The sequence below is a fragment of the Nitrososphaerales archaeon genome, assembly GCA_032906765.1.
In the GTDB taxonomy this organism is placed as follows: domain Archaea; phylum Thermoproteota; class Nitrososphaeria; order Nitrososphaerales; family Gagatemarchaeaceae; genus DASPPF01.
The window spans coordinates 1-41,233 of the sequence record JAJTZB010000011.1 but is presented as its reverse complement, the minus strand read 5'-3'; the positions used below and the strand labels follow the sequence as shown (position 1 = coordinate 41,233).

The following is a 41,233-nucleotide window of genomic DNA, read 5'->3' as shown; positions in this document are numbered from 1 at the left end:
AAATCCAATGCCAGACTAATGGTATGCCTTCTTCGTCCAGAACTCCCGCTCGTTGTAGCATGTTGACCCCACGCCCTGGAGGGCGGGCCCGACGGGACACGACGTAAATTCACGCCTAGAAATGGGTACGGTTGACGGGTTCGTACCGCGAAGGATTCGGACCAGAGTCCTCTGACGCGATGTTTGTTAATCAAAACGGAGAGGTCTGTTCATAGACTAAGACGTAGCTGGAAATGGTTCTGTTTGACGGGTTCGTATTAAGGAAGGTTTGAACTCGACTGCGACTGCTCTGAATTTCGGAACTCCTTCAATTCACTCACTTCTTCCTGTAAATCTTGTCGTGATGCTCATAGTCTTCGAGGATAACGGTCCTTCTCTGCTCGTCAATCGAAAATAGGAGGACGAAGTTGCCGAAGTGAACCCTCCGCATACCCGCCAGTGGGAAATGCATTGGCTTGAACCTGCGCGGATCTTCCAGAACCTCTTGAATCTTCTTGGTTATGACTTCCATCTGATTTGGATTCTTTCTAGCCAGCTTCCTGAAGGCTCTATCAACGTGCTCCCTGGTTTCCAGTTCATACATTCATTTCTGACCGTATCTTTTCTTGAAGTCGCTGATGCTTCCAACTCTGATTATCGGTTCCTCCCGGATCCTCTTCAACTTCCTAAGGTACTCTGGTCTGACTCCAGATTCAAGCACCAGCTCCCTATACTGTTTTGCCATCTCGTTAATTGCCTGTGACTTGTCCTTCAAACCGTACTGAGCCTTGACGACGTTGATTACTTTGTTTGCTTGCTTGTCTATCTCGACGATCGCCTTGACCATATTAATACCATGTTAATATGAGGATATAAGGCTAATCGCCGGCCCTTCGCTATCTCGGGGAAATTCAAATCTGATGAAGTCAACTTGGAATTGATTCTGCGGGCCCGACGGGGCCCACACTCCGGGGCGTTCGGAACCCGATCTTCGCGGACTTCTCGGGTTCCATTGTAACTTATCATAGCCACAGTCGAGGTTAAAAATACCACGGTCTCCTTTTTCCCAACCGTTATTGCCATAGTCCGAGTCCGGTGGTACTTCACACCGATCGGAGCTGTAACCCCTTTCTTTCCACCCCTAGACAACATGTCTGCAGATGGTGTTACGCGTACAAACGAATCGCCGTGGTCTTTGGTATTTGTTTCCCAGACTGGGATCCCGCTCCACCGGAGCCCTTTACGGTCCATCGAAGAATCGTATCCGGCAGAAATCTCAAGCTTGAGGGCCACAGAACCAGATTCATCACGTCGCTAATCTATCGTCTCTTCAACGGGTATTTTCCCTCGAGTATCTTGTAGAATTCATCCCCGCAGAACCATGGGAAGTCTGGAACCCCCGCCACCTTTATCCTTCCATCGATGACGATGCTAGGTACGGAGCTGATAGCGTAGTGCCGCATGAGTTTTCCGTTCTTCGAGTCCCTGACATCCAGCGTCTCCATAACGCAATCCTTGCATTTGCCCACCTCGATAATCTCCGCCGCCTGCTCGCAGAGCCTGCAACCACCAGAAAATATCTGGATTCTGTGCGGCATTCCAAGATTCCCAATTGCAGACTTTAGCTTAAGGTTTCTTGCTCATCAACATCTCCCCCCTTCTCTTCCTGTACTCAGACGAGTTTCTGTTTTTCGTGCCCTATCTGACTCTCTTTTTATCCCTGGACAGAGTTCCCTACGCGGTTCTTGATTTGGTGATTTCGGCATTCTCGGGCATTGTCATTTTGGCCTCCCTGTTCCAACTTGCACACTTTCCCGCCGCGGGGTCCAAATACACCAAGACCGGCCTCGCGGGAATGACAGCCGCCTTGATTGCTGGAGCTTGCCCTTGTTACTATCTCGTGCCCCTGCTGGTCTTCGCGGGTGGGGCCGGAGGGTTCCTCGCCGTCTTAGGAGTGATGTTCTATACGTACCAAATCCCCATCAAGCTGGCTTCCCTGACTCTGCTCGTGTCAGTTGCTTTCGTCCAAGAAAGGAGCCTAAGAGCTCAATGCGCACTCGACCCAGGCCTGATTGCCAAGTAGGGCCGAGAGGATTGCCCCAACGAACTCCACTGCATGAAATATCACGGCGAAGATAGCAGATCCGTCGGGGGAAGATTACAGCTAGACTGATAATCGCCCCACTTGACTCTCGAAAACCAAGAGATCTGGCTTATCGTAGTGTCAGGCGCGCCACGCGTTGGATTCGAGCTTCAAGGCTGAGCGATGAGTTCTGCTGCGACCGAAAGAGCACCGGCGTACCCGAAGCATGGTCGAAAACACAGTCTTCAGGATCCGAGATTAACCCGTCAGGGACAAACGGACACCCGAAGCATATCATCCGTGAGGGCGAATACCCTTGACAAACGGTGAACCGGCGGCGGCTGCCGCATCCCCAGTCCATAATGATAAATCGAACACAAGCCGGTACGAGGCGGTTCATGGAACACCCTTCCAAGGAAATAATCGGAACTGAAGGGGAGGAGCTCAGGGGGAAGAAAATCATCCTGGGAATCACGGGGAGCGTGTCGGCCTACCTCGCGCCAGACATAGCCCGGAGTCTGATGAGGCATGGCGCAGACGTACACGCGGTCATGACCGCGGCCGCCCAGAAGATAATTCATCCAGACTTGATGGAGTGGGCAACGGGAAACCCCGTAGTAACTGAACTCACTGGCAAGATAGAGCATGTCGTGCACACTACCGGCGCTGGGAAGGCTGACGCTATCCTGATTGCGCCCGCGACTGCGAACACGATAGGGAAGATCGCCGCAGGAATCGACGACTCCCCGGTCACGTCGTACGTCTCCTCTGCCCTTGGGGCCGGGATTCCAATCCTGATTGCGCCAGCGATGCACGACACAATGATGCGTCACCCCATCATACAGGAGAACCTCAAGAAGCTCGAGAGGGTGGGCGTAGTCATCATCCCTCCGACAATCGATGAAGGGAAGGCGAAACTCGCAAGTGTCGAGGAAATACTTTCCTCATTGATACTAACTGTTTCGAACAAAGATATGCGCAGCATGAAGGTTCTGATAACCGGTGGGCCGACTGCCGAGCAGATCGACCCGGTCAGAGTCCTGACGAACAGGAGTTCGGGGAAGATGGCGGTCGCCCTGGCGTCTGCGGCGGAGAGGAGAGGGGCGAGTGTCACGCTTGTCTACGGTCCTGGCTCTGCCGAACCTCCGATTGGGGTGAAGGTGCTCGCAGTGAATACAGCCGAACAAATGTACAAGCAGGTCATCTCGCAACTGTCGCATTCAAAGTACCACTTGATGCTGGCCGCGGCCGCCGTATCAGACTACAGGCCGGTCAAAATCCTCAACACCAAGATAGAATCTTCGAAGAGCCAAACGCTCACGCTGGAACTGGCCAGGACACCCAAGATAATCGACCAAGCGAAGAGAGTGAGTCCTTCGACCTTCTTGGTGATATTCAAGGCGGAGCATAACCTTCCCAGGGCCGAGCTGCTTGGTAGGGCAAGGCAGAGACTCAGAGAATCGGGCGCTGACATGGTCGTGGTGAACGACGTCGGCAGGGAGGGGATTGGCTTTGGAGCGGATGAGAACGAAGTGACCGTGGTCTCGTCAGGGGGCGAGACAACGCACCTCTCCAGAGCTCCGAAGAGGAGGATTGCAGACGGCATTCTCAGCCTGGCAGTTAGGGAGCTCCGCAGCGAGTGAAAGGCGGCCGTTTGCGAGTAGCTGCGGTCCAGCTCGACTGCAGCGGGTCGAAGTCAGAAGTTGTGAGACGGGCATTACGGATGACGCGACAAGCCGCCGACAAGGCAGAGGTCATCTGTTTGCCTGAGCACTGGGTTCCCGATGCCATCAACAACATCGAGAAGGTGGTCGAGGCGCTCGCTCAGATAGCGACAGATACAGGGGCGTACATCATCTCTGGCGGGGAATTCACGAGGAGAGAGAGCGCAACCATGGTAGAGAGCGTCTTGCTTGGGCCGAAAGGAGAGGTCGGAAGACAGCAGAAGACTCACCTTTTCGGCAGAGAGAAGAGGAGGGCAATCCCGGGGAACGCGCTTTTCACCTTCGACGCGAGTGGAGTGAAGGTAGGAATCACCATCTGTCATGACTTGGTTTACCCTGAGGTCTCCAGGATTCTTGCCCTAAATGGAACCGAAGTACTCTTCGCCCCGGCCAGGATATCCTCCGCCGGCTTGAAGCCCTGGAAACTGTATGTCAAGGTGAGGGCACTCGAGAACAGAGTCCCGGTTGTCAGCCCCAACGTCCTACAAGCTCCTAAGTTTCAGGGAGGGAGCCTGATCGTTGGATTCACGGTCGGAGAGAAGGACAGGATAGTGTATCCAAAGGTACTCGCCAGCTCCGGTCCTCGATCCCAAATCCTAGTGGCCAACCTTGACCTAGCAACAATCAGGCGTCATAGGGAGGAAAGGCTGCGCGCCAGACGCCCGGAAATCTACTCCGACCTCCTGAAATGACTCGCAGGACAAAAAGGATGCCGCGGGTCGGATTTCATTCGTCGTCAACCGGTAACGTAACAGAACCGGGTTGACGCGTATCAAAGTTTATCGCTTGGAATTCTTCAGACAAGTAAGCAAAGAGGATTAGCGTTGCTGGTACATAAGGTCTGCAAGTCACAACTCATTACAATCAATGGCGACTCGATATTTTGCGACCTGTGTAACACTCGTGTTAAGTCAGACGAAGTTGAAGAAGTTGATGACAGTCCGAGCCCATTCTCTGGCTAGATGCCAAGTCATAACGCGGGGGCAGGACTCCGACCTAGCATGTTGGGTGGAATTTCAGCCTCGATTTACTGGTAAATCATCGGCAAGGAGAGACCAAGTGCGGGCCCGGAGGGATTCGACCCCTCGCTACCTTTGTGTTAGTGAGATTTGTCGAAACTTGCACCCAGGCAGCTGCCTATTGCGAAACTGTCGAACGCCTATTCGCCAGTTCATGAACTCGTCATAGATACGGGACAACAGAAAAGGCGGTTTCGCTTGCTCACACGAAAGGAGGACTGCGGCCAACACGTGGCGAACGTGATCCCCCCTCTTCTGGCACATTAACCCCCGTTTTCGGTGCTAGTTTGGCCTGGTACTCGTTTGGGAATTTCTGGCACATGCCACCGGGCACTGTTACTCTTCGGGGAATCCATGTCCGATGTTTCTCCATCATGGCCCGACAACCTAACAGAACCCAAAGGAGCTACTTACAAATACACCGAGGTCAACCATACGTCACAGACATGAGGATTGAAGACGGGGATTGGCTCGTCAAGGATTTCAAGAGTTCGCCAAGCGAAGGCGCGCCAAGTCCGAGTTGTCCATACTGCGATTCACCTGCATTCCTCAAGATGAGCAATGGAAGGATAGTTCCAGGGAAGATAATCGTGAAGTACTACTGCTCGTTCGACAATTCTCATGACTTCGAGCTGTCTTTCACTGATACCCTGAAGGCGAGAAGACTAGTGGAACAGCAACGGAAGTTGTCAGAAATGCCATGGAAGCACCCAATGACCGAAGAGGAGGAAAAGGAAGCCCAGGAGTATGAGAAGGAACTCCTAGAGAGTTTTGAGAAGCTCCCAGATCGCACGTATCATGCAGGTAAGAAAAGAGGAAAGCGGGAACGGAAAGGAGCCCGGCGGAGGAGGAAACGAGATTGAATCAGACGAGTCTCATTACATTGCGGCTCTGACAAGACTGGCCCGAGAATGATCGTCAAGACCAGCTTGTCCCTCTCCTGGAAGCCCGGCCTGAGACTGATCGTCCGAATCCTCCTGAGCAGCGCCCTGCCGTCCAGCTCCACCAGCAACTGTTCGCCTTCCTTCCTGTTTTTCGCGACCCTCCCGAGGAGTTCGCGCTGCCCGTCGTCCTTCGCCCAGAGCTCGATCAGGACGTGCTCGTCGTCAACCCAGACGCTGGTGAATTCCATTCGAGGAATCTCGACCATCTCGATGGAAAGGTTGCGGATCAGGGGCCTCTCGGGCACAGCGATTCGGATCGGGAACCGAGATTTAACCAGTGGTGCCTGCTTGCGGCGGTTGGCGAAGAGGGAGACGCCCTTGTGAAACTATCGCGGTCCATGTCTTCCTTATAGCAAGGACTTGGTTCTGCGTCAACGTGCAAGGTAAGACGAAGTGGCCTGCCCGAATTAATGACTACGTAAGCAAGACAGTTTTTATCGAAACTAAACGTGGAAAGAAGTTTTGCGGAAGGATTGACGACTATGAGCTGGGGGTCATAGTCCTGTGGGATGCGGTGCGATTCAAGCCCAAGCGCAAGAAGTGGATTCCTGTTAGGGCTTTGGGATTCGAAACCGATATGGTTGATCTGCACTACCAAGAGATAAGGAGAATGGCGGTTCGAGAGGCTGGAGAACCCAGGCTATTATACGAATGGAAGAGAAAGAAAATGGGTCGAAAGGAATTTTTCGCCACAATGAATTCTTGACGAAACTATAACTTGCCTCCCGTTTATGTATGCCAAATGATGGAAGCGCCCCAGCGCCTGCCTTACGGTCTCTCGGCCCACCAAGTGCGATTGCTGGGAGGAAAGGGTGTCTCCACTACTCAGAGGAGGATACAGACGATGACGGAACGGCGAGGTGGACTGAAGACCGGAATGCCAGAGATGATCAAAGCTGGTGGCCAACTCACCAAAGCCATGGCGGAGTCGTTAATGCTGAGCGTAATCATCGCGACGAGGAGAATTCTTGATCTGCCGGGGCCCCACACCTCATATCCAGAGACCAGAGCACAACTGATTGAATATCTCAGGTTGAAGCAACTCGGGCGCTCTACGCTTGACCAGTTGCTAGCGTTCGAAGCGCGAACCAATTATCATTATTGGGCAGCCTACAAGAGAATTCTAAGAATTGCGAATCTGGACTTCAAGAGCAGAGTTAGGGAAAGGTTCGTTCGCGAGCTTGTTTCGATTCCGAGGGCCAGGGCAAGAGGATATTCACCTGCCAATGCCGCAATCAACTATCTGCACCAAAGACGACTTGCCATATGCGCCAACATTAACTCGCAGGTTGGATTACTCAATATTGAGGGCCTGATCCACGTCAGCTCTCGGAGTAAAGGGCTGGGTCTTCTGCTCGATCTCTCAGATCAATTCAAGCTCGCTGACAGAGAGAGGTTTCTCGAGCGGTGCTTGAAGTTCGAGGTTAAACGAGAGGATTTCGTTAGCAAGCTTGGACGACAGCACGTCAGGTATTATTATCCGAGCGTGGACATGGTAAGACAGCTGGAGGAGATCGGACGTTCTGCCGATGAGCAGATGCTATTTTACGAAGGCCGAGAGATGAGCGTGCTTGAAGCATATAGGAAATACACTTCATCGATGAATCAGGTCTTAACTTCGGGCAACGTCGCGGAGTTCGAACCACTCGTATATGGGGCGAAGGCCGACCTAGATTTCGTCAAGACAGCAACGAATTCGATGGTGCGCACTACTCTCATTCCGTAGTCTGCCAAGAAAAGTGCATTCTCCGCTTGGTTATAGACAACTAAATAAGGTTGAGTCTGACGACCGTAATACCACGAAAGAAATGATGCACGCAGATGGGCAAACTGCCGCCAGGTTCATGGATTGAGGGGCCACCCTGTTCTTTGAGGAAAGACAAACTTGTCTGAGCCTGCGTACATCCTCGATTCAACTGCCTTCTACGCGGGCATCCCGTACCAGGGCAGCGGCCGCTACTACACCACGTATCTCGTCCTGCAGGAAGTCAAGCACCACAACGTCGGCTCTTCCCTGATTCATACCAGGGTGCAGGTGACCGAGCCGTCGGCAGAGTCGGTCAGCCGCGTCAGGTCAATCTCATCAAAGACTGGAGACTTCGGCGCCCTCTCGGATACCGACGTGTCCCTGCTGGCCCTCGCGCTGGACCTCTCGAGGACCGACGGCAACGTCCACCTCGTCTCGGATGATTTCGCAGTGAGGAACGTGGCCGAGGTCCTGTCCATCCCATTGTCGGAGACCACGCTGAAGGGAGGGGAATGGAAGAACATCACCTGGAGGCTTTTCTGTAAAGGGTGCGGCAAGCAGTACACGAACCCGAAGCTCACCGAGTGCCCGGTTTGCGGCACCAAGCTGGTCAGGAAAGCTATCAACACGTAATCGGCGCAAGGAGGCAGGTAAAGACGGCGCTACTAACTTAGTAGCAAAAAACTACTACACTTATAAGCACAATATTACGTATGTTATGACGTGAGTCTAGGAATTGAGTAAACAAAGGTCATCCGTGCTTCAGGTATCTGATAGGTGTCCCAACTGCGGCAAGAGGACGTTGGTTGAGGATTCTACCAGCGGCGAGCTCTCTTGCAGCAACTGCGGTTTCGTCGTCAGCGCAAAGTCGATTGACCTCGGCCCGGAGTGGAGGTCCTTCGCCGACGACGCAGAGAACAAGGCCAGGACCGGCGCCCCGACGTCGATAACGCGACGGGACATGGGGCTCTCCACGGTCGTGGGCAGGTCTAACAGAGACGCCTCGGGCAGGGCGTTAGCGTCTCCTATGCGGACCACCATCGACAGGCTCCGCAAGTGGGACAACCGCTCCCCCGCGATGGGCTCCATGGAGCGGAACCTCGGGCTGGCCATGACCGAGCTCGAGAAGATCGGCGACAAGCTTGTCGTGTCCCAGGCCGTCAAGGAGAAGGCCGCGTACATCTACAGGAAGGCGCTTGAACACGGGTTGCTGAGAGGACGCTCGATAAACGGCATCGCCGCAGCCTCGCTCTACGCCGCATTCAGGGACACGGAGACGCCCCGGACGATCAAGGATATAGCGGCTGTGAGCAACCTGAACAAGAAGGACATCGCCAGGGACTACAGGATACTGCTCCATGAGATGAACCTGAGCATGCCTGTCGCAGACGCGGCGAAGAACGTCACCAGGATTGCCTCAAGGGTCGGGATGTCAGAGAAGACAATCAGAAAGGCGATAGAGATTGTCAGGATGACCGAGCAGAGGGAGATCTCCGCGGGCAAGGCGCCGATGGGCCTTGCAGCGAGCTCACTCTACCTTGCGGGCGTGCTCGAAGGCGACGTGAAGACCCAGAAGGAAATCGCAGACGCGGCCGGCGTAACCGAGGTCACGGTCAGGAACAGGTACAAGGGACTGAGGGCAGACCTCGGAGCAGAGCTGGGTCTCGAAGAGGCTCCGCCGAAGATCGTAGCGCGCTAGTACTACGTCAGCCTTTCTCAGGTGCTCCTGTAGGACTGTCTCCGCTTACGCGTGATTTAGGCAAAGATGGACCGGGGGGGAATTGAACCCCCGACCTTGGGACCCGAACGGGTTCTCCCGCGTGCGAGGCGGGCGTTCGTACCGCTGAACTACCGGCCCTACGCATTTCTCTCTTCTAGGTGTATTTAACGGGATTTTCCGCCTTCCAATACTTAATTACGACAAACCGTCCTTCGTAACCATGTTGTCAGAAAGACTGTTCACAAGATTTTCGAAGACTACCACCCCACCGAGAATCGACGAGATACCCGACGGGGGATTCTGCCTCTCCTCCTTCGTAATTCTCACCAAGACCAGCAGGCCGAACGAGATCCTCCTCGGAAAGCTGAACGTCGACGGGCCGTGGGAGCGGATTGGCGGCCTCGACAGGGAAAGAGCTGAACGCAACAGAAGCGGCTGGATTCTCCCGGCGTCACAGCTGCTGTACGGCGAGTCTCCGCAGAACGCGGCAGAGAGAATTCTCGACGAGCAGCTGGGCATCACAGACCAGAAACTCGAGGGGCCATGGGTCTTCTCCGAGGTTTACGGGCCAAAGAACCACTGGGACTTGGAGTTCCTGTTTTCGGGTGAAAGAGCGGAGGTGAGGTCCCACGCCGCGTGGAAAGAGCTGAGGTTCGTGGACACCACGAATCTGCGCAGGGAGGATTTCGCCCGGTCGCACGAAGACATCCTCGCCCACCTAGGGAAGTGGAGGGGCTAGCGCCTCTCGTGGAGACGGAACCCTTTTTGAGCGGGAACTGACGGACGAAATCAAGAAAATGCGCCACATCGACCTCGACGACAGACTCTTCTGGCTGGCCCAGGAGAAAGAAATCAAGAGCGGCGAGACGACGGACGAGTACTTCCTCCACACGAAGGAGGTCCTGGGCAGGAATCGCATCGACTCCAGGGTTGTCATGGAGGTCTACGCCAGGGACGTCCCATACCAGCAGAACTGGGGAGTCGTGAGCGGCGTCTACGAGGCTGCGAAGCTACTCGAGGGGCTGCCCGTCAACGTCTGGGCGTTCGACGAGGGGTCTGTCTTCCTTGCCGACACATCGACTGCTCTCTACGAACCCCTGATGGTCATCGAAGGGAGGTACTCTGACTTCACTGAGTACGAGACTCCACTGCTCGGCCTCCTCGCCTCGTCGACAAGTGTCTCCACGCGGGCGGCCAGGTTCAGGATGGCGGCGGGAAACAAGTTACTTCTTAGTTTCGGCACGAGAAGAGTCCACCCCGCCCTCGTCGCTCTCGTCGAGCGCGCCTGCTATCTGGCCGGGTTCGACGGAGTATCCAACGTCCTCGGGGCGAAGCTGCTGAAAATCACCCCCTCTGGAACCATGCCGCACGCCCTCATCCAGATCCTGGGAGACCAAGAGCGCGCCTGGCGGCTCTTCGACAGGACAATCGCGAGGAGCGTCCCTCGGGTCGCGCTTGTCGATACGTTCTGGGACGAGAAAGCGGAGTCCATCAAGGCGTTCGAGGTGCTCGGGTCAAGGCTCTGGGGAGTGAGACTCGACACCCCCGCCTCCCGTCGGGGCGACTTCCGGAAAATCATAGAAGAGGTGAGGTGGGAGCTAGACATCAGGGGAGGAAAGAAGGTGAAGCTAATCGCCTCGGGCAGGCTCGACGAAGACTCTGTGAGGCAACTCAGGGACCTCGTTGATGGTTTCGGAGTGGGGACGGCCGTCGCTTATCCTCCGGTGATAGACCTCAGCGCAAAGATTGTCGAGGTCGTTGGTCGAGGTCGGAGGGAGTTCAGGGCGAAGAGGGGAGGGCTGGGAGGAAGGAAGGCGGTCTACAGGTCGAACGGGTTCAAAGACTCAGTCGCACTCGAAGGCTCACCCAAGCCGAGGGGCTCGTCGGCCCTGCTGAAGCCGCTGCTCGAGGACGGGAAGATTGTGCGGAGGTACGAGGGGATAGAGGGCATACGGTCCCGCCTCGCAGGCTCTCTCCGAGGTCTGGAGTCTTCACAGCCGTCGCTGACCTGGAGGTAGCCGGTTTGGGAATGGCTGCGCTCGTCGTCGTGGACGTGCAACGAGACTTCTGTCCGGGTGGTGCGCTCGGGGTGAAGGGGGGCGACGACGTCGTCAAATCCCTGAACCGCGTGATCTCCGCCTTCCACGACGCCGGACTCCCAGTCTTCCTCACCAGAGACTGGCATCCGGCGAACCACTGTTCGTTCATCGAACAGGGTGGCACTTGGGCACCCCACTGCGTGGCAGGGACGCCCGGAGCCGAGTTCCATCCAGACCTCGTCGTCCCTAAGGGGTCGGTTGTGGTCAGCAAGGCGACGGCGCCAGACTCGGAGGCATACTCTGGCTTCCAAGGGACGGACCTCGAGGCGGAGCTCAGGCGGCTCGGCGTGACGGACCTTATCATCGGAGGCCTGGCGACCGACTACTGCGTCAAGCAGACGTGTCTGGACGGGCTCGCGAGGGGGTTCAAGGTCGAAGTGATGACTGACTGCGTCAGGGGAGTGAACCTGCGGCCTGGAGACTCGGCGTCGGCCCTGAGGTCGATGACTGCGAAAGGTGCAACCCTGACTACCGCTGGGGAGGTGGTGAAGAGATGCCGGCGCGCAGCAATGGTGTCATCATCCCGACCGTAATGGCCAGTCCAGGTCGCCCGTCGTAGCACGCTACGCGCCAGACCCACGCTTCAGCGGGTTTTCGCTATTTATTCATTCTGGACAACCGAAGATACTCATCACGCTTTTTAGTCTGAGAACGTCCCTCGCCCCGGGACTTGGCCGAAGAGAACGAGTTCGAGAGCTGGTACCAGGCTGTCGCCGCGGACCCGGAGTACTACACCAACTCCGAGGAGGGGCAGAAGGAACTTGCCGACATGATCAGAAAGGAGTCGGAGAGACTCCTGGAGCAGATAGGCAAGACGGTCAAGCGGACAAAGGAGATCATCTGGCTCTCACGCTTCTGCAGCGAGTGCCAGTACTTCAGGAGGGATGGGTCGAAGACGCGCTGCGACCGCTGGTCTGTCCGCATAGTGAAGCCTTTCTATGGAAGAGCCATCTGGGCCAGCTCCCCTTCCAGGACGGGCGGGGATGAGAAGGAGTTGACTGTCGAGGGAATCGACTGGGACGAAAAGTGGAAGGAGATCTCTGACAAGATAGTGGAGAGGGCAGTCAACCTAGTCAACGGCGGATACCCCTACTTCTGCTACAAGAGCAGGTAGGCTCCGGTCCCTCATCATCATGCTAATGCGCGACTCGGCCGCTGCTCACGTTAATTAACACCCGACGAAACGCGCGAGGCGTGCCGAAGTCCAGGATCTACTTCATCACAGACGTCCACGGCTCCACCAGGTGCTTCAGGAAATTCCTGAGCGCAGCCAAGTTCTACAACGCAGACATCTTGATTCTTGGCGGGGACATAACCGGGAAGGTCATGATCCCAATAGTCGAGCAGCAAGATGGGGCCTACCACTGCACGTACCAAGGCGACGAGATACGGCTGAAGAACAGGCACGAGGTAGACGACTTGATAACCAGGGCGGCGGACTCCGGCTCCTACTGCAAGGTCGTCACCCAGGAGGAGTTCGAAGAGCTCTCAGCGAACCCTGCGAAGGTGACCGCATTGTTCAAGCAGCTGATGGTCGACCGCGTCGGGGAGTGGGTCGCCCTCGCCGAGGAGCGGCTCGGCAAGACCAACGTGAAGTGTTTCATCTCTCCAGGTAATGACGACGTGTTCGAAATCGACCCGGTCCTCAGCTCCTCCTCCTACGTGGTTAACCCCGAGGAGAAGGTCGTCGACATAGACGGCCATCACGAGATGATAACCCTCGGCACCACCAACCACACGCCGTGGCACAGTCCGCGCGAGGTTGACGAGGAGGAGCTTCAGAAGAAGATTGAGAGAATGGCCGACGGCCTCCAGAACATCGGGTCGGCCCTTTTCAACATCCACGTCCCTCCAATAAGCACGCTGATAGATCAGGCGCCCCGGATAGACGAATCGCTCAAGATCGTCGTCAAGTCTGGTCAGGTGCAGATGATCTCGGCAGGCAGCTCAGCGTGCAGGGCGGCGATTGAGAAGTACCAGCCAATGCTCGGCATCCACGGCCACATTCACGAGTCCAGAGGGATAACCAAGATAGGGCGGACTATGTGCGCGAACCCCGGCAGCGAGTACGGGGAAGGAATACTGCGCGGTTTCCTCGCTGATTTGGAAGACGATAGAATCAAGTCTTACCTCCTGACCTCTGGCTGATTCAACCCGAGTCGGTAACGACCAGCTTGTCTCCCTCAGGTAACTCATACCAAGGGACCCTCTCCCCGACCCTGGCCCTGAGCTTCCAGCTCAGCGTCTTCGGCACGCCCTCGATCATCCTGACGAGTCCCTCCACCTTGGACTTCACAACCGCGACCTCTGGTGAGCTCAGACCGTAGCCTTCGACCGCATTGAGAACCTTGGAGAGGTTCATCGTGAAAGTCTTGTAGACTCCCCAGTCGTTGGAGCAGAGGCCGGCAATGTACGGACCGTTGATCATGTCGCCGTCGCCTTTGCCCACCTCGTGGTCCATGAGCAGCGACACTACATCCCTGAAGTCCTTGTCGTTTATCTGCACGATCTGGAGCTTGGTCGCGAGCAGGTCGGCCAGTGGCAGGGTGTACGGGTCGAGGCGCACTCTTTCCCTGAAGTCGAACTTGTGGCACATCTCGAACACATCAAGGAAGATGTCGACCCTCCTTTCGTTCACAAGGTCGTTGAATATCAGCCTCCTTGAGCCCATCATCGCGTTGAACCTTACTCGCGGTTCGTAGCCAATCTCCTCGAAGAACTCCCGTATGTCTCCCGACTGCTTCGAAAGTCCGATGAAGTCGAGGTCTAGGTACCTCCTCTTGAGGGCGGCGTGCTGCGTGGACGGGCACCTAATGCGCACAGCGATGCCTCCGAGGAGCCGCAGTACCACGCCCCTCTGCGCCGAAGTCTCGAAGATCCTCTTAGCCTCCTCGAGGGGTTCAGCGAGTATGCTCATCCTGCGTGCGCTCGCCGCTCACCGCTTCTTTAGAGCTTATGGTTTCCGTTCAAGCGCCGCAGCCACGCATTCGGGACTAACGTCTTATACTCGCCGACGGAAGAGCGGTGCTGGGAGTCGCTTGTCCGAATCCAGGGACGTGGTCGGCAAGATAATGTCAAGGACGGTGCGAACGGTGTCCGGAAGCGAACCAGTCAGCGTTGCCGTGGCTAAGATGGTAAAGCACGACATCGGCTCCGTAGTCGTCTTAGAAGGCGGCGCACCAGTCGGGATTATCACCGAGAGGGACATCATGAGGCAACTGACAGGCAAGTCAGCCAAGGACCTCAGCTCTCCCTCCAAGACGTTCGCCTCGAAACCACTGGTCACCGTCTCCCCCGAGACTGAGATTTGGAACGCGTTCACCATAATGCTCCGCAAGAAGATTAGACGGCTGCCCGTGGTGCAGGGGGGCAGGCTGATGGGGATAGTGACGGAGCGCGACCTCTTCAAATGGGTGGTCGGCGTGTTCTACGAGCCGAACGTGCCCGCAGACATCAAGAAGCTCATCGTGCAGAACCCCTAGCCGGACTTCAGCGTCGGCTCTACGTGCTCAATCCAGTGCCTCGCCATCTGCTCTCTCGTTGCCACCCAGACGTCGTCGAACCTTGTGGCGTATGAAAGGAAGTTCCTCAGGGCAACAATCCTGCCAGGCCTACCTATGACGCGGCAGTGGAGCCCGACAGACATCATCTTGGAGGCCTTCTGCGCCTCTTCATGCATCACGTCGAACGAGTCTTTCAGGTATGTGAAGAAGTCAGAGGAGTTGGCGAACCTGTGCATAGGGGCCTGGAAGTGGAAGTCGTTCGCGTCCGGCGTATACGGGAGCATCAGTATCCCCTTGCCTCCGCGTCTGTAGGGGAGGTCGTCGCTGTAAGAGTCCGACTCATAGATGAAGTTCCCCAGCTCCTCGACAATCCCGACCGTGTTGACGCTCGGTTCCCTGGCGTAGAACCCCACCGGCTTCTTTCCCGTGACTTGTTCTATGACCTCCACTGACTTGCTAATCATGTCCTTCTCTTGGCTGTAGGTGAACCTGTAGTGTTCCGTCCATCTGAGGCCGTGGTCGCACACCTCGTGCCCCTGGTCGACGATTGCTCTCGCCGCAGCCTTGTTCACTTCCAGGGCGGTCGCAGTCGCGAAGAACGTTGCTTTTGCCCTGTACCTCTTAAGCGTCTCCAGTATCCTCCATATCGCCACCCTTGGCCCATATTCGTAGCTGCTTTCATTCCCCACGTCCCTCACTGGCATGTCGACTGGCAGGAACTCACCCACACCCTCCACTATGCCATCGGTCGCGTGGGAGTGCTCCGAGCCCTCCTCGTAGTTGATGACCACGGATAGCGCCAGCCTGCGGTTACCTGGCCAGCGGAACTTTGGAGTTTCCTTGCCATACCCAACGAAGTCCCTCCCAGCTTCCTGCATCTTCGCGCAGTTGCGCACTCTCAGATGATAAGACTTTCTCGGAGAGAGGAACGCGCGGCTACTCTGGCGGTATTTCCTTCAGGGCCATGGAGATATCCATCCCCTTGCCCTTGTGGTAAAACCTGCTAGCAAAGTACACGACGAAGGCGACGACGAGCACGGCCAGTGCCAGCAGGACACTGTTGACGTTGGGTGCGGTGATCAAAGGATTCGTGTACGCGACGAAGCCGACGTAACCGAATCCGATTGCTGTGAGCAGCCCCACCAATGTGACGAGGGGGATTCCTGCAACCTTCTTACCGACCCAGCCCGGCGCGGTGGCGAAGAGGTCCTTCTTGACGTAGGGGAACGCCATCAACGCCAAGGCAGGCATGATGTACGAGACTCCCCAGAGTACAGTCCCCAGCGTGAAGTACGTGAAGTAGCCCAGTATCAGGTAGAGGTAGGAGAGGACCACTCCGAGCACAACTATGGCCAATATCGAAACATACGGCGTGTTGAACCTCGAGCTGACGTTCGCGAACTTGCTAGGGATCACCCTGTCGAAGGCCCAAGCGAAGAAGTACTTGCTCGGAATCCAGAAGTACGCGAAGAGGGCGCCGAGAGACCCGACGAGGTAGGTGAAGAACATGACGGAGATGAGCAGGTTGTTCGGGTACGCTGCGACTGCGAGGAAGAGCGTCTGAGTGGGTGCGTAAGGCAGTGGATATGCCGCGGAGCCGGCACCATTGGTCAGCCAGGCGTAGCCTACAGGTGTGATCCAATCATGGTTTATCGCGTTCAGAGTGAGCGTGGAGGTAATCGACCAGTAGATTACGCCGAAGATTAGCGAGAGGAATAGCGCCACAGGAATCGACCGCTTCACGTTCTTTATCTCTCCAGCGAAAGCGTTGGCGTAGTTTCCGCCGAAGAGGAACAGGAAGGCGAACGGAAGGGCCGTGACTATGGCGGCGAACCCGACGGCGTTACCGGGGAACCCAGCCTTGTTTATCGCCGTGCTCTGCAGCGCCGAATACGCGTAGCTCGAATTGAGGCTCCCGATCATCTGGTTCCAGTTGCTCGCAAACGTGGCGTTGCTCGTCGATCCGAGTATGTACCACATCAGGATCATCCCGATTATGGCGACAATCCACGTCGTGTACATGAATCCCTTGATTAGCTTGTTCCCAAAGATTGCGAATACGCCGAAGAGCAGCGTGAAGAGAGCCGCGAGCATGAAAGTTCCCCAGGAAGACCCCAGGAAGGTCCCAAGGTCTATCAGCGAGGCAGAGTTGCTTGTGAGACCAAGTGCGGTGAACGCCGAGGAGAAGGCGGTCGCGAAAGGCGAGACCTCTCCCACATAGGCCACGAAGAACACGACGAACATGTAGAGAGCCGCCCAAGCGAAACCGATGGAGGGACGGAAGATGCGGCCAACCCAGAGGTAGTCGTTTCCAGTCCTCGGCATCACTACGCCGATGGCCCAGTAGGCCAGCATCAGGAACACGAACGGAATGGCCGCCACTACGAGAGTGAGCGGCAGGCTCGCCCCGAGCGTACTGCCGTAGAACCAAGCGAACTGCTGAATCGTGAATACCAGGGCGAAGACCATCGCAGATGCGAAGAGCAAGGTGTCGACGGCGCCGAACTCCCGAACGAGACCGGTCGCGTCTCTGACGAATTGCTTCGTCTGCAAACAGCCAACGCTCCGCGCGAAGTAAATATATGAACCTAACGTGTTGGGTTATGAACAGCCAAAATTGACAGGTTTCGACGCTGGATTGTGCAAAGCTGGGCGGTCTTGATTGGATAGGCTCCACAACGCCGTGGTCACCTCAGCCCATCCGCTTGCATCCGAGGCAGGCGCCTCTATTCTGAGAATGGGGGGTAACGCTGTAGACGCCGCGGTCGCAACATCTCTGATGCTGGGGGTGGTCGAGCCAGCGTTCTCTGGAATAGGTGGGGGTGGCTTCGCCCTGATTCATCTGGCCTCGGGAGAGACAACCGCCCTTGACTACAGGGAGACGGCGCCAGCGAAGTCCTCGGCCGACATGTTCCAGCGTATCGCGGCAGACGCAAACAGCGTGGGACCTCTGGCCGTCGCCACGCCAGGAACGCTATCTGGGCACGCCCTCCTTCTGGAGCAGTTCGGCACTATGAAGTTCAGAGATGTCGCCCGACCCGCAATCGTCGCAGCAAAGTCGGGCGTCTCGGTTTCCAGCCTCTCGCAAAGGATTCTGAAGGAGAACAGAACAGGGGCGCTGGACAAGCTGAAGCGTTTCACCGAGTCCGCCCGCGTCTTCGGTGTCGACGGCCGATCGGCCCGCTTCAGTAAGCTCCCGCTTCTATCGAAGACTCTGTCGAAGTTGGCAAAAGACGGGCCAGAGGGATTCTACGGCGGGACAACATCCAAGGAAATCTCGACCTTCGTAGGGAGCCTCGGAGGAATCTTATCTGAGGACGACTTCGGTAGGTACGCTCCCAAAGTTCGCAGACCGGTGGAAGGGGAGGCTCGAGGGTTCAGGATCGTCTCGATGCCGCCGCCCAGCGCTGGCGGAACGCTGTTGATCTATGGTCTCGAAATCCTCGCCGAGCTCGGCAATCGAGCTCGTGCCAGCACGAAGGCAGGGATGTTCCGGGCGGTCATAGATATCCTGAGGTCGATGCTCGACGAGAAGCCGAGCTTTGGTGACCCAGAATTCGTCGACGCCGCCACCAGCCAGATCCTGTCTAAATCCTACGTGCAGAAGAAGGCGGAGGAGATCTGGTCTGGAACAAACCCCACCGGAGGCAATCGTTCCTCGGACGGCCCTGGCTCCACTTCGCACTTCTGCGTTATCGACTCCGCAGGCAACGTCGTCTCTGCGACGGAGACAATCGAGTGCTACTTCGGCTCGGGCGTCACCGTGCCGGGCCTGGGAGTCCTCCTGAACGACGAGATGCACGACTTCGACACGGTTCCTGGAAGGCCCAACTCCGTGGCGGCGGGGAAGAGGCCGGTCAGCAGCATGTCCCCTACAATCGTCTTCAAGGACGGGTCCCCTTTCCTCGTCATCGGCGGGGCCGGCTCTGAGCGAATCATCAGTTCCATCTTTCAGGTGACGACAAACGTCTTGGACGGGGGGATGGCCCTGGGAAGGGCGTTGGCTGCTCCGCGGATTCATCCCACTGCTGGGGGTTTGATGGTGGAAGGAGGATTTGACGAGACCACTGTCAGTGAGTTGCGAGGGCTGGTGGGCGACGTACAGGTAATGGGCAATCTGGAACTCTACTTTGGCGGTGTCCAAGCCGTCCTGATTGATCAGGACAAGAGGATGGCAACGGGCGGGGCCGACCCCAGAAGGTTCGGGGCGGCTGTCTCCGCCTAGCGCCTTGCTACCGGAGGAGTCCCGCGCCGTTGCGGTCGAGGATTCGAGCGGCGGCCCCGTGGGCTCCCTGCTCATCCAGTACTCCATCGTCCACGAGGTCTCCAAGGGTCTCTCCGAGGGCGAGCTTCGAGAGCTTTGCCGATAGCCAGTGGAACTCGGGAGTCTCGATAGAGTCCGACCCGTAAACAATCCTTGTTGTGGGCACCACTTCAAGGACGCGCCTGAACCTCTCCTTCGACAGGGCCGGGAGGTAGGTGGGCGGGAACGGAGTTGAGAGCTCGAAGTAGACGTTCGGGAAGACGCTGCTCAACCAAGCGGCTTCGTCAGTGTACGGGAAGCCGCCGTGAATCAAGATCACGGGAGTCTTCAACACCTTCTCCTGCTTCAGGAACTTGGACAGTAGCAACGGATTACACCTCTCCGCCACAACGTCAGTATCGCCGAGTCCAGTGTGAATCTGGAGGAACGCTCGAAGTTTCGATGAGCGCTCGGCAACGTGGTTCAGTAGGAAGTCACGCAGCGGCTTCACTCTGGGGCCGAACCACTCCTTCTCCCTATTCTCTTTCCGCAGCCTAAAGGAAGTCCTGGCTTCCTGCTCGGTCGGCGTGCCTACATCGAGCCCGGTCCGGTAAGCTATCACAGACTTGAATCCAACGAAGCCGTGCTTCCTAACGGCAGACTGGATTGTCTCATCAAATGAGGTAAAGAGTTCGTCGAAGCCACCTGACTTGGCGATCAAGTCTTTAATCAGCGGTTCGATTCTGAATATTCTGTACAGCTTTGCTGGCGCATGCCTCCTGAACTCTGCGAAGGAAACGGGCTCGAGTCCGCTGTCGAGCGCCATCCTCTCAATCCCGGCGTCCCCGAACAGTAATCGAAGGTAAGAATCGTACCTCTTCGCGAGCTCGTTCCTCTTCCTAAGTACTTCATTTTCCCCGCCCGACATCTTGAAAAGCAGGGACAGGTGGTGAATCATCCTTCTGTACGCCACCGAAGCCGCAAGGTCTTCTGTGCGGAGTTCTGGATTGATGCTCATCACAGTAGGCCCGCCCGCCATGAAGAGCTTCGTCAGCGATGAGCGCGTGTGCCTTCGCTGCGGCGCAAACGAGAAACAGTGAATGTCCGTGATTGGTTGGTCGTCGAGTTCGATCCTCATCTGATGCTTGCCTCTTCTCGAGACCTGCAGAAGCCGAAGTCTGACCTTTTAAAGCAACGCCACTCCCGAGTCGTGCGTTGAAACAGAGCGCGGTTGCGAAGCGGCTCTCTCAGCACAACTCCTCAATGGTAAGCATCTCGTACGTAGACCTGTGCGGCGTGACCCGGTCGAAACCTCTCGTAGTCTCGGACGTCGAGTCGATTCTGCGGAACGGTTTCAAGACGGCGCGGGCTAACCTGGATATGAACGCAGTCACACCTCTCACGCCTGGCTCGAAACTCGACATCTCTCAGGGCGACGTCTCCGTCATCCCTGACCAGACCACACTCGTCTTCCCCGCCTACTCTCCAGGTACCGCTCGCTTCATCGGAGAGGTCCACGAGGCCGACGGCTCCACCTCTCCTCTGTGCGCGAGGAGCGTGCTCCGGAGAGTCCTCGAGGAAACTGGATCAAGGGGATACAGGGTGATGACCGGGCTCGAGAGCGAATTCCACCTCGTCCGTCACGACGGGGACAGAGTTGTCCCAGCTGACACAAGTTCGATACAGTCCCAAGCGGGATACGAACAGCACAGGGAGCTCCTCACAGACATCGTGAAGGCGTTGAGTTCGATGGAAATCAAGGTAGTCAAGGCGCACGTCGAAGGCGGGCACGGGCAGCTTGAGGTTGACCTTGCCCCTGAGCCCTGTCTCAGGGCAGGCGACGCATACGTCTACTTCAAGGACGCGGTCAAGGCAGTTTCGATGAGTCGCGGTCTGACAGCTTCGTTCATGCCCAAGATAGGCGCGGACTGGTGGGGCAGCGGCTTGCACCTGCACCTCAACCTAACCGACCCGAAGGGGAGGAACCTGTTCTCCGATTCTCGTGACCGGCGAAAGCTGGGTCTCAGCCAGTCCTGTTACCATTTCATCGGAGGCGTTCTGAAGCACACGCGAGCTCTCTGTGCCATAGGCGCGCCCACGGTGAACTCATACAAGCGGCTCCTGCCGGGGAGGTGGAACGCCGACGCCGTGACCTACGGGCCCGGAAACCGGGGGGCGGCAGTCAGGATTCCTGACGAGCGGGGCGACTCGACGCGCATAGAACTCCGCCTGACTGACAACGCGTGTAACGTCTACCTGCTGCTCGCCTGCGTCGTTGCCGCTGGAATCGAGGGGATGGAGCGGAAACTCGACCCGGGCGAGCCCCTGATGTTCGACGCCTCTCAGATGAACGACAGTGAGCGCGTCTCCCGCCACCTGAAGCTTCTCCCGAGATCCCTCGGCGAGGCCCTCTCCGAGTTGGAGAAGGACGACCTGATTCGACGGACTCTGGGCGGCACGCTGTTCGAGGAGTATGTCACGCAAAGGTCGTTCGAGGTGTCTCAGGCCGCCGACCAAGTTACGCAGTGGGAGGTCTCCCACTTCCTGGACCTCTTCTAGAGTCTCACATCATCAGAGCAAAGGCCCGCACGGGGCTGGCCGACCCGTCAACAAGCGGAAGCGGAGCGCCGACAAAGACGAAGTCCTTGTCCATGACCTTGTTCAGGTTAGTCAGGCCCTCGAACAGGGCGATCCCTTTCGGAAGCAGGATCTTGTGGGCGGGAAACGGGGCATGGTCAGGGCTGGGCGCGTCGAAACCAATAGCATTGACCTTCAGTCTGGTTATGAGCCTGCACGCTTCGTCACTGAGCTCGGGGTGCTCGAGCCACCTTCGCGTGCCTGCCTTCGCGCTGTACCCGGTGTAGAACAGTAGGACCCAACCGCTACCGACTTTCCCCTTGAGCTCCTTCTTCCGCAGTCCTGTTTCGATATCTTTCTTGGTGATTGAATAGTTGGGACGCCGACCAGTAAATTTCAGCACCACTCCCCTGCCAACATACGTGCTGAGCGGGACCTTGTCAATCGTCGGGGCGCCCTGAAGGAAATGCCCTGGCGCGTCAACGTGGGTCCCAGAATGCTCAACAAACGTCCACACACTTGAGTAGTACCCGTTGTCCCGTATGGTCGTCATCGTAGCCCTCAGAGGCATGGGATAGCCCGGGAAGACGTGCGTCCCCAGACTCTTGAACGGGACAGACAGGTCGACAATCTTCCTGAATGGAAGCTTGTCTACCAACCTGCCAGCATAGTTCTGTGAATCTTAGTAAAAGCTTTCGAACGAAGAGCGCGCGAGCGTGATGATGGTATGAAGGGCCCAGAGAGGAATGTGAGTCCACCTATGTTGGTTCAAACACCATTCGAAAGGCGCCTTACGAACCCAACTCGAAATCATCGTCGCAGGCTGGTCTAAAGGATAACGAAGGTGGTCAAACGAAGTCATCACATTCGTGGCTGCCACCGAACGTTCTATCTCTGGTTTGAGGCTAGTTTTTCGAGTCCAGATTCACGCGGAGTGAAGTGCCAACCCACTAGAATCCCGCGACTTCCCTCAACTTCCGAAGGACACCTTTTCCTTCTCTACCCAACTTTGCTGGTCACAACCGACCAAAGACTTGCAAGCATTCTTGTAGGCAATCTGGGCAATCTTCGAATCCATTGCATGGGGCGCCAGGAGGTACGAGCGGCTTCGCGACATGGATGAGCTACGGAGAGCCGATCACATGCTTCGCTGAGTTCACAGCCCTCTGTAGTTTCAGGACAACTGAAGAGATCACAACATTAAACGCGGTCAGTAGTAAGAGGTCGGGATCGAATCTAATCCCGTCGAGGATGTCGTTGCCAAATCCCCACGCCGTTCCGAAACTCCATCTCTGAAGCCATACTACTGCCAAGACATACCCGGTTCCGATTGAAAGCGCAGCCGCTATTGAGATCACCCGCAAGACCTGATTTCTGCGGCCCCGCTTGACGAATTCAAACGAGATCTCGTAGAATGACAACCCGCCTCCGAAGATGTAGAATCCCATCACTAAGTACGCAAAATCGTTCTGGATGAATGTAGTCTGGGGTTGCCACGATGCGGTGGTGAATCCTGACTTTTGGGCCAGGAAATTGACTCCGCCTAAATCGGAGGAATAAGGGACAACCACGCTGCCATTAGTCGGACCGAAGGCGAAATTGCCCGCAGTTGATATCATCAAGAGCGTTGAGTTTGAGGCTGGGACCCAAGCTTGTCCTGGGTATACCCTCTGCCAAATCCGGACGTTCCAACTCTCCCCCACGATGGGGTAACCTGGTGGGGAGACGACTAGCCGCAGTGTTGGCATCGGAAGCTGCACCCCACTGTACAGAATGAATCCAGTGAAAGATGTCAGGGTCAGCCAAAGGACAACTGCTATCGTGACGAGTAGTCTGGGATTCCTCCTTGCCCAACCTCGTACGCCCAACTCCAAGCTTGGGCTTCCAGTGACACACGTGGCACTTATCATCGTTTCTGGGCGTCACACTAGAGGATTCTCAACCCTGCTTGGTCGTACACCTGCTCTAGCTTCTTCCGAGACAGATCCACGTGGTGCTTGGCGAGCGCAGGGCGAAAGACCAAGCTGCCCCGCAATGGAGCAAGCCTGGCACTAATTCGAGGCGAGCACTCTTGGCGGAGATTGTCAGGCGGAGGCTTAACAACGAGCTCGATCAATTATTACTAATTCTACTTACATCCAAGCAAGGAGCGCGGTAAATTTCTGTCACGCACCCAACTTACTCAACTCATCGAGCCAAGATGCAAACATCCATCAACCAAGAATTCTCCTAAGAATTCCAACCACAACGCCAACGCTTACTATTACTATCTCGTTCGTAAGGGAGGGAGAATTGAAAGTATTACCTGGCCGAAGGACGGTAACGTCGCAGTCGCGCTCCAACACGCCGCAACAAGACAGGAACATCGTTCTGCGTTTCTCCATTCGTTGGATTCACATCCAAGAGGTTGCGTCGACCCGCATCTATTTGACTGAGGAGGCCGTCCTTTTGGCCACGGATGCAGAAACGTCGAGCGCTGCTGCGACGCCGTTCCATTCTTCTTCCTTGGTGTCGTCTACCGCCCGCTCAAACCTCTCCAAGCGCCTCTTCCCAGCCGCTGTTGCGGAAATCAAAGGAGGTCTAACGCCGGAATAAAGCACCAGGGCGCACAAATCTATGAGGTCCTTTGTCCTCTTGTCGTCTTGTGTCCTGCCAGGGAACGACTTGACCTTCATTTCCATCAGGAGCTGCGGCGCAGGCATCGTCACGCTGACTCCGTCCAGGTCGGTCTTGACGTAACCGGTCCCGGAGAAGACCTTTGCCAGAAGCGGCTCTTCCAGCACCTTGAACCTTGCCACCTTGAACCTCTTCGGGTCTTTCGTGTCGACGAGGACATCTAAGTACAGATTGAAGATGTCATACTGGGGCAAGCTTCTCTCCTCCTCAGGAGTCAGCTCTCGCTCCTCCCAGAGGTGGTAACGCTTCACGAACCTGAAGGACTCCGGCTCAAAGCCCATCGTCCGTATCTTCTTGATGGCCTTACCGAATGCCGAGCCCTCGAACTCCCTCGGTTTCCACTTCGGGTCAAGGTGGAACCCTAGGTCGATGTCCCTCGAACCCGGGTACTCGCGACCCGTCGTCTCTCTGAACCTCTCCTTCAGCGTAAGGTAGACCGACCAGCCGCCCATCAGACAGTATGGATCGGGAAGGACGCTCAGCATGTTCTTCAGGTAACGCCGCGAGAACTCTGTCTCTCTATCTGGATACACGGCGACCTACCTTGGTCTTGTACGTACCGACGGGAAAGGGACTAACGGAATGGAGCCGGTTGAGAGTCAGGAGCTCTGCGTACTTCTGCATCATCATATTCGCCGCTTCGACGGCCGACCCGACCTCCCTGAGCAAGTCAACTATCAACTGCGGTACCGAGACCATGCGGTAGCCGTCGATCGAGAACGAGTTGTAGAGCACCTGGTCGTCGTACCACCTCAGCCTCACATTCCCTCCGCCCACGAGGGCGCCCTCCTTTACCAGCAGCGCGTGCCACGCTTCGAAGTCGGCACCGCGGATGTAAAGCTCCGTCTTGGATGGGAAGAGATAGCGGTTGACCATGGATTCCGCCCTGTACGTAGTCAGGCCGTACTCTAAGCCTGTGTTCTTCAAGACCCTCAAGACGTCAGGGAGCATGTAGCTCTGCGACTGGTACTTGACGTGTAGGCGGCTCCACCTGGCCAGGAGTCCTTTGTGGTCGGTCACCCGGGTACCTCTGACCAGGCTGGACTTCTCGAGGTCGCGGATGATGAGGCTTACGTGTGTCTGCTCTGTCTGGGCAAGCTTGGCCAGCCTGTACCCCGTAAGGGTTCCCTCGACGTCGCAGAGCAGTATCCTATAGACCCTGTCGGTCTTTACTCCTCTGATCAGCCTATCAGAAGTGTCCGTATGTCCGTTGCCGTCTCTCTCGATTTGCATGGACCCCGCCACACTATCCCAAGTCTGTTTATTTATAAGTCTTATTATAGTATAGTAACTCAATTACCTTATAAACCAAATTATAGTATAGCATACGCATACCCTCGCGCGCGGTGAGACGGTCCCTTCAGCGGGGAAGCTTCAGTATGGCCCTGTCATTCGGCAGAGCGGCGACGAACTCCCATCCCTTCGAGATGTAGCTATCGACCTCGCCCAGCGGTATGACCTTCTGATGGTTGCCGTTGTTCGTCATCGTGCCGAGCAGCCTCCGGCGAATCACCTGTTGGAATTCTTCGTCGGAGACCTTGTCCAAGTCCATCTTCCCAATCTCTTCCTCGTTGAACCCAGCGACGATTAGCAGCTGTTCCCTGAACGCGTTCTTGATGTCCACTCTCCCGCCCGCCCTGCCGATGATTGTCAGGTTGTCGACCGCCTTCGAGTACTCCTCGAGGAGCTCCTTTTCCGTGGGTTTCATGTAGCTCCCCGAGACGCCGATCGCGTGCCCCATCAGCATCTCGGTTATGATGGGCTTGACCCCCGACATCTCCATCCTCGTCTTGAAGAACTTCCTGAACCCGTGCGCCTGTTTGAACTCGTAATTCTTGTAGCCTCCCCTCTCGCTGATGACAGTCCGCATGCCCAGGTGTCGTAGAAGTTCACCGAGCTGATTCTTCAACGTCTTCACCGACGCGACTCCCACCTTGCTCTGGTCGAACTTGCGCGCGTTGGGTTGTGTGGTGAACACGAAAGACATCCCGACGACCTTCTCACCGATCTTCTCCCTCAACTCCCTGTACTGGAGCAGGTACCGATAGCATTCGGGCGTGATGAATGTGAGGTACTCCTCGGGCTCTCCCCTGTATATGGTCACCTTGGCGAGCTTCTCCCCATCCGATTCGACTTCCTCGACGTCCCGCCATCTGAGGTAGGGGACCGAGCCGATCCTGGCCCCGGAGGAGCACAGGAAGAGGGCCAGGCACCTCATGCGCAGGTCAGCGACGTCGACAATCTTGCGGATCTCTTCCAGCGTCGGCGCCCTGTCCTGCCCGGCCCTCCTTGCGCTTGGGACGAACTCGCCGATGTAGTCCCAGTTTATGCTCGTCACGCGGTTGACTTCCAGGAAGCGCTTGAGGGAATGGCGGTATGACGAGGTCGTCGCAGGGCTGGCGTTCTTGCCTACAGCTTGGACGAACTCCCTGAACGTCTCCTCGAACTTCCTTGGATGGGCCTTGGCTTCCCTCACGACTTCGTCTGGAGTCGTCTTGAGGTGCCCCGCATATTGGCTCACCCTCATCAGATGGCCCGCCTTCGTGGCGTCGGCCAGCTTCATCGATGCCATCAACGCCTCGACGGACCTCTGGCCTTCCTCGGAATGAGGTCTCATGTCAATAAAGGCGCTTTAGGTTATAAAACGCCACGGTTTGAGCCTACATAAGAGGGCCCAGAGAGGGATTTGAACCCTCGTCGGGAGGTCTCCGCGAAGAACTCCACAGCCTCCTATGCTAACCAAGCTACACTATCTGGGCCACGCTCGGCGACTCGATTCGCGTATCGATATAAGAATTGAGAAGACATATTTCGCACGAGAACACCTGGCGGACCCTCTTGCTGGCAAACGTGCCCTTGCGGCGAGGACAACGGGCATAACCGCCCGGACATTCATCATCGGAGCATCACGGAAGTCTGTGCGTCAGTTTGGGGAGAGGCTGAATCAAGGCTGGGGCATGCTTCTAATTTCGTTCTCGGAACCATGCCGACACCCATCCTTCCTGCATTCGCATTGTTCTCCTGGCTTCATGATTAGCGTGTAGCCGTCCTGTCCTGGATGCGACAAGGCGCAGAAGAGGCAAAGCCTGGGTTTGCTCACTCTACTGGCGGACTCGGCTTCGACGCCTCGCTTCGACGAATGCGTCGTCCCGTGGATATGAGGGCTCTGTGGAGGGCTCTTTGCTCGCGGCCTCGGCATTCTCTCTCTAGGGATGCTCGCACCAGTATATTACTACCTCGTCACACTCAGTCGCAATAAGGGAGAATAACCTACAAAGGGGTAGACGGGCTGTTGGCCAAGGAGAAGGTCTCGATAGCCGTCGACAAAAAAGTTCTCGACTGGATTGATGCGCAGGTCCGCGAAGACAACTACAGGAACAGGTCTCACGCATTTGAGAAGGCAGTCAAGCTACTGATGGAGGAGAAGCTCAGTCAGTCTCGAGCCTGAACTTCAGAGAGGAGGGCAGGCTGAACATGACCTGGATGTCACTCGGTTCCAGCGACTCGAAGATTGCGTTCAAGTCGTCTCGAAGCAACAGACCGATGTACTCGCCCCACGACAGGCCCCTGGCCTTCAGGTAGATAGAATAGAACGTGAAGGCGTCGTCCGGTATCTCGACTTGAATATTCATACTAAACTACCATCAGATAGCATTTAAGCAGGCCGCTGGTCGTACCATCACGGAAGTCCGTCGGGGTTCCCTGAAAGTCGAGTTGGGCTGAGAGAAACACAATTGGTGCAATCACCTGCCTGACGCAAGCCCACTCTACCTTGTGCGCAGGAAAGGCTTTTCAATCAACAGAGCCCGATGAGGTTGTGGCGCAGGCTGGCGGGGTTGCTCAACAGGGGCCTTCGAAGCTGCCGCCCTACACCACCAAACTCCTCCTCTGGAGCTTCACAATCGGAATCGTCCCTCCCATAGTCTTAGTGGGCGCGCTCGCAGTCAAGAGCCTCTATGCCCTCGACTACGTCCACGTGATTTGTGGTGGAACTTGGACTGGGTTCGACATATACATGGGTCTGGTGATGACTAGGGTCCTGCGGTCGCTCGAGGTGCCGGCCAGAGTCGAAGTCGCCAAGAGGCTCACCCCCACGACATTCTTCATCATCCCTTCGCTTGCCGCAGTGGCGATAACTTCCGGTATCTATTTGGCCCAGTCGATGGGCAAGTTCGACCTTAGCTCGCCGTGGATAATCACCGCGGGCGTTGTGGTTCTGATACTGACAGCCCAGGGGTTCGGAGTGTTCATGCCGAACGGGGTCAGGATCTTCTTGGAGCTGGCGAAGGCCAAGCCTGACGTAGACAAGATAGCGAGACTGAACATGAGGAACATCCGTCTTGCAGGCAGCCAGGCCTTCTTCCAGGTAATCATAATCCTCATCATGGCGCACTTGGCGATATACTGATGAGGTTGCCAATGCGGATGCGTCCAGTGCAGGCACGGGTGGGGGACCGCAGGCGCGGAGGCGAAGGGGCTGATTGAATCTCAACGCTCTTCTAGCCGTACTCGCCTTCGCGGGAGCGTTCATGCTAATCTTCGGCTTCCTATACTCGGGGGCATCTCGGAGCTACGGGCGCGGGGAGCTCGATTTTGGGGGAATCCGACTGCTCCGCTGGGCATTTCTGGGCCACCTAACAATCTTCGTCCTGCTGGGGATCACCGCCTTCCTCACCTAGGGGCAGTCTTCTGGGGAGTGACTTGACGAGATTCGACATCTTGGTCGTCGACGCGCTGTACAGGGAAGAAGAGGAGGCGGTGCTGCGAGGGGACGTGCCCTACCGCACTGCGAAGTTCGGTTTCAGGAAGAGGGACGTATGGCTAGAGGCATGGATTCTTTGAGGCCCGCGATCTGGCACCTCGAGTTGATGGACGAGGTGAGCTCGACCCAGGATGCAGCCTCCCGATTGGCCGAAGGAGGTGCCCCCGAAGGTGTGGTCGTCGTGGCCAAAGCGCAGACTGCAGGAAGAGGAAGGTCGGGGCGGAGGTGGGACTCTCCGGTGGGCGGCCTTTACATGTCCCTCGTTCTGAGGCCATCAAACTCAGCTCAGCCTCAGCTGCTGTCGCTCGTTGGAGCATTTTCGGTCGTGCTCGGAATCGAGTCTGCCACCGGCCTGAAGTCGTCCGTCAGGTGGCCGAATGACGTGCTCATCAGAGGCAGAAAGGTCTCGGGAGTCTTGGCGGAAGCGAGCTATTCGGGGAAGACGCTCTCTTATGTCGTCCTGGGAATCGGCCTGAACTGCAACTCCAGGACTTCGTCGCTGGAGGGAACACAAGGGACGGCAACCTCACTTCTTGAAGAGCTCGGAAGACCCGTCGAAGTGACCAACGTCAGGGAGCGGATTCTCGATGAGTTCCGGCTAGTCTACACTAGGTGGCTTGATGGTGCGGACATCCTGAAGGACGCGGAGCGCTTTGTAGGCACCTTGGGGAAGCAAGTCGTAGCGAAGGCGAAGTCTGGGGCCGAACTCTCCTGCACAGCGCTGGAGCTGGAGAGCACTGGCGGCCTGGTGGTCTTGAATCAAGGGAAGAAGGTCGTGCTGCACGCCGAAGACCTGGAGTGGTTGAGAGAGGAGCTCTAGATGTTCGGCTGGAAGCAAGGTTTAGTTCCACAGCGATACGACCCGGCGGTGGAATCATGAAACTGGTCAACTTCGACGACGGGAACGGGGTTCGGGCTGGCGTTGTCATCGAACACAGGATTCGCGGCTTGTCTGAGTTGCCAGGTTTCTCCTCTGTGAGGAGCGTCGACGAGTTGCTTGCTTCGGGACACCTGGAAGAACTGCGTCGCGCTGTCGGATTCCTCCCCCCAAAGGGAGGCAGCAGCATCGAAAGTAGCAGGCTACTCAGCCCGATTCTCTTACCAGAGAAGATTCTATGTGCGGCAGTCAACTACGGAGGGCACGGCAAGGAGAAAGGGTCGTCCCCTCCCAAGGAGCCATACTTCTTCACCAAGTTCAGGAACTGCATCATTGGGAACGGTGACCCGATACTCATCCCGAGAGTCTCGAGCAAGGCCGACTGGGAGGTTGAACTCGCGGTCATCATAGGAAAGCGAGGGAAGTACATCAGGCGGGAGGACGCCATGGACTACATCGCTGGTTACGCAATCGCGAACGACGTCAGCTTCAGGGACAGGCAGTTCCCCGAGGGCTGGCCGTCGAAACTGAACGCTCAGGGTCAGAACTGGGTCATGGGGAAGGCCCTCGACTCCGCGTTTCCGCTCGGCCCCTGGCTGGTGACGCGGGATGAAATCGCGAATCCTCAGAACATCAGAATCTCGCTGTCGGTGAACGGGGCCGTAAGGCAAGATTCCACCACAGGCGACATGATCTTCGGGGTTGATCGCCTCGTTGAGTACCTGTCCTCTGGCATCACTCTCTCGCCAGGAGACGTCATCTCGACCGGCACGCCAGCCGGGGTGGCTGCCTACAGTGGTGCGCCCTTTCTGAAGGACGGAGACGTTGTCGAATGCCAGATCGAAGGCATCGGCAAGCTGCGGAACCCGGTGGTACAGGAAACATAGCGTCGTAGATTGGCTCTGCGTAGGCCAAGCGCCGCAGTTTCCTACTTGAGGACCCCTTTAATCTCGTCGAAGTACGGGAGCGTCCCTGGGTTTGGAGCCACCCAACTGTAAACGATGTTGCCCTTGTCGTTCAAGACGAATATGGCCCTGTTTGCAACGTTGTAGCCCTTCACTCCGCTCAGGTCGTTCCAGAGCACGCCGTAACTCTGCGTGACCTCTCTCTTGAAATCGCACAGCAGAGGAAACTGCAACCCGTTCTTCTCCGCGAACGCCTTGTTCGAGAATGGGTCGTTGACGGAAACGCCGACCACCGCCGCGTTCAGTTTCTGCAGCTCGTCGAACATGTCCCTGAAGGTGCACATCTCTGTGGTGCACGTGCCTGTGAACGCGCCTGGGAAGAATGCTAGGATTGTCTTACGGCCCTTGGTGAGCAGCTCTGAGAGCTTCCGTTCCTTCTTGTCCGCATCGTAGAGTGTGAATTCCGGAGCCCGTTCACCGACTTTTGGCGCATGTGGCATGACGTGCCGTCGCGATTCTCTATGTTTAAGATCTTCCGTGGGACGCGCCGCTCAATCGGTCACTTAATGATCGAAGTTACGGGAGACTCTTTAGGGGCTCTCTACTCGATTGAGACTCAGCCGAAAGCCCTTAGATCCTGCCGCCTACGGCAACAGCTTCTCACGCATTATCAATCGGTCAACGGACGACAATAGCACGGCGGTCGTGACCATCAGCGCCGCCGCTATCCCCAGGTCGAGCCAGATTATCGCACCCTGCAGGAGGAACAGAAGCAGGAACTCGGGGAGGACTAGGAACACCCCTATGGTTATCCCGACTGGAGAATTCATCCCGGTGGGCTTCCTCTGCATCGCGCTGAACCCTGTCATCAGGAATGTCACCAAGGCCACGTCCGCCAAACCCATCACGACCGCGAGCGCTCCAACTCCCAATGCGTACGGCGGCCCAAATGCCGAGAGGACGACGCTGATGAGCACAGCAGGCACCATGGGCAGCAGAGAGAGCATCAATGCCGCCTTGAGGTATCCCTTGAAGACGTCGCGCTGACTCATGCCTGTGGCGAGCAAGTACTCCAGCACTCCCGCGTTCTTGTCGTTGACGAAGAGCAGGTAGGTCGGCGTGGTGATAATCAGCCCGAAGATGGCGAAGAAGGGCACGAGCATCAGCCCGAAGACGGAGCCTAGGTCGAACGCCTGGCCACTGTTGGAGATGACGCTCCCTGCCCTCGCCCCCACGCCGAAGGAGACGGTGATGAATATCGCCATCCCGATGCTGATGGCGACGTAGACCACACCCATCCTTGCGCTCCTGACGAAGACCTGCCTAGAGATGTCCGTCTCCTATCTACCTCCCCCGAACAGGTCTTCCAAAGGATTCCCGAGCTCCTTCACTTCGTATACCGTCATGCCCGCATCGACTACCCTCTTCACTATCGCTCCTACCTCCTGCGGTCCGGCTACATCCAGAACGAAGTATTCCTTCTCTCGCTTGCCTTCGGGGAACAGCACCGCGAGGTCGCCCGAGGCCCTCAAGCCGACCCGGTAGCCTCCCGTCCTCAGCTCTTCCTTCCTACCATAGAACCCTAGCTTCCCATCCTTGATCAAGACGATGAAGTCGCCGATTTCTTGGGCCTCGTACAGGTTGTGAGACGAGTAGAGCACGAACCTGTCCTTGCTCAGGTTCAGGAGGATGTCCCTCACCTCCTTCGCGACCACAGGGTCCAGGTTCGACGTCGGCTCGTCCATCAGGTACAGCTTCCTCTCCCTGAGGAAGAGCTTGGCTATCGAGACCCTCTTCTTCTGGCCCTGGCTGAGGTCGCTCACCTTCTTGCTTGCGAGGTCTCTGAGGTCGAGACGCTCTAGTGCCTTGTCAGTGTCGCCTTCCTCGATTGCGCCGTAGAAGGCCAACGCCTTTGCAACCGTCATCTCCTCTGGCATTGCTGTGAGGTGGGAGAGGTATCCGATCTCCCTACGCACTTGGTTTGCCGCGTAGAGGTCCTGACCGTCAAGACTCACCTTCCCGGAGATGGGCCTCAGCACGCCGGCCACCGTCCTGAAGAGCGTCGTTTTTCCCGCGCCGTTCGGTCCTAGCACGACGTAGATTGCAGGCTTTGAAATCTCGAGCGAGATTGAGTGCAGTACCTCGGCGCCGTTGTATCCAGAACTGAGCCCGTCCAGCTTCAGCATCAGTGTTCAGAACTCGCCCTTCTCGTCGCTACATGAACCTTACGACCGAACCGTTCTTAAGCAGGAAACGGCTCGCCGACTCTTCCACGGATTGGACACGTGATGCCGAACCACGACACGCCTTTGCCGATGACCTTGCCGGAACTCTCCGACGACGAGAAGGCGAGGTACAGCAGGCACATAGTCATGCCCGAGGTGGGAATGGACGGTCAGCGCAAGCTCAAGGCTTCGTCAGTAGTTGTTGTCGGTGCAGGCGGACTGGGAATCCCGGCTACCGTCTACCTCTCAGCGGCGGGTGTGGGAAGGATAGGCATTGTCGACAACGACGTCGTCGAACTGTCCAACCTCCACAGGCAGTTCCTCTTCTCCGAGGCCGACGTGGGTCGGCCCAAGGCGGAGCTACTGCGGTCTCGTCTACTCTCAATCAACCCGAACGTCGACGTCCAAGTCCATCGGGAGAGGCTCGATTCCTCGAACGCGCTGAAGATTCTCGGCCCCTATGACGTTGTGATTGACGCCACCGACAACTTCCCGAGCAGGTACTTGATCAACGACGCCTGCGTCCTGTTGGGGAAGCCAGACGTGTACGCCAGTGTCTTCAGGTTCGACGGGCAGGTCTCCGTCTTCTCGACCGAGGCTGGGCCCTGCTACAGGTGCCTCTACCCCGAGCCCCCTCCACCGGAGTCGGTCCAGTCGTGCGCAGAAGCAGGGGTGCTGGGCGTGCTCACGGGCATCGTAGGCGCCGTCCAGGCAAACCAAGCAATCAACATACTGCTCGGGAAGGGAGCCTCGCTATCCGGGAGGCTGCTCTTGTTCGACAGCATGGATACATCATTCAACGAGTTGAAGATCAAGAAGAATCCCGAGTGCCTTGTCTGCGGAACCAAGCCAAGGATTACGAAGCTGATTGATTACGAGGAGTTCTGTGGAGTGAAGAGGAAGGCTGTGGAGGATAACGGTGAGATTACCCCGATTGGTCTCAAGAGCTCAATCGACAGGGGTGAGAAGCCGCTGCTGCTGGACGTGAGGGAACCCTACGAATATCAGCTGTGCCACATCGAAGGCGCCAAGCTCGTCCCACTGGGGCAGCTCCCGCTCAGGACGAAGGAACTAGACAAGAACGAGACGATCGTGGTGTACTGTCATACCGGGATCAGGAGCTCGTACGCCGTCCAGTTTCTGAAGAAGGCGGGCTACGCAAAGACGAGGAACCTGTACGGGGGAATCAAGGCGTGGGCGGAGCAGGTCGACCCGAAGATGCTCAGATACTGAGGCCAGAACGACCTCCTTTTGACCCCAAGCACCCTTCTTCTGCGACTGGCTCTCGTCTTCCTAGTCGGAGGAGGATGGGTGACCTTTGTGACCTGGGCCATGGCCAAGTCACACATTCCATATAGTGTGCCACCACACTTTTTGCAGAGACAGCTGACCTAGTGATTGTCCGAGTGACAACGTCTGCACAGCTTACGCTTATCGTGGCATCGTTCTGTGACGGAGGTATACGCGATGCCGAGCAGACGCGTGGAATAGGGTCTAGAGCGACCAACTAGCCTAAGTTCAGTCGGCAGGCTTTCAAAACCGGTATGACTTGATGACCTTGAATAAGGTGTGTCTCAGAACAAGCGGGGGAAGGGCTGGCCTGCTTGGAATGTGACATTGCTGTCGTAGGGGGCGGGGTGCTCGGAGTGACGACCGCTTACTGGCTCAGCGGGCTCTACGACTGCTCCATAGTCATCGTGGATAAGGACAGCGGGCCCGCGTTGCACACCACTCTCAGGAACACGGGAGTGGCACACAGGCCATACTACCTGGACCCTCAACGGAAGAGGATGTTCGCAATCTCAGCTGGGAGGTCGTATCGGATGTGGATGAAGCTGGCTTCGGAGTTCGGCCTGCCATGGAAGGAAGTGGGCACCCTAATGGTGGCCACGGAGGAAGAACAGGTCAGGACCCTGGAACGCTACGCGGGGTGGGCCGCGGATAACGGTATGGGAGAAGAGGAGTACGAGCTGCTCGATGCCGGCGGAGTCAGGAAGATCGAGCCAGAGGTAAGCTGCCGCGGCGCTTTCTTTTCCAAGACTGACGCCTCGACCGACTTCGCAGCGCTCACGACCGCTGTCTGGCGCCTGGCGGAGGCCAACGGTGTCAGGTTCCTCCCCTGGGCTGAGGTCGATGGGGTGGAGGGGGGGCGGCGAGGGCCGACCCTGCGGTTCAGCGACGGGCGGAGGCTGGATTGCTCGCTGATGATCAATGCAGCCGGTGGGGGGTCGCTGGACTTGGCGCACTCGATGGGACTGGCCCGACAGTACGCCAATCTGCATTTCAGGGGGGAGTACTGGGTTGTGGACGAGGCACGGGCGCCGAGGGTGAACAGGAACATCTACTCTGTGGCTAGGCACGCCGAGTTCAACTTTCTCGACCCGCACTTCATAATCCGTGCTGATGGGAGGAGGGAGGTTGGGCCTAATGCGGTCCTCGTGGCAGGGCCCGACACGTACAGGGGCATAGGGGGGCTCCGCGAACTCCTCGGGATGGTCGTCGAGAGACCAATAGTGCCCAAGTTGAGGTTGTTCAGCGATAGGGCATTCCTCTCCATGGTCTCGGATGAATGGAGGAGCTCGCTCTCCAAGGCCGCGATGTGCAGCAGGGTGAGGGCGCTGATACCTACGATGGACAAGGTGATGCTCATCCGGCGCGGCCTGGCGGGTGTGAGAAGCTCGCTGGTGGGGGATGAGGGGTTCGTTCCGGAAGCGCTCATTGTCGAGGGGGAAGCTTTCATGCACGTCCTCAACTTCAATTCTCCCGGGGCGACGGGAGCACCAGTATTCTCCGCACAATTGGTTAGGAGGCTGGAAGCTAGAGGGTGCCTCAACGGGTTCGGGGCAAAGGCGCACGCCGGGAGGTTTTGGGATTTCGAGGATAGTGGCTTGTAATGAGTGCCCATGGACTCCGCCCCTAACCTTCATCATCGGTGAAAAGCTCCACCTCTAGGAACCAAGCCACCGCGGACAAGCAGGAACCACGATTCGGAAATCCCTAGCGACATTCTCATTCCACTTTCTCACCCTCCCGCTCAATGAGCATCTACACGTAACAGCTCCGATTATTACCCGACATGTAATACCACCTCCCCAAATCTAGCAAGGCGTCGGAACGACTCCTTTGGAAAACCGAACCCGAAGCCGCCTACTGAGTGGTAATCGCAATCGGCGTGGTCTACTACCAATTTGGCAGGCCCTGGCCGCTCTTCTCACGAGCCAGTCAGCTCACCTGCCGTCATGCAAACGCTCAGCGGCCAAGGGAGCGCATCGCCTCTTTCATCACCTCGACCTTCTCCTTCAGAATGGCTATCGCTTCCTCCAACCTCTTACAGTCCTCTTCCTCCGAGGTGAGGGCCGCGTCGAGCTCTGCAATCTTGCTGGGCGCACTTTCCAGGTCTCGCATTATCTGCCCGAGCGGGACATAGTCCAACCTGCGCGGCATTCCGGCAAAGAGCTCGCGTTGCACCTGATTGATCTCGCTGAGCTTCTTATCGTCCGTTGCGGCAAGCCAAGAGACCTCCCTTGCCGCCCGCATGCTCTCATAGAGCTGATCCTGCAGTCTGACATAGGCTTCCCAGTACTTCATCCACGACTCGTTGAACGAGACGATGATCTCCGTGAGCTTCGCGTCACGTGAGCCTTTGTTTGAATCCAATGTGGTGAAAACTTGCGAAGCCCCATTAATATGGTTTGGACGCGCCCTTATTAGGGCCAAGAAACGGAAACTACCGTGAATCAGATACAGCCCGAACTATGTCAAGACAATCAATTCGCACGGCTTGGGTTTCGGGTAGGCGCGAAAGGCGCTCGGAGAACGCGTTTCCAAGCTTCCGTATTGCCTCAGATTCCAGAAGAAGGTTGACTAATTCATGAAGGCGACAATAGTCACCTACGCCGATGAGTTCGCGAAGAGAGAGATCGAGGAACTGGCGAAGGCCGCTGGCTATTCCGTTGCAGCGGTGGTCACGCAGAAGCAAGTAATCAAGTCAGCCTATGGGGTCGGGGTCGGGAAGGCAGAGGAGCTCCTCGAGCTGGTCAGTGGCAACGACTCTGACACCTTAATCATAGACGAGAGTCTCACCTCGTCCCAGGCAAACAACCTCGCCAAAGTGACACACGTCGAGGTGATCGACCGCGAAAGGCTGATCCTCAACATCTTCGCCCTGCGCGCCGTCACAACGGAGGCCAAGCTTCAGGTCCAGCTCGCTGAGCTGCGCTACGAAATGCCTCGCGCAAGAGACGCTGTGCGCTACTCCGTGAGGGGCGAGCGGGCGGGATTCTCCGGACTGGGTGAGTCTGCCGTGGATGTCAAGTTCAGAGCCCTCAAGCGCAGGATGGAGACGATCAAGAGCAAGCTAGCCAGCGCCGGGTCGAGCAGGACGGTCCAAAGGAAGGAGCGGTTGAAACTGGGCGACTCGCTAGTGTCGTTTGCAGGCTACACCAGCAGTGGGAAGACCACTCTTTTCAACAGGTTGGCATCCGAAACCAAAGAGGAGTCCCCGAAACTCTTCACAACGCTCGCCACGACGACCCGCGCAATAACAACTCCAGGTTCGAAGAGAAGGGTGATGTTATCCGACACTGTTGGGTTCATCTCGAGGCTTCCTACGTACCTCGTCGAGTCGTTCAAGTCGACTTTGGAGGAGCTCACGTACGCTGACCTCGTGCTCCTGGTCATCGACGCTAGCGAAAGTCTCGATAGCATCAGGATAAAGTTCGGGAGTTGCAAGGAAGTCCTAGGAGAACTCGGAGTTGACCCGAAGAAGACGCTTCTGATACTAAACAAGATGGATCTTGTGGCTGATCGGAGCAGCGAGGTCGCATCGGACGGTCTCTTTGAGGGATTCTCCACGCTGAGAACCTCAGCGACGCGCGGCGACGGCATGCGCCAGCTGAGAAACAGAATATTCGAACTGACGCGCGAGAGGGACTCCACGATAACAGCCAGTCGCAGGGACTAGCCGGACCCGAAAAGGGGGTCGTTCCTTTATATACTGGGGCAGCAATTTACTATTTGAAATAACTGGTTATTTCTGATTCGTGATTACAAATATCCAACAGCACAAACTTTTCGCGGCTCCTGAAGTTAGAGAGGAGTTCGGCCAAATGCCCCAGATGCGGGAAGAGCCGAATGGTGATTGATGGTTCGGGGTCGGAACTCTACTGCAGCGATTGCGGACTGGTGGTGAAGGAGAAGATTGTGGATATGGGTCCAGAATGGAGGTCTTTCTCGAGCGACGAAAAGGGCGACCGAAGCAGGACGGGAACCCCCACATCGATTGCCGTCCACGACATGGGGTTGGCCACGGTGATAGGGGGCCTCAACAAAGACGCGTCCGGCAGGTCACTATCCGGGTCCATGAAGTCCACTGTCGAGAGGCTGAGGACATGGGACCGGAGGAGCCAGGTCCACGAGTCTGCTGACAGGAACCTCCGACAGGCATTCAGCGAGCTGCGGAGATTCGCGGACAAACTTGCGGTATCAGAGGCCGTCACGGAAAAGGCGGCTTACTTCTACAGGAAGGCCCTCGAGAGGAGCTTGGTAAGGGGGAGGTCTATCACGTCTATCATGGCGGCGTCGCTCTATGCCGCTTGCAGGGATGGCGAGATCCCAAGGACCCTGAAGGACGTAGCCGCTGTGAGCAATGTCAAGGTCAAGGACCTCGCAAGGTCGTATAGGCTCCTGCACAGGGAGATGGATTTCAAAATGCCGGTGGCCGAGGCGACGAGGTGCGTATCCGGAATCGCATCTAGGGCGCAAATGTCTGAGACAACGCAAAGAAGGGCGCGCGAGATTCTACTCAGGGCCAAGGCGATGGGGATCTCAGCCGGCAAGGACCCGATGGGGCTGGCGGCTTCGGCTCTCTACGTCGCCTGTGCATTGGAAGGCGAAGAGAAGACGCAGAAAGACGTCGCAGAAGCTGCCGGGGTGACCGAGGTCACGATCAGGAACAGGTACAAGGGTCTCAGAGAGGCCCTCGGAATCTGAGATGGAAATCTATTCTGAAATCTCTTCACTAAGGACCTGATAGGCCTTGGGTCCAGACTTCTCCTGTACAACCAACACGATGTCTTCATAGCTCAAGAACGCATCGAGTATGCTCACACCGTTCCTGTAAAGTAGCTCAGTGATGAACGACGCAATTCCAGGAACTTTCTCCACGGAAGGCGAAAGGCGAATCGTGATCGTGGCGACATCCCTTCTGAGCGATGTCTCGTAACGTCCCCAAAGCGCCTCCTCCAGAAGTTTCGCATCTTCCTCTTCTGCTACTACCTTGACCGAGTTGAGCAGCTGGAAGACGTAAGGCGTGCCACTGAACTTGGACTCCAATCTCAAGACATCTTGCAGAATCTGATGAGTCTGTGCAGCCTTCCCCCCGACCGTCATTTCAACCATACCTCCCGCGAGATTGAGTTTGGAGCCCTTCAAGCTGGCAGACACCTCACCGATTTGCCCTTCACCCAAACCATCGGAGAATCTCTTGATTGCTACCACGATTGTGTCCACGTTCGCTTTCTTCCCAGCCAGTTCTTCCACTTCGGACGAAATCTTGGCTGCGAGTCCATGATAGTTAACTATCTTGAGCTTCAGCGACTCGAGCACCACATAGTTCCGCGAGATGATGGTCGACACGGCCTCGCTTACCGGCACCCCATTCCTGCGATACTGTGAGGCTGCCATTCCACGCGCCCACCAGCTCCCCTTCCGGATGTAATAAGAATAACATCGAATACAGATACCCTTATATAGTGTCATAGGTATGACAAGTTGAAATAAAATGATAACCGCAAACATGAATCCAACAACCATCATCGCATCTGTTCAGCCGAAGATGCTCAGCCAAGTAACCGAGCAACTGAGGCGCACACAAGGAATCACCTACTTCTCGCCAGTCACCGGCAGGGCCAATCTAGCGATCGAGCTGAAGGCCGCAGACCAAAAGCAGGTCTACGATCTGGTCAACAAAGTCCGATCCATTACCGGGGTCACATCGACAAGAACCTACACGCCTTTCGAAGGCTTTGCAAACGGCAAGAACGTTCAGGCAACTGACTCTCTTGCACTAGTTCTGTTGCAAGTCAACGAGAACGCGCAGAAGGTCCTCCAATCCCTAGAACAGCACCCACAAATCCGCAATGCATTCGTCATACCGGGCGAATTCGACATCCTAGCGACTGTGTACGGGAAGAACCAAGACGAGCTTCTCTCCCACGTTTCGAAGATTGCCGAAGTGCAAGGTGTGAGGTCAAGCGAGACGATGTTAGCCTACCGGCCCATCTGGGCGTAGGCTCCGTTTTTTCTTATTATCAGAACCCTTCCAGCTTGATTGGCGATGCCAGACGCGCCATCTACTTGGCCTGATGCCGAACCAAGATAGACCGATTGGACCCCAACCAGCAAGCTCGCCAAGTCGGTCGTTCCATCGGCGGATCCTCAGGCTAACTGGACCCTGACCCTCTCCGCGCCTTCCTCTCTTCTTTTCTCTCTCTAACTTTCTCTTTCTTTTTCTTCTTCCCTTCTCTACCCAAGAATGTCCCTCTCCAGCCGACCGCGGATTCCCACGTCTTGGTAGCATATAGACCTGCAATACGATTTCCGCTCTTGGAAATCGATTACTGATTGGCCTTGGAAGCATTCTTCCAAGAACTACTAGCCTTCAATCTGCGCTCAGTTTGCTGCTGCACCTGGCCTATTTGTGCGATGCCGCGGGTCGGATTTGAGCACTAATTTACCGGCAAACTCCGAGCAGTTCTAGGTCAAGAGTCCAAGTCCGATGGGGCCTGACCTTGCACTCGGTCGAAAACAGGATATTGAACCATGGCACGCCATGGAATCAAATCCGCCTGGATTCGAACCCATCTAGATCCTGAGGTTACTGGCGCAGCGGTGCTGGTCAGAATCAGCCAAATCTTGCCCAGGATTGGGATTCAACGTGCCACGGCGGTCGCCGGGGCTACCACCCGGCAATATGGGTGCAAATCACCGACTGCCAGTCCTTCCCCCCCTGCGTCGAGGCGCGACTCGCTAGGGAATCAGCAGTATCTTGCCCTCTACCTTTCTCGATTCGAGAATCTCGTGGGCCTGCCTCGCTGACTTCAGCGGAAGCTCGCGGAAGATGCGGGGCTTGAGCCTCCCTTCAGAGACGA

General features: G+C 56.6%; 46 protein-coding genes and 2 tRNA genes. 27 read left to right on the top strand and 21 right to left on the bottom strand.

From position 1 onward, the window contains the following. Nucleotides 1-316 precede the first annotated feature (316 nt). From LYZ69_09530 to LYZ69_09520, 3 genes are all read right to left on the bottom strand, one after another. A complete protein-coding gene (locus tag LYZ69_09530; GenBank protein ID MDV3278684.1) occupies nucleotides 317-583 on the bottom strand; it encodes a type II toxin-antitoxin system RelE/ParE family toxin in 267 nt (88 codons plus the stop codon). Further along, nucleotides 584-826, bottom strand: a complete 243-nt coding sequence (locus tag LYZ69_09525) for a DUF2683 family protein (protein ID MDV3278683.1) — start codon at nucleotides 824-826, stop codon at nucleotides 584-586. It abuts the gene before it with no gap. A gap of 472 nt (nucleotides 827-1,298) precedes the next feature. Beyond that, a complete protein-coding gene (locus tag LYZ69_09520) occupies nucleotides 1,299-1,577 on the bottom strand; it encodes a thioredoxin family protein (protein MDV3278682.1) in 279 nt (92 codons plus the stop codon). A gap of 38 nt (nucleotides 1,578-1,615) precedes the next feature. Between LYZ69_09520 and LYZ69_09515 the strand changes: the two genes are divergently transcribed. The 4 genes from LYZ69_09515 (at nucleotide 1,616) to LYZ69_09500 (ending at nucleotide 5,668) form a co-directional block, all read left to right on the top strand. Next, entirely contained in the window at nucleotides 1,616-2,062 is a 447-nt protein-coding gene (locus LYZ69_09515; GenBank protein MDV3278681.1) for a hypothetical protein, read from the top strand. Nucleotides 2,063-2,460: 398 nt separating this feature from the next. Continuing rightward, nucleotides 2,461-3,705, top strand: coding sequence for a bifunctional phosphopantothenoylcysteine decarboxylase/phosphopantothenate--cysteine ligase CoaBC (gene coaBC, locus LYZ69_09510; protein MDV3278680.1), 1,245 nt, complete (start codon nucleotides 2,461-2,463; stop codon nucleotides 3,703-3,705). Between the two features lie 11 nt (nucleotides 3,706-3,716). Next, a complete protein-coding gene (locus LYZ69_09505) occupies nucleotides 3,717-4,478 on the top strand; it encodes a carbon-nitrogen hydrolase family protein (GenBank protein ID MDV3278679.1) in 762 nt (253 codons plus the stop codon). A 773-nt stretch (nucleotides 4,479-5,251) separates the two neighbouring features. Continuing rightward, entirely contained in the window at nucleotides 5,252-5,668 is a 417-nt protein-coding gene (locus tag LYZ69_09500; protein ID MDV3278678.1) for a hypothetical protein, read from the top strand. On the opposite strand, the gene LYZ69_09495 is transcribed toward LYZ69_09500, so the two are convergent. Further along, the gene (locus LYZ69_09495; GenBank protein ID MDV3278677.1) at nucleotides 5,602-5,994 is read right to left on the bottom strand and encodes a hypothetical protein; all 393 of its coding nucleotides are present in this window, start codon (nucleotides 5,992-5,994) and stop codon (nucleotides 5,602-5,604) included. The two genes, LYZ69_09500 and LYZ69_09495, sit on opposite strands and share 67 nt — an antisense overlap. 131 nt (nucleotides 5,995-6,125) lie before the next feature. On the opposite strand from LYZ69_09495, the gene LYZ69_09490 reads away from it, so the two are divergent. The 4 genes from LYZ69_09490 (at nucleotide 6,126) to tfb (LYZ69_09475) (ending at nucleotide 9,195) form a co-directional block, all read left to right on the top strand. Beyond that, nucleotides 6,126-6,455, top strand: a complete 330-nt coding sequence (locus tag LYZ69_09490) for a hypothetical protein (protein MDV3278676.1) — start codon at nucleotides 6,126-6,128, stop codon at nucleotides 6,453-6,455. A 36-nt stretch (nucleotides 6,456-6,491) separates the two neighbouring features. Beyond that, the gene (locus LYZ69_09485) at nucleotides 6,492-7,475 is read left to right on the top strand and encodes a CRISPR-associated endonuclease Cas1 (GenBank protein MDV3278675.1); all 984 of its coding nucleotides are present in this window, start codon (nucleotides 6,492-6,494) and stop codon (nucleotides 7,473-7,475) included. Nucleotides 7,476-7,634: 159 nt separating this feature from the next. Continuing rightward, nucleotides 7,635-8,129, top strand: coding sequence for a hypothetical protein (locus LYZ69_09480; protein ID MDV3278674.1), 495 nt, complete (start codon nucleotides 7,635-7,637; stop codon nucleotides 8,127-8,129). A gap of 169 nt (nucleotides 8,130-8,298) precedes the next feature. Continuing rightward, nucleotides 8,299-9,195, top strand: coding sequence for a transcription initiation factor IIB (gene tfb, locus LYZ69_09475; GenBank protein ID MDV3278673.1), 897 nt, complete (start codon nucleotides 8,299-8,301; stop codon nucleotides 9,193-9,195). Between the two features lie 67 nt (nucleotides 9,196-9,262). Here the strand turns inward: tfb (LYZ69_09475) and LYZ69_09470 are convergent. Next, nucleotides 9,263-9,354 (bottom strand) — tRNA-Ala (locus LYZ69_09470). A gap of 85 nt (nucleotides 9,355-9,439) precedes the next feature. Here LYZ69_09470 and LYZ69_09465 point away from each other — a divergent pair. The 5 genes from LYZ69_09465 (at nucleotide 9,440) to LYZ69_09445 (ending at nucleotide 13,463) form a co-directional block, all read left to right on the top strand. Beyond that, complete coding sequence (locus tag LYZ69_09465) at nucleotides 9,440-9,955, top strand: NUDIX hydrolase (GenBank protein ID MDV3278672.1); 516 nt, start codon at nucleotides 9,440-9,442, stop codon at nucleotides 9,953-9,955. Nucleotides 9,956-10,013: 58 nt separating this feature from the next. Beyond that, complete coding sequence (locus LYZ69_09460) at nucleotides 10,014-11,234, top strand: nicotinate phosphoribosyltransferase (protein MDV3278671.1); 1,221 nt, start codon at nucleotides 10,014-10,016, stop codon at nucleotides 11,232-11,234. Between the two features lie 11 nt (nucleotides 11,235-11,245). Next, on the top strand, nucleotides 11,246-11,848 hold the full coding sequence (locus LYZ69_09455) for a nicotinamidase (GenBank protein ID MDV3278670.1): 603 nt from the start codon (nucleotides 11,246-11,248) through the stop codon (nucleotides 11,846-11,848). Nucleotides 11,849-11,985: 137 nt separating this feature from the next. Further along, nucleotides 11,986-12,429: a hypothetical protein gene (locus LYZ69_09450; protein MDV3278669.1), complete on the top strand. Its 444-nt coding sequence runs from the start codon at nucleotides 11,986-11,988 to the stop codon at nucleotides 12,427-12,429. Between the two features lie 80 nt (nucleotides 12,430-12,509). Next, nucleotides 12,510-13,463 (top strand): hypothetical protein, encoded by a 954-nt coding sequence (locus LYZ69_09445; GenBank protein ID MDV3278668.1) that lies wholly within the window; start codon nucleotides 12,510-12,512, stop codon nucleotides 13,461-13,463. Nucleotide 13,464: 1 nt separating this feature from the next. Here LYZ69_09445 and LYZ69_09440 read toward each other — a convergent pair whose 3' ends face one another. Then, nucleotides 13,465-14,232 carry a hypothetical protein gene (locus tag LYZ69_09440; protein MDV3278667.1) on the bottom strand — a complete coding sequence of 256 codons (768 nt, stop codon included), beginning with the start codon at nucleotides 14,230-14,232 and terminating at the stop codon, nucleotides 13,465-13,467. Between the two features lie 121 nt (nucleotides 14,233-14,353). Between LYZ69_09440 and LYZ69_09435 the strand changes: the two genes are divergently transcribed. Continuing rightward, nucleotides 14,354-14,797 carry a CBS domain-containing protein gene (locus LYZ69_09435; GenBank protein ID MDV3278666.1) on the top strand — a complete coding sequence of 148 codons (444 nt, stop codon included), beginning with the start codon at nucleotides 14,354-14,356 and terminating at the stop codon, nucleotides 14,795-14,797. On the opposite strand, the gene LYZ69_09430 is transcribed toward LYZ69_09435, so the two are convergent. Both LYZ69_09430 and LYZ69_09425 read right to left on the bottom strand, forming a co-directional pair. Continuing rightward, the gene (locus tag LYZ69_09430; protein MDV3278665.1) at nucleotides 14,794-15,696 is read right to left on the bottom strand and encodes a polysaccharide deacetylase family protein; all 903 of its coding nucleotides are present in this window, start codon (nucleotides 15,694-15,696) and stop codon (nucleotides 14,794-14,796) included. The genes LYZ69_09435 and LYZ69_09430 overlap by 4 nt on opposite strands. A gap of 58 nt (nucleotides 15,697-15,754) precedes the next feature. Beyond that, nucleotides 15,755-17,371 carry an amino acid permease gene (locus LYZ69_09425; GenBank protein ID MDV3278664.1) on the bottom strand — a complete coding sequence of 539 codons (1,617 nt, stop codon included), beginning with the start codon at nucleotides 17,369-17,371 and terminating at the stop codon, nucleotides 15,755-15,757. A gap of 109 nt (nucleotides 17,372-17,480) precedes the next feature. Here LYZ69_09425 and ggt point away from each other — a divergent pair, with 109 nt between their 5' ends. Next, nucleotides 17,481-19,043, top strand: a complete 1,563-nt coding sequence (gene ggt / locus LYZ69_09420) for a gamma-glutamyltransferase (protein MDV3278663.1) — start codon at nucleotides 17,481-17,483, stop codon at nucleotides 19,041-19,043. Nucleotides 19,044-19,050: 7 nt separating this feature from the next. Here the strand turns inward: ggt and LYZ69_09415 are convergent, their stop codons facing one another. Then, entirely contained in the window at nucleotides 19,051-20,199 is a 1,149-nt protein-coding gene (locus LYZ69_09415) for an amidohydrolase (GenBank protein ID MDV3278662.1), read from the bottom strand. 77 nt (nucleotides 20,200-20,276) lie between these two features. Here LYZ69_09415 and LYZ69_09410 point away from each other — a divergent pair, with 77 nt between their 5' ends. Beyond that, the gene (locus LYZ69_09410; GenBank protein ID MDV3278661.1) at nucleotides 20,277-21,620 is read left to right on the top strand and encodes a glutamine synthetase family protein; all 1,344 of its coding nucleotides are present in this window, start codon (nucleotides 20,277-20,279) and stop codon (nucleotides 21,618-21,620) included. Nucleotides 21,621-21,624: 4 nt separating this feature from the next. Here LYZ69_09410 and LYZ69_09405 read toward each other — a convergent pair whose 3' ends face one another. The 6 genes from LYZ69_09405 to LYZ69_09380 all read right to left on the bottom strand — a co-directional run bounded on the left by LYZ69_09405 (nucleotide 21,625) and on the right by LYZ69_09380 (nucleotide 27,073). After that, the gene (locus LYZ69_09405; protein MDV3278660.1) at nucleotides 21,625-22,296 is read right to left on the bottom strand and encodes a cyclase family protein; all 672 of its coding nucleotides are present in this window, start codon (nucleotides 22,294-22,296) and stop codon (nucleotides 21,625-21,627) included. Between the two features lie 466 nt (nucleotides 22,297-22,762). Further along, nucleotides 22,763-23,386, bottom strand: a complete 624-nt coding sequence (locus LYZ69_09400; protein ID MDV3278659.1) for a hypothetical protein — start codon at nucleotides 23,384-23,386, stop codon at nucleotides 22,763-22,765. Nucleotides 23,387-24,061: 675 nt separating this feature from the next. Next, the gene (locus LYZ69_09395) at nucleotides 24,062-24,847 is read right to left on the bottom strand and encodes a hypothetical protein (GenBank protein MDV3278658.1); all 786 of its coding nucleotides are present in this window, start codon (nucleotides 24,845-24,847) and stop codon (nucleotides 24,062-24,064) included. Then, nucleotides 24,834-25,547, bottom strand: coding sequence for a hypothetical protein (locus LYZ69_09390; GenBank protein MDV3278657.1), 714 nt, complete (start codon nucleotides 25,545-25,547; stop codon nucleotides 24,834-24,836). Before LYZ69_09390 ends, LYZ69_09395 begins: the two co-directional genes overlap by 14 nt. A 127-nt stretch (nucleotides 25,548-25,674) precedes the next feature. Next, nucleotides 25,675-26,931, bottom strand: a complete 1,257-nt coding sequence (locus tag LYZ69_09385; GenBank protein MDV3278656.1) for a site-specific integrase — start codon at nucleotides 26,929-26,931, stop codon at nucleotides 25,675-25,677. 54 nt (nucleotides 26,932-26,985) lie between these two features. Continuing rightward, nucleotides 26,986-27,073: transfer RNA gene (locus LYZ69_09380), tRNA-His, on the bottom strand. Between the two features lie 533 nt (nucleotides 27,074-27,606). Between LYZ69_09380 and LYZ69_09375 the strand changes: the two genes are divergently transcribed. Further along, complete coding sequence (locus LYZ69_09375) at nucleotides 27,607-27,762, top strand: ribbon-helix-helix domain-containing protein (protein MDV3278655.1); 156 nt, start codon at nucleotides 27,607-27,609, stop codon at nucleotides 27,760-27,762. On the opposite strand, the gene LYZ69_09370 is transcribed toward LYZ69_09375, so the two are convergent. Then, nucleotides 27,743-27,946: a hypothetical protein gene (locus LYZ69_09370; protein MDV3278654.1), complete on the bottom strand. Its 204-nt coding sequence runs from the start codon at nucleotides 27,944-27,946 to the stop codon at nucleotides 27,743-27,745. The genes LYZ69_09375 and LYZ69_09370 overlap by 20 nt on opposite strands. Nucleotides 27,947-28,086: 140 nt before the next feature. Here LYZ69_09370 and LYZ69_09365 point away from each other — a divergent pair, with 140 nt between their 5' ends. The 5 genes from LYZ69_09365 to LYZ69_09345 all read left to right on the top strand — a co-directional run bounded on the left by LYZ69_09365 (nucleotide 28,087) and on the right by LYZ69_09345 (nucleotide 30,840). Beyond that, entirely contained in the window at nucleotides 28,087-28,722 is a 636-nt protein-coding gene (locus tag LYZ69_09365) for a hypothetical protein (GenBank protein ID MDV3278653.1), read from the top strand. Nucleotides 28,723-28,795: 73 nt separating this feature from the next. Beyond that, entirely contained in the window at nucleotides 28,796-28,993 is a 198-nt protein-coding gene (locus tag LYZ69_09360; protein ID MDV3278652.1) for a hypothetical protein, read from the top strand. Nucleotides 28,994-29,015: 22 nt separating this feature from the next. Next, nucleotides 29,016-29,156, top strand: coding sequence for a hypothetical protein (locus tag LYZ69_09355; protein MDV3278651.1), 141 nt, complete (start codon nucleotides 29,016-29,018; stop codon nucleotides 29,154-29,156). Beyond that, nucleotides 29,144-29,896 (top strand): biotin--[acetyl-CoA-carboxylase] ligase, encoded by a 753-nt coding sequence (locus tag LYZ69_09350; protein ID MDV3278650.1) that lies wholly within the window; start codon nucleotides 29,144-29,146, stop codon nucleotides 29,894-29,896. Before LYZ69_09355 ends, LYZ69_09350 begins: the two co-directional genes overlap by 13 nt. Nucleotides 29,897-29,952: 56 nt before the next feature. Beyond that, nucleotides 29,953-30,840: a fumarylacetoacetate hydrolase family protein gene (locus LYZ69_09345; protein ID MDV3278649.1), complete on the top strand. Its 888-nt coding sequence runs from the start codon at nucleotides 29,953-29,955 to the stop codon at nucleotides 30,838-30,840. 41 nt (nucleotides 30,841-30,881) lie between these two features. Here the strand turns inward: LYZ69_09345 and LYZ69_09340 are convergent, their stop codons facing one another. From LYZ69_09340 to ccmA, 3 genes are all read right to left on the bottom strand, one after another. Beyond that, the gene (locus tag LYZ69_09340) at nucleotides 30,882-31,358 is read right to left on the bottom strand and encodes a peroxiredoxin (protein MDV3278648.1); all 477 of its coding nucleotides are present in this window, start codon (nucleotides 31,356-31,358) and stop codon (nucleotides 30,882-30,884) included. A gap of 144 nt (nucleotides 31,359-31,502) precedes the next feature. Beyond that, nucleotides 31,503-32,156 carry a hypothetical protein gene (locus tag LYZ69_09335; GenBank protein ID MDV3278647.1) on the bottom strand — a complete coding sequence of 218 codons (654 nt, stop codon included), beginning with the start codon at nucleotides 32,154-32,156 and terminating at the stop codon, nucleotides 31,503-31,505. Between the two features lie 42 nt (nucleotides 32,157-32,198). Beyond that, nucleotides 32,199-33,044, bottom strand: coding sequence for a heme ABC exporter ATP-binding protein CcmA (gene ccmA / locus LYZ69_09330; GenBank protein MDV3278646.1), 846 nt, complete (start codon nucleotides 33,042-33,044; stop codon nucleotides 32,199-32,201). A 102-nt stretch (nucleotides 33,045-33,146) separates the two neighbouring features. On the opposite strand from ccmA, the gene moeB reads away from it, so the two are divergent. Together moeB and LYZ69_09320 are read left to right on the top strand one after the other, a co-directional pair. Then, nucleotides 33,147-34,316: a molybdopterin-synthase adenylyltransferase MoeB gene (moeB, locus tag LYZ69_09325; GenBank protein ID MDV3278645.1), complete on the top strand. Its 1,170-nt coding sequence runs from the start codon at nucleotides 33,147-33,149 to the stop codon at nucleotides 34,314-34,316. Between the two features lie 371 nt (nucleotides 34,317-34,687). Then, on the top strand, nucleotides 34,688-35,977 hold the full coding sequence (locus tag LYZ69_09320) for an FAD-dependent oxidoreductase (GenBank protein MDV3278644.1): 1,290 nt from the start codon (nucleotides 34,688-34,690) through the stop codon (nucleotides 35,975-35,977). A gap of 355 nt (nucleotides 35,978-36,332) precedes the next feature. Here the strand turns inward: LYZ69_09320 and LYZ69_09315 are convergent, their stop codons facing one another. Further along, nucleotides 36,333-36,740, bottom strand: a complete 408-nt coding sequence (locus LYZ69_09315) for a hypothetical protein (protein MDV3278643.1) — start codon at nucleotides 36,738-36,740, stop codon at nucleotides 36,333-36,335. Nucleotides 36,741-36,954: 214 nt separating this feature from the next. On the opposite strand from LYZ69_09315, the gene hflX reads away from it, so the two are divergent. After that, nucleotides 36,955-38,046 (top strand): GTPase HflX, encoded by a 1,092-nt coding sequence (gene hflX, locus LYZ69_09310; GenBank protein MDV3278642.1) that lies wholly within the window; start codon nucleotides 36,955-36,957, stop codon nucleotides 38,044-38,046. A 170-nt stretch (nucleotides 38,047-38,216) separates the two neighbouring features. Continuing rightward, the gene (tfb, locus tag LYZ69_09305) at nucleotides 38,217-39,074 is read left to right on the top strand and encodes a transcription initiation factor IIB (protein MDV3278641.1); all 858 of its coding nucleotides are present in this window, start codon (nucleotides 38,217-38,219) and stop codon (nucleotides 39,072-39,074) included. Nucleotides 39,075-39,083: 9 nt separating this feature from the next. Here tfb (LYZ69_09305) and LYZ69_09300 read toward each other — a convergent pair whose 3' ends face one another. Next, a complete protein-coding gene (locus LYZ69_09300; GenBank protein MDV3278640.1) occupies nucleotides 39,084-39,767 on the bottom strand; it encodes an ACT domain-containing protein in 684 nt (227 codons plus the stop codon). A gap of 97 nt (nucleotides 39,768-39,864) precedes the next feature. On the opposite strand from LYZ69_09300, the gene LYZ69_09295 reads away from it, so the two are divergent. Further along, nucleotides 39,865-40,374, top strand: coding sequence for an Lrp/AsnC ligand binding domain-containing protein (locus LYZ69_09295; GenBank protein MDV3278639.1), 510 nt, complete (start codon nucleotides 39,865-39,867; stop codon nucleotides 40,372-40,374). Nucleotides 40,375-41,233 lie beyond the last annotated feature (859 nt).

Excerpts from the sequence above, each read along its gene's own strand:
- LYZ69_09455 (MDV3278670.1), top strand. The coding sequence starts at position 11,246 with ATGGCTGCGCTCGTCGTCGTGGACGTGCAACGAGACTTCTGTCCGGGT.
- tfb (MDV3278641.1), top strand. The coding sequence starts at position 38,217 with ATGGTGATTGATGGTTCGGGGTCGGAACTCTACTGCAGCGATTGCGGA.
- LYZ69_09500 (MDV3278678.1), top strand. The coding sequence starts at position 5,252 with ATGAGGATTGAAGACGGGGATTGGCTCGTCAAGGATTTCAAGAGTTCG.
- LYZ69_09400 (MDV3278659.1), bottom strand. The coding sequence starts at position 23,386 with ATGCCAACACTGCGGCTAGTCGTCTCCCCACCAGGTTACCCCATCGTG.
- LYZ69_09340 (MDV3278648.1), bottom strand. The coding sequence starts at position 31,358 with ATGCCACATGCGCCAAAAGTCGGTGAACGGGCTCCGGAATTCACACTC.
- LYZ69_09390 (MDV3278657.1), bottom strand. The coding sequence starts at position 25,547 with ATGCAAATCGAGAGAGACGGCAACGGACATACGGACACTTCTGATAGG.
- LYZ69_09530 (MDV3278684.1), bottom strand. The coding sequence starts at position 583 with ATGTATGAACTGGAAACCAGGGAGCACGTTGATAGAGCCTTCAGGAAG.
- LYZ69_09370 (MDV3278654.1), bottom strand. The coding sequence starts at position 27,946 with ATGAATATTCAAGTCGAGATACCGGACGACGCCTTCACGTTCTATTCT.
- LYZ69_09520 (MDV3278682.1), bottom strand. The coding sequence starts at position 1,577 with ATGCCGCACAGAATCCAGATATTTTCTGGTGGTTGCAGGCTCTGCGAG.
- LYZ69_09485 (MDV3278675.1), top strand. The coding sequence starts at position 6,492 with ATGATGGAAGCGCCCCAGCGCCTGCCTTACGGTCTCTCGGCCCACCAA.
- LYZ69_09525 (MDV3278683.1), bottom strand. The coding sequence starts at position 826 with ATGGTCAAGGCGATCGTCGAGATAGACAAGCAAGCAAACAAAGTAATC.
- LYZ69_09300 (MDV3278640.1), bottom strand. The coding sequence starts at position 39,767 with ATGGCAGCCTCACAGTATCGCAGGAATGGGGTGCCGGTAAGCGAGGCC.
- LYZ69_09415 (MDV3278662.1), bottom strand. The coding sequence starts at position 20,199 with ATGAGGATCGAACTCGACGACCAACCAATCACGGACATTCACTGTTTC.
- LYZ69_09335 (MDV3278647.1), bottom strand. The coding sequence starts at position 32,156 with ATGGGTGTGGTCTACGTCGCCATCAGCATCGGGATGGCGATATTCATC.
- LYZ69_09440 (MDV3278667.1), bottom strand. The coding sequence starts at position 14,232 with ATGAGCATACTCGCTGAACCCCTCGAGGAGGCTAAGAGGATCTTCGAG.
- moeB (MDV3278645.1), top strand. The coding sequence starts at position 33,147 with ATGCCGAACCACGACACGCCTTTGCCGATGACCTTGCCGGAACTCTCC.
- hflX (MDV3278642.1), top strand. The coding sequence starts at position 36,955 with ATGAAGGCGACAATAGTCACCTACGCCGATGAGTTCGCGAAGAGAGAG.
- LYZ69_09430 (MDV3278665.1), bottom strand. The coding sequence starts at position 15,696 with ATGCAGGAAGCTGGGAGGGACTTCGTTGGGTATGGCAAGGAAACTCCA.
- LYZ69_09350 (MDV3278650.1), top strand. The coding sequence starts at position 29,144 with ATGGATTCTTTGAGGCCCGCGATCTGGCACCTCGAGTTGATGGACGAG.
- LYZ69_09460 (MDV3278671.1), top strand. The coding sequence starts at position 10,014 with ATGCGCCACATCGACCTCGACGACAGACTCTTCTGGCTGGCCCAGGAG.
- LYZ69_09295 (MDV3278639.1), top strand. The coding sequence starts at position 39,865 with ATGATAACCGCAAACATGAATCCAACAACCATCATCGCATCTGTTCAG.
- ccmA (MDV3278646.1), bottom strand. The coding sequence starts at position 33,044 with ATGCTGAAGCTGGACGGGCTCAGTTCTGGATACAACGGCGCCGAGGTA.
- LYZ69_09345 (MDV3278649.1), top strand. The coding sequence starts at position 29,953 with ATGAAACTGGTCAACTTCGACGACGGGAACGGGGTTCGGGCTGGCGTT.
- LYZ69_09385 (MDV3278656.1), bottom strand. The coding sequence starts at position 26,931 with ATGAGACCTCATTCCGAGGAAGGCCAGAGGTCCGTCGAGGCGTTGATG.
- coaBC (MDV3278680.1), top strand. The coding sequence starts at position 2,461 with ATGGAACACCCTTCCAAGGAAATAATCGGAACTGAAGGGGAGGAGCTC.